Genomic DNA, 46897 nt, shown 5'->3' on the forward strand with positions numbered 1-46897 from the left:
ACGCGGTGGCCAGCGACGAGTACTCGATCTTGGACCGGGCCCGTTCCACCCCGTCGGCGAGGATCTGGGCGTGATCGAAGGCGAGCGGTGCCACGGGCTCGCCGTCACGGCCGTAACCGCCCTGCTGGAGCAGTTCCTCGACCGGTGCCCAGCGCGCGTTGCTGGCGTCGCCTCCTGCCCGCGGGGCGGGCAGGTCGGGCGCGAGCGCGAGGTGCGCGACGCTCACCACGCGCATCCGCGGGTCTCGCTTGGGGTCCCCGTAGGTGGCGAGCTGCTCGAGATGCGCCCCGTTGTCCTGGGCGGGGGCCGAAGGCTCGTGTGCACACAGCCCGGTCTCCTCGGCGAGCTCGCGCGCCGCCGCCTGGGAGAGGTCCTCGTCGGCTCGTACGAAACCTCCGGGCAGCGCCCAGCGCCCTTGGAACGGAGGCTCGCCCCTGCGGACCGCCAGCGCGCACAGGGCATGGCGGCGCACGGTCAGCACGACCAGGTCCACGGTGACGGCAAAGGGCGGAAAGGCTGACGGGTCGTAGGGCATGCCGCGATCATAGTCGTCTTCCTGACGATAAACACTCCCTTCCCCGGGCGCATCGACGGTGGTTCCGCTTCGTTCTGGTATGGGGCGCCGGACCGGCTCCTGTTCATCGCTTCCGTGGGGACGTACGAGGTCACACTCCCAGTCGCAGGCCGTCCGCCGCCTCCTCGACCATGGCCAGCCCGAGCCGGCTGATGCGCACGGCGAACGGGGCGCCGGCCACGCGCAGCCCGGTCAGGCCGAGTTCACCGAGCGGCGCACTGCGCACGGGTCTCAGGGTGACTGTCCGGGCGGGGGTGTCGGGGCGTATGCCTGCGAGCGAGGTGAGCAGCATGATCGCGGACGCCGCCGCAGCGGCCGCCGGCCGGCAGGCCGCGGGGTGCGGGAGGGGAGCGCTCCCGGTGGAGCGCTGTGCACCGGCGAACATCTCCGGCAGCCGGTGGCCGAAGTGTTCCGCCGCTTCCAGCAGTCCTTTCAGCAGGCCGCCGGCTTCCTTCTCGTAGCCGGCGGCGGCCAGTCCGCAGACGGCGAGTGCGGTGTCGTGGACCTGGACGGCTCCGTGTCCGTGCCCACGGCGACCTCGACGGACAGCCTCAGCGGTCGCATGGCGGCACTGCGGAGCATGATCCGCTCGGTTCCGTCGGCACGACGGGTCCGCTCGACCACGACATCCGGATCGGGACCCGCGGTCGGCGAAGCGCGCAGCGTCCCCACGAAGAGGGCGCTGTCGGCGCCGGTCATCCTCGCCAGCACGGCCAGGGGCTCGCGTCCGGCCACGCGCACCTGGCACCGCGAGAGCAGTCGTCTGCCGGCACGGTAGAACCCGTCCAGTCCCCGGCCGGCCAGTTGCCCGCCATCGGAGATGGCGAGGCCGGGCAGGGCGACACAGATCAGGGCGGCGTGCGTGGGCGGCAGCTCGGGCACCGTTCGGCTGCACTGTGGTGTGCGCACCGACGGTGCCACGGCGTTCCGGCGGCTGCGGCCCGGGGCCGACGCCGGTGACCTGACCTGGCCGGGAACCGGCGACGATGCCGGTGACCTGACCCGGCCTGGGACCGGGGCCGATGCCGATGACCCGACCTGGCCTGGTCCTGGATCCCACGCCGGTGGCCTGTCGTGGTCTGTCGCGGAGTTCGCCCAGAGGTCCTTGGGTGACGGTGGGGCGGCGATGATCTGCCGTGCGGTGACGTCCGCACCTTTGGGCGGCAAGCACGCGCGCCTGTCCCAGGGCAGACATTGATCTTCGGCGGTGGGGGGCGGAGTCGGCTGCTGGTGCATGGGGCGGCTTCCTCTGCGCTCGCGGCGCCTCGAACGTGCTGGGCGACTTGTGGGACGCCCCGGCGGACAAGGGTCGTACGGCGGCAGGGCCCGTCCAGGCGTTCCGCCACTCAGGTGAACGGAGGGGGACATGTCCGGGTCACGGCTCGCTTCCTGGAAGCCGACCGAATGGCGGCGCAAGAGCGGAGTGGTGCCGCTCAGGCCGACCACGAGCCGCTTCCCCCAAGGGACGGGCGACAGATCCTCGTGGGCGCCCCGAGCAGTCGGGGACGACCGATGGACCCGGCCGGCCAAGCGGCCCAGAAGTGCGCCACCGCCGCGGCCGCCGCCCCGGCTCGCGCGAGGTCGGTTCCGGAGCAGCCTCAGGGGGCGTGCGCCGCTTCCGGTGGATTCCGTCGATACGCCAGGCGTCTTACTCGGGCAGACCTGCTCGACCAGGGACCCGCCCGTGCTCCCCCGCACGGCGCTCACCCCTCCCCTTCGGGCTTGCGGTGGTCCTTCTTCGACGGGGCTGCGCCGGTCGTGGTGCCGCCCGGTTCCGCCGCACGCGAGCGCGCGCTGCCCAGGTCGCGGCTGCCGGGGCGCGAGGGTTCGGCCGCCGGCGGGCCGGGGTGGGAACCGGCCGGCCTCCGCCGTCCGCCCGTGGGCCTGGCCGCGCGAGGGGCATCGCCGCTGTCGGCCGACCGCACGCGGCGTCGTCGGCGCGTGCCCATCCCTCGCCCCACTTCGGCACCACCCTGGTCGTCCGCTCCGGCGATCGCTGTCACGTCTTGGCATGCCGGGAGCTCGGCCCGAGCCGTCTTCTCCTCCGCTTGCGGCTGCGAGCCGGTTTCCGCCGGCGTACGCCTCGCCTGGTCCGCACGGTCGGCGCGCAGACAGCGGCGAATCGCCTCCGGGTCGAGGCCTTCGTTGCAGGCCTGGTGCAACAGGCGGGCGAACAGATAGTCGGGATCCGCGCCCAGCGCCATGGCCAGCGCCTCACGGGCCTCCAACTCGTCACCTGCCGACCAGGCGACCCAGCCGGCCAGGGTCAGCGGGGCCGCGGCGTGCTCGCCGTAGGGTCCGACGCAGCGGCGGGCCAGGGCCCGCCAGAGCCGGAGGGCCGGACCGGCCTCGTCGCCCTCCATCCACGCGGCCGCACGGTCACGGGTCGTACGGTCCTGGAGCCCGAGGATCAGAGTCGCCGCCTCGTCGTGTGCGAGCAGGCGGTCGTCGCGCAAATCCGCCGGATGCGTGCCGGACACCGGTGCTGCGGCGGCGAAGCGGCGGATGATCAACTCGGCGAGGTCGAGGGTCTCCTCCGCCACTTGCGCGCGGGACGCCTCCTCGAGAATGCGGGGCACGAGGCTCATACCCGCAGCGTCAAGGGCGATCTCCTGCTCCAGGGCCGCGGTCGTCTCCCAGGGCTGCAGCCTGGCACGCAACTCCCGGAGTGTGCCGCGCACTTGGATGCCGGCGTAGGTGGCCGCAGCGGCCAGGACGGAGGTACCGGGGAGGCCCATCGGCGAGCCGTCCTCGGGACAGCAGCTCTCGATCGGGCAGCAGTACGACCAGAAACGGCCGTCGGAGATGCACAGTGCCTCGATGACCGGCACGTCGAGCTCGCCGCACTGGGTGCGCAGCAGGTGGGCCAGCCGCTCGAGCCGTCGTTTGACGTCGCGGCCGGACTCTCCGGGGGCCGGTTCCTGGCAGACGTAGGCCACCATCTGTTCGGGCCGGGCACCGCGCCGTTCACTGCCGGTCACCAGTCCGTGGGCCAGCTGACGTGCGGCCGCCTCCCAGTCCTCCTCGTTCGCCGGGATGCCGAGCCGGGCCCGGCCTCCGAACCTGCCCCGGCCTTCCCGGTCGTGCAGGGCCACCAGCACCATGCTGTCCTCCGGCCGGTAGCCGAGAAGGTAGGGCAGGACGTCGGCCAGCTCGGCGGGTGTGCGCAGCGTGACCTGCGTGTCGTGCGCGGACGGGCCGGTGAGCGGCTCCTGTCCCGAGACGTCGCTGTTTTCGAAGGGTCCGGTGGTTTCGCTGTGATTCGTCATGCACCGACAATCTCGCGGATCTTGAGATTCCGGTTGGGTCTGTGGACAAGTCGGATCAGGGACACGACAAGACCGTCCCGGTTGTCCACAGCCCAGGGCAGTGCTCCGCCCGCTTGTCGGTCCCGTCCTGTTGTATGGGACGCATGGAGCACACGAGCAACGCGGATCTCCGGGCGCAGGCGGACGCCGTCCTCGCCCGGCTCGTCGGGGATGCCACGGGCGCGGCCCGGCTGCGCGAGGACCAGTGGCGGGCGATCGAGGCGCTGGTCGCCGAGCGGCGCCGGGCCCTGGTCGTGCAGCGCACGGGGTGGGGCAAGTCCGCGGTGTACTTCGTGGCGACCTCGTTGCTGCGGGCCAGAGGCAGCGGACCCACGGTGATCGTCTCGCCCCTGCTCGCGCTCATGCGCAACCAGGTGGAGGCCGCGGCCCGGGCCGGCATCCACGCCCGCACCATCAACTCCTCCAACACCGAGGAGTGGGACACCGTCCAGGCCGAGATCGCGGCCGGCGAGGTCGATGTCCTGCTCGTCAGTCCTGAGCGGCTCAACAACCCGGACTTCCGCGACCAGGTGCTGCCCAAGCTGTCCGCCGCAACCGGCCTGCTGGTCGTGGACGAGGCCCACTGCATCTCCGACTGGGGTCACGACTTCCGTCCCGACTACCGGCGGCTGCGCACCATGCTCGGCGACCTCCCGCCCGGTGTCCCCGTGCTGGCCACCACCGCCACGGCCAATGCCCGGGTGACCGCGGATGTCGCCGAGCAACTGGGCACCGGCACCACCTCGGACGCCCTGGTGCTGCGCGGGCCGCTGGACCGGGAGAGCCTCAGCCTCGGCGTGCTGCGGCTGCCGGACGCCGCGCACCGGATGGCCTGGCTCGCCGACCACCTCGACGATCTGCCGGGCTCCGGCATCATCTACACACTGACTGTCGCCGCCGCCGAGGAGGTCACCGCGTTCCTGCGACAGCGCGGGCACACCGTCGCCTCGTACACGGGCAAGACGGAGAACGCCGAACGTCGGCAGGCCGAGGACGATCTGCTGGCCAACCGGGTGAAGGCGCTGGCCGCCACCTCCGCGCTCGGTATGGGCTTCGACAAGCCGGATCTCGGTTTCGTGGTCCACCTCGGCTCCCCGTCCTCCCCCATCGCCTACTACCAGCAGGTCGGCCGCGCGGGCCGCGGTGTGGAACACGCCGAGGTACTGCTGCTGCCGGGCAAGGAGGACGAGGCGATCTGGCAGTACTTCGCATCGCTCGCCTTCCCCTCCGAGGAGCTGGTCCGGCGCACCCTGGACGTCCTCGCCCGGGCGGACGGCCCCCTGTCGCTGCCCGCACTGGAGCCCCTGGTCGAGCTGCGCCGCTCCCGGCTGGAGACCATGCTGAAGGTCCTGGACGTGGACGGAGCCGTCCGCCGCGTCAAAGGCGGCTGGATCGCCACCGGACAGCCCTGGTCGTACGACACCGAGCGCTACGACTGGGTGGCCCGGCAGCGGGCGGCCGAGCAGGAGGCGATGCGCTCCTACGCGTCCACCACCGAGTGCCGGATGGAGTTCCTGCAGCGCCAGCTGGACGACGAGGGTGCCAAGCCCTGCGGCCGCTGCGACAACTGCGCCGGACCGCGCTTCCCCGCCGACACGTCCACGGCCGCGGTGGACGCCGCGCGCAGCGACCTGGGCCGGGCCGGCGTCGAGGTGGAGCCCCGCCGCATGTGGCCGACGGGCCTGCCGGCCATCGGCATCGATCTCAAGGGACGCATTCCGGCCGGTGAACAGGCCGCGTCGGGGCGGGCTCTGGGTCGGCTCTCGGACATCGGCTGGGGCAACCGGCTGCGTCCGCTCCTCGCGCCCCAGGCACCGGACACCGCTGTCCCGGACGATGTGGCGGGGGCGGTGGTCGGTGTCCTGGCCGACTGGGCGAAGGGCCCCGGCGGCTGGGCTTCCGGTGCGTCCGGCGCCCAGGCCCGGCCGGTGGGTGTCGTCACTGTCGCCTCGCGAACCCGGCCCTCGCTGATCCACTCCCTGGGCGCCCGGATCGCCGAGGTCGGCCGGCTGCCGCTGCTCGGCTCCGTGGAGTACGCCGCGGACGTGCCGCGCGTCTCGCGCAGCAACAGCGCGCAGCGGCTGAAGACCCTCGACGGTGCGCTGACGGTACCGCCCGCACTCGCTTCGGCGCTCACTGCGGCCGACGGCCCGGTGCTGCTGGTCGACGACTTCACAGAGACGGGCTGGACCCTCGCGGTCGCGGCACGTCTGCTCAGAAAGTCCGGCGCGCGAGCGGTGTTGCCGCTGGTCCTGGCCGTGCAAGGCTGACCCCGCACCTCGCTGCGGCAATCGTATGGGGCACGGCCTGACACCTCAGGCGTCATCGGGCTTACCTTTGGGTAGGGATATAAGCCACGCACCACCAGATAACAGTCGGTGGCGCCAATTGCTCGTTGCCGCATCCAAGTTCGGCAGGAAGAATTGAGGTCCGCTCCCCGCGCGGCTCGTCCGTGATCGGTCGGGCTCTGCTGCGGTGCGCGGTCCCTCGAATCCGACCTCGCCCGCAGTGTGGGCGCGTAGCCGAAGGGAGGAACGTGACCTTCGGATTCGCCTCGTCCTCGGCGGCCTCGTTGTCGACCTCCGCGTCCGCCGCTTCCGCCAGTCGCCTGCTCGAGCCGGCCGAATGGGCCGCCGCCGGAATCCCTCTGCTGCGCAACCCCCGTGAGGTCGTCAGCGGGCTGCACGCCCGCCATCGGCCGAGGCCTTCCACGGCGATCGTGGCGGTGCTGGATCCGGAGGAGCGGCTGTGCGCCAGCGCGTCGTTCACGCGTCGTCCGGCCCCGGCCGACGGCTGGATGTTCCGCAACGCGTTGCTCGCGCAGCTGCGCCGGGTGATTCCGCACGACCTGAGACGCCGGACCCCGGTGCGCACGGCCATCCTCGTCTACTGCCGTGAGGGCGACGCGGGTTGGACGGAGGAGGACGGTGCCTGGATGTGGGGCCTGCGTGACGCCTGCACCCTGCACGGGCTGCGGTGCGGGGCGTACATCACGCTGACCCACGACGGCTGGCATGTGCTCGGCGAAGGACGCAGCGGCCGCCGCCCCAACGCCGACTCCGCACCCGAACCCTTCGCCACGTCCGAGACCCCGCCGCTCGCGCCGCGCAGCGGCGGCCCGGTCTCCGAGGTCATGCGGCGCGCGGCGGCTCGCTGAGGGCACGGCGGAGGTCAGGCCTGGGCCCGGCCGCCGTCCGGCCACCGCCCTGCCCGCACGGACGCGGCGAGCCGACCGCCCACCGCTCGGCCGCCAGGATGCCGCGCCGCACGAGGCCGCGCGCCGACCTCGAGGAACGCAAGGGCCGATCGTGCCCTGAGGAACGCAAGGGGCGATCGTGCCCAGAGCGACGTGAGGGCCATACCGCGCCCGGGCGGACACGGCCTGTGCCGTGCCGAGCGGCCCGGCGCTCACGCCTCGTCCGGCAGCCGTACGAGCCGTTCGAGAGCGCCTTCCCAAGTGCCCGCGGCCGTGCCCAGCAGGCGGCGGCTTCACGGTCCGGCCTCGGCAGACCCAGCAGCGTGGGCCGGGGTCCGGTCTCCACCCTGCAATCGCAGCTCCGCGCCTGGCGTCTTGGTATATGCCGGGAAGCCGTCCACGAACGGAACGGCCGCCGGCCCTGCGGGCATGCCAAAGGCCACGCCGTGCGGATCCCACCGGAGTGGTTCCTTTGTCACCCCGGATGCCCCCAGGTGCCGGAGGAGGCTCAGACGCCTGCGCCCAGCACCGAGTTGATCTGCTGCGGGTCGCCGCAGACGATCAGCAGGGCACCGGCCCGGGTGTGGGCCAGCGGGAGGGCCGAGGCAGCAGCGGAGGCGGGGCCTCCGTTGACGGCGACGACCACCACGGGACGGGACGCGGCGCGGGAGGCGACGGCGGCGTCCGCATAGAAGACGTCGTCACCGGCGTCGTGCTGCGCCCAGTAGGAAGCTTCACCGAAGGACAGCTCGTGCTCCGCCCACGGGTGCTGGGACCCGGTGGTGATCACGAGCACGTCGCCGGGGACACGGCCCGAATCCAGCAGCAGGTCCACCGCCTCCTCGGCGGCGTCGAGCGCACCCTCGGCCGAGGCCGGGATCAGCTGGATCTGCGGGGTGGCCGCCGCGGCGGCGGGAGCGGCCGGGCCGGACGGGCCCGGCTTGGCCGGAGCCACGTCACGCGGCGTGCGTTGCACCGGCGGCGCCGGCCGCGGAGGACCGGGACGACCGGGGCGGGACGGAGCCGCGGGGCGGGGACCGGGTACGGGACGGGGGGTCGGCGCGACACGGCCGCTGGCCGGAGTGGCGCGGGGACCCTGGGCACTCTCGTGAATCTGAGGCTCCTCGGGAATGAGAGGCATGGCTGATATTTATCAAACGTTGGTGCGGCGCGGGCGGCCGGGTGGCACATGAGTGCGAGCGGAACCGTCAGAAATCGAAGCCGAGCTGACCCTCGGTTTCCGGAACGCTTCCGTCCGCCCAGCTACGGACCTTCTTGAGGTGCCGCCACTGAGGCAACGCATCAAGATACGCCCACGACAAGCGGTGGTGCGGGGTGGGCCCCCACTCCTCCAGTGCGGCCTTGTGTACGGGCGACGGATACCCGGCGTTGTCCGCAAATCCGAAGTCTGCATGGTCGACACCCAGTTCGGCCATCATTTTGTCGCGCTGAACCTTGGCGATCACCGACGCCGCCGCGACGGCGACACACGACTGATCGCCCTTGATCACCGTGCGCACCCGCCAGGGGGCACCGAGGTAGTTGTGCTTCCCGTCGAGGATCACGGCGTCGGGGCGGACCGTCAGGTCGTCCAGGGCGCGGACCGCGGCGAGCCGCAGCGCGGCCGTCATCCCCAGGTCGTCGATCTCCTCGGGGGAAGCATGCCCCAGCGCATAGGCCGTCACCCACGTGTGCAGGATCTCCGCCAGTTCCGTGCGCCGCTTGATCGTCAGCAGCTTGGAATCGGTCAGCCCCTCGGGCGGGCGGCGAAGTCCGGTGATCGCGGCACAGACGGTGACAGGTCCGGCCCAGGCGCCGCGCCCCACCTCGTCGATCCCGGCAATGACCTTCGCTCCGGTCGTGGCGCGCAGGGAGCGCTCGACGGTGTGAGTAGGTGGTTCGTACGGCATGGCGCCCTTAGGGTACGCCGCCGGGGTCGTCAGCCGACACCCCGGTCGGCCCACCGCCACACGGATCGCCGTCGCGCGGGATCACCTTCCGTAGGGCCGCAGCAGCGGGAGCATCAGCTGGTCGATCATCTCTTCGAGATCCTGGTCGCTCCATTCGCTGGCGCACATCTTCGAGCGGTACATCATCATGGCCGGGATGGCGTCGAAGACATAGCCGCTGGCCGCATCCGGACGCACCTCACCCCGCTCTATTCCACGCATGATGACCTGGCCCAGAAGCTTGACGGTCGGCTCCACCACCCCTCCGACGATCACCTCCTGGAAGCGCTCCGCCTGAGTCTGATCGCACTCGTGAATCACCGAGCGCAGCGCGACACCCGGGCGCGAGAACATGATCTGCCGCACCTCGCGACATAGAGCGAGGAGGTCCTCGCGCACGCTGCCGAGGTCCGGGGCCGTCTCGACCCGAGGCAGTCCGGCCACCAGAGCATCCGCCACGAGGTCCTCCTTGGAGTTCCAGCGGCGATACACCGCGGCCTTGCCCGTCTGCGCGCCGGCGGCGACCCCCTCCATGGTCAGGCCTTTCCAGCCGACCTCGCCGAGCTGCTCCAGCGCGGCATCGAGGATCGCGCGCTCCAGCACCACTCCGCGCCGACGAGGGGAAGCCGCCCGATCGGGAGCGGCCGTCCAGCGCGAGGTAACCATCTGTGTCTCTCCAACAAGGGAAGCGGGGATTCCGGGGACAGAGCGAGCCACGCCGCAGCAACAGGGGGACGCGAAGCGGGGCGCAGGATTAAGTGAACGCTTGCGTTCACTGTTGGGGGTCACTACCGTGGGCGCGACAGTGAACGCGAGCGTTCACTAATACTCTTATGGGGGATCCATAGTGACGACCTCTCAGCTGCTTCAGGAGCCAAAACCGGGCGTGGCCCGCCGGGAGGGGCATCCCGGCATCGCACTCACCGTCATCGCCGCCTGCCAACTCATGGTGGTACTCGACGCGACGATTGTGAACATCGCGCTCCCACACATTCAAGATGCGCTCAAGTTCAGCACCACGGATCTGACTTGGGTGGTCAGCGCCTACACGCTCACCTTCGGCGGCCTGCTGCTGCTCGGCGCGCGCGCCGGTGACATCCTCGGCCGTCGCCGGGTCTTCATGACCGGCATCCTGCTGTTCACCTTCGCCTCCCTCCTGGGCGGCCTCGCCCAGGAGCCCTGGCAGCTGCTGGCCGCTCGGGCCCTGCAGGGCGTGGGCGGCGCGATCGCCTCGCCCACGTCGCTGGCGCTGATCACCACCACATTCCCCGAAGGCCCGGAACGCAACCGGGCCTTCGGTGTGTTCGCCGCCGTGTCCGCGGGCGGCGGCGCCATCGGCCTCCTGGCGGGCGGCATGCTCACGGACTGGCTCGACTGGCGATGGGTGCTGTTCGTCAACGTGCCGATCGGTGTGCTGATCGCCTCGCTCGCGCCGCTTTACATCAACGAGTCCCAGCGGCATCCCGGGCGCTTCGACATCACGGGTGCGCTGACCTCGACGGCGGGCATGGCCTCGCTCGTCTACGGGTTCATCCGCGCCTCGGAGAACGGCTGGCGGGACGGCCTCACCCTCGGCTCGTTCGGCGCGGCCCTGGTGCTGCTGCTCGCCTTCGTCCTCACCGAGATGCGGGCGAAGGAGCCGATCACCCCGCTCAGGATGTTCGGGGACCGCAACCGCTGGGGCACGTACGTGATCATGCTGAGCCTCGCCGCGGCGATGTTCGGCATGTTCTTCTACATCGTGCTGTTCGTGCAGGACGTACTCGGCTACAGCGCGATCAGGGCCGGTCTGGCCTTCCTCCCCGTGACGGTCGCGATCGCGGTCGGTGCCGGACTCTCCCAGCGCTTCCTGCCAACCCTCGGCCCGAGGCCGTTCATGATGGCCGGCACGGGGCTCGTGGTGATCGGACTGGTCTGGCAGACCTTCATCCGGCCGGACAGCTCCTACCTGGGCGGCGTACTGGGGCCGATGCTGGTGTTCGGTTTCGGCATGGGCCTGAACTTCGTGACGGCCACGGTCACGGCCGTGTCCGGCGTCGCCCAGCACGAGGCGGGTGCTGCGTCCGGGCTCCTCAACGCCATGCAGCAGGTGGGCGGTTCGCTCGGACTGTCCATCCTGACGACCGTGTTCGGCTCGGCCGCCAAGGACGAGACGAAGAAGCAGTTGCCGAAGTTCCTCGCCAACGGCTCGCCGGAGCAGCAGGCCCACTTCGCCAAGACGCACCAACTGCCCGCACCCTGGGGACACGAGGTGCTCGCCCACGGCATCTCCACCGCCTTCGTGCCGGCTGCCGCGATGGCCGGAGTCGCGTTCCTCACCTCCTGGCTGGTGATCAGGGTCCGCAAGAGCGATCTCGATTCCCTCGCCGGCGTGGCGGGCCCGGGCATCGGCTGACCGGGCCCGAGCCACGCGGAGCCGCGGTCGGCCGGACCACCGCCCGGGGACGGCCGGCACGTGCGACGGTCCGGCCGGCCGCACTCCGGCCACCAGCGCCCGCAGGAGAACCAGGACGGGAACCACCGCCAGCACCGGCACCATGTAGACCATCTCCACACCCCCTCCGACCGTCGCCCTCCGCCTGTCCCGTCGTACGCCGCCGCAAGCCACGGCGTACGACGGACATGAGAGGAAACGGGCGGCGGTCACAGAGAGTTCCCGGCAGGCACGGAGAGTTTCCGAGGCTGCTTGCCGGGAACGAAAAACACCGGCGCGGTCCGCGAGATCACCACCGATGACCGCTCCGGCCCGATCGCCGGACCCGTCAGACCCCAGTCGGTGCCCAGTCAGGCAGCACTTCGGAGCGTTCCACCCACTCGGCGGGTGGTGTCCCCGCCTTGCCGGAGGCGAGAACACCGCCCACGATCGCGCAGGTGGTGTCCATATCGCCGCCGACCCCGGCCGTCGTCCAGAAAGCCGCCTCGAAGTCGCCCAGGCTGCGCGCGGCCGACCAGAGGGCGAAGGGAACGGTGTCGTGGGCGGTCGTACGGCGGCCGCAGCCCAGCACCGCCGCGACGGTGACCGCGTCGCCGTAGTCGAGCATGTCGCGGGCACGCCGGAGGCCCTGGCCGACGGCGCTCTTCGGCACCAGGGCGATGACGCCGTCGAGGAGCGCCTCGGGGCTGGGCGGTCCGTCCGGCGAGCCGGCCATCGCCGCCGCGGCGGCCACGGCCATGGCGCCGACGACGGCCTCACGGTGCTGGTGGGTGGTGTAGGCCGAGATCTCCGCCTGATGGGTCGCCTGCTCCGGATCATCCGCGTACCAGGCGCCCAGAGGGGCGATCCGCATGGCCGCTCCGTTGCCCCAGGACCCCCGTCCGTTGAACAGCCCGGCCGCCAGCTCACGCCAGTCCTCGCCCTCCCGGACGAGTCTCAGCAGCCGGTTGACCGCGGGGCCGTAGCCCCGGTCGAAGTCGTGGTGCTCGGCGAAGGAGCGGGCCAGTGCGTCCTGGTCGATGCGCCCGTGTGCGGCGAGGACGGCGACCACGGAGCAGGCCATCTCGGTGTCGTCCGTCCACTGCCAGGGCCCCGCGGGCAGCTCGCGTCGCTTCAGCAGGGGATAGTTCGCCGGGACGAAGAACTGGGAGCCCAGGCCGTCCCCCACGGCCAGTCCGCGCAGGCTCGCCAGGGCACGCTCCAGGCGCCCGGAGGAAGAGGAGTCAGCGGTCATCGCTCTGCCACTCTATCCGTTCACCCAGTACGGGATCGGCTCGCGCCAGCGTTCAAAAGGCCGGTCGAGCGTGTACTTTCCGTTGTCCCCCAGAACGAGCATCCGCATCTCGGCGTTCCCCGGGTTCGACAGTGACTCGAATTCCGCGACCGTCCAGTGGAACCAGCGCATGCAGAACAGTCGCATCGCGAGTCCGTGGGTCACCAGGAGGACGTTCGGTGGGTGGTCCGGGGCCTCGAAGCTGCGGAAGAGGCTCTCCAGGAAGCCGCCGACCCGGTCGTACACGTCGGCGCCGGACTCGCCCTGCGGGAACCGGAAGAAGAAGTGGCCGTACGCGTCGCGGTAGGCCTTCTGCAGGCGCACGTCGTCGCGGTCCTGCCAGTTGCCCCAGTCCTGTTCGCGCAGCCTCGGCTCCTCCCGGACCCGTATGCGATCTGGGTCGAGGTGGAAGGCGCGCAGAGTCTCGTGCGTACGGCGGTACGGGGAGACGTACACACTCACGCGTTCCCGGCCGAAGAGCTCCCGGATCCTCTTGCCGGTCTCCTCCGCCTGCCGCCAGCCGCGCTCGGTCAGCGCGAGAGCGTGGTCCGGCTCGCGCTCGTACACGGAGTCGTCGACGTTGCCCGTGGACTCGCCGTGCCGGACAAGGACGATGCGCCGTGGTCGTGCCATGCCGAAACCCTAGATCGAGCGAGGGAGAGTCGAGCACCCGTACGCCCTCCATACGGCGTAGGTCACACGAATCCCGCCTCCAGGGCCGCTTCCGGGCAGGCTGAGCCGCGCTTCCGGGCGACGAGTTTGGTATTCAAACGTACGACGGCGGGCTCAGACCGTCCAGGACGGTTCCAGCTCCACGATGTCACCGGAGAGCGCCGCGACGTCGGCCTCGGTCTGGGCACGCAGCGCGAGACGCTCCACGCGCTCGGTGCGGTACTTGCCGTGCTCGGCCGCCGACCGCCACATCGACAGGATCAGGAACTCCTGCCCGGGCGCCTCGGCGAACATGCCGCGGATCATGCCGGGCGAACCGGCCATCGCCGGGTTCCAGACCTTCTCCTGCATGAGCGTGTAGTGCTCGACACGCTCCTCGTGAACCTGGCACAGGGCCACACGGATCAGATCGGCGTCGGTGAACCGCGGCTCGAAGCCCGTCTTCACATCGAAGCGGTACTCGAACAGCTTGACCTGCGCGTCCTTGAACGTGCCGGACTGGGCGGCCGCCAGGCGGTCGTGCGAACGGGCCATGAAGGAGTCGTAGAAGGCACGGCTCTCCCAGAAGGCGAAGATGTGCGCCACCCCCGGCCGCTGCCGGCTCCAGCCCCCACCCTGCCCCCGGAAACCCGGCTCCCCCGGAAGCCCCGCCCATTTCCGCTGCCCCCGCTCGAAGCCGCGGCGGTCCACCACGGTGCAGCGAATCCACTTGACCAGCACCGCGCCATCGTAAGGCCACCGGGCGTGGCGTCGGTCACGCTCCGGCGGAGATCGCCCGCGCGTGCGCCCCGCGCGCGTGGCACGATGGACAAGGAGCCCTGACTGCACCCGAGTTGGGGAGTGAGGTAACCACCCGGGGGAAGGGGAAGCCTGTTGACCGGCTTCAGCAAGGGAATCGGCAAGGTCGAGGTCGGGCTCAAGTGGGACCCCAGTCCTGCGGGCCAGCCGCCCACCGATCTCGACCTCGTCGCCGCGACGTTCCTGTCGGGCGACCTGTACGGGACCCCGGCCTATCTGGTGCACTTCGACAGCCGTTCTCCGGACGGCACGATCTTCCTCAACCGGGACAGCACAGACGGCAGGGGCTTCGGCTGGGACGAGGTCATGACGCTGGAACTGGACCGGCTCGACGGCCGTTACGCGCGCGTGGTGGTCGGTGTCGTCATCCAACAGCCGTTCGACCACCGGACGTTCGTCAACGTGCTGAATCCGGCCATGCGCATCCGGGTGGACCGCTACACCGTGCTCGCCCAGGACGACTTCGGCTCGGTCCTCGGGGCGACAGCGGCCACGATCGCGGAATTCGTCCGTGACGACTCCGGGGAGTGGGCCTTCCGTCCCGGCGTGCACGGCTTCGAGGAGGACCCGGCGACCTTCACCCGGGTCATGGGCAGGGCGCAGTAGCGGTAAGGGGCGCCGACCTTGGCCGGCGCCCCTTACTTCACTTCAGAAACCGCGTGTCATCAGCTGCAGCCGCTGGTCGAGCCGCAGCCCTCGCAGATGTAGCAGGAACCGGCCCGCTGCATCTTCGTACCGCAGGAGAAGCACAGCGGGGCGTCGGCCTGGATGCCCAGCTGCATCTCCACCAGCTCGGCGCTGGTGTGAGCCTGCTTCGGGGCGGGCTTGGCCGCCTCGGACTCGGCCTTCGGCGTGGCGACCGCCTTCAACTCCTGGGCGCGGGGCGCCGACTGGGCCAGGCCCTCGACGTCGACCTCGTCCTCGGTCGGCTCGTAGGAACCGGTCTCGAGGTGCCGCTGACGCTCCTCGGCGGAGTGGATGCCGAGCGCGGAGCGGGTCTCGAAGGGCAGGAAGTCCAGCGCCAGGCGGCGGAAGATGTAGTCGACGATCGACTGCGCCATCCGCACGTCCGGGTCGTCCGTCATGCCGGCCGGCTCGAAGCGCATGTTCGTGAACTTCGAGACGTACGTCTCCAGCGGCACGCCGTACTGAAGGCCGACGGACACCGCGATGGAGAAGGCGTCCATCATGCCCGCGAGGGTCGAGCCCTGCTTGGACATCTTCAGGAAGACCTCGCCGAGACCGTCGTCCGGGTAGGAATTGGCGGTCATGTAACCTTCGGCGCCGCCGACCGTGAAGGACGTGGTGATCCCCGGGCGGCCCTTGGGGAGGCGCTTGCGGACCGGGCGGTACTCGACGACCTTCTCGACCTTGGTCTCGACGGCCGCGGGCTCCTCGGCCCTCTTCTCCTCGGTCTCCTTCTTCTTGGCCGACAGCGGCTGGCCGACCTTGCAGTTGTCGCGGTAGATCGCGAGCGCCTTGACGCCGAGCTTCCAGGCCTCGAAGTAGATCTCCTCGACCTCCTCGACGGTCGCCGTCTCCGGCATGTTGACCGTCTTGGAGATGGCGCCGGAGATCCACGGCTGGATCGCGGCCATCATGCGGACGTGGCCCATCGGGGAGATGGCGCGCTCGCCCATGGCGCAGTCGAAGACCTCGTAGTGCTCGTGCTTGAGGCCGGGGGCGTCGATCACGTTGCCGTTGTCGGCGATGTGGGCGACGATCGCCTCGATCTGCTCCTCCTGGTAGCCCAGGCGGCGCAGTGCCTGCGGGACCGTGCCGTTGACGATCTGCATCGAGCCGCCGCCGACGAGCTTCTTGAACTTCACGAGCGCCAGGTCGGGCTCGACGCCGGTGGTGTCGCAGGACATCGCGAGACCGATGGTGCCGGTCGGGGCGAGGACGGACGCCTGGGAGTTACGGAAACCGTTCTTCTCACCGAGGCGGACGACGTCCTGCCAGGCCTCCGTGGCGGCTGCCCAGACCGGGGTGTCCAGGTCGTCCATGCGGACGGCCTTGCCGTTGGCGTCGGCGTGCTGCGCCATGACGCGCTTGTGGGCGTCGGCGTTGCGGGCGTAGCCGTCGTACGTGCCGACGACCGCGGCCAGCTCGGCGGAGCGGCGGTAGGCCGTACCCGTCATCAGGGAGGTGATGGCGCCGGCGAGGGCGCGGCCGCCGTCGGAGTCATAGGCGTGGCCGGTGGCCATCAGCAGGGCGCCGAGGTTGGCGTAGCCGATGCCGAGCTGGCGGAACGCGCGCGTGTTCTCGCCGATCTTCTGGGTCGGGAAGTCCGCGAAGCAGATCGAGATGTCCATCGCGGTGATGACCAGCTCGACGACCTTCTGGAAGCGCTCGGTCTCGAAGGACTGGTGGCCCTTGCCGTCGTCCTTCAGGAACTTCATCAGGTTCAGCGAGGCCAGGTTGCAGGACGTGTTGTCCAGGTGCATGTACTCGCTGCACGGGTTCGACGCGGTGATCCGGCCGGACTCGGGGCAGGTGTGCCAGTTGTTGATGGTGTCGTCGTACTGGATGCCGGGGTCGGCGCAGGCCCAGGCGGCCTCGGCGATCTTGCGGAACAGCGCCTTGGCGTCGACCTCCTCGATGACCTCCCCGGTCATCCGGGCGCGCAGGCCGAACTTGCCGCCCTCCTCGACCGCCTTCATGAACTCGTCGTTCACACGGACCGAGTTGTTGGCGTTCTGGTACTGGACGGACGTGATGTCGTCGCCGCCCAGGTCCATGTCGAAGCCCGCGTCACGCAGGACGCGGATCTTCTCCTCTTCCTTGACCTTGGTCTCGATGAAGTCCTCGATGTCAGGGTGGTCGACGTCGAGCACGACCATCTTGGCGGCGCGGCGGGTGGCACCACCGGACTTGATGGTGCCGGCGGAGGCGTCGGCGCCGCGCATGAAGGAGACCGGGCCGGAGGCGTTGCCACCGGAGGACAGCAGTTCCTTGGAGGAGCGGATACGGGAGAGGTTCAGGCCGGCGCCGGAGCCGCCCTTGAAGATCATGCCCTCTTCCTTGTACCAGTCGAGGATCGACTCCATGGAGTCGTCGACGGACAGGATGAAGCAGGCGGAGACCTGCTGGGGCTGCGGGGTGCCCACGTTGAACCAGACGGGGCTGTTGAAGCTGAAGATCTGGTGCAAGAGGGCGTACGCCAGCTCGTGCTCGAAGATCTCTGCGTCGGCGGGCGAGGCGAAGTACTTGTAGTCCTCGCCGGCCTTCCGGTACGTCTTCACGATGCGGTCGATCAGCTGCTTGAGGCTGGTCTCGCGCTGCGGGGTGCCGACGGCACCGCGGAAGTACTTGCTGGTGACGATGTTGACCGCGTTCACCGACCAGAAGTCGGGGAACTCGACGCCACGCTGCTCGAAATTGACCGAGCCGTCGCGCCAGTTGGTCATGACGACGTCACGGCGCTCCCACGACACCTCGTCGTACGGGTGCACGCCGGGGGTGGTGTGGATGCGCTCGATGTGCAGTCCCTTGTTACCCGCCTTGGTGCCCTTGGCTCGGGAACCTCGTGCCGGACCGCTCGCCGTCTCTGTCATGCCGCCTCCCTGTACGGGCAAAACGCCCTGAAGTGCCACGTTTGTTCCCGTGGCACGGTGTTGTGTCTTGTGTTGCGGACACCCTCAGCTGCCGCCCGCAACAGGTCTTCGGTCGCCGCCTCCCGGCCGGAATCCGGCTCTCCTCCGGATTCCGGCCCGCCGGTCAGTCGGCGGCGTGGGCGGGCACGCGGACCTGAGTGGTCCCGCCGGGCCCGCGGTCGTCTTCCTGGCTCCCCGCTCCCGCGTCTTCCTCGTCCGCGGCGGGGCCTCGCGTCGCCTCCCTCAGCTCCGCGATGGCGGCCTCGAAGTCCTCGAGCGAGTCGAACGCCCGGTAGACGGAGGCGAATCGCAGATAGGCGACAAGGTCGAGCTCCTGCAACGGGCCGAGTATGGCCAGCCCCACGTCATGGGTGGTCAGCTCGGCGCTTCCGGTGGCTCGCAGCGCCTCCTCGACCCGCTGGCCGAGCTGCGCGAGTGCGTCCTCGGTGACAGGCCGTCCCTGGCATGCCTTGCGTACGCCGTTGATGACCTTGGTACGGCTGAAAGGCTCGGTGACCCCGGACCGCTTGATCACCATGAGCGAGCACGTCTCCACGGTCGTGAAACGACGGGAGCAGTCAGGGCACTGGCGGCGCCTGCGGATCGACGTGCCGTCGTCGGTCGTACGACTGTCGACCACGCGGCTGTCGGGGTGCCTGCAGAAGGGGCAGTGCATGATCTCCAACCCTCCTCACAGCAGACTCAAAAACCTCGCCAGGCCACAGAGGCCCCGCGAAGCAGCCCTAAGCATAGGCGATCGCAGAGCCGTCTCAGACCCGGGGGACCACAACTTCTGGGCTGGCGTAGCCATCCAACCACTAGATGTGGGGATTGGCTCATACATCGAGGCCAACTCGCGTGTCGCGAGGAACGTAAGCGGACACGGGATCTTCAGGGGCCCGCGGAGACACGCGGGCGCAGAGCCGTATCGGATGTGAGGCTTACGGAGATACCGTGGGCGCCGCACGGAGGACGCGTGGGACTCCGGCACAGAAGGGACCCGGAGCCCGGACGAGCAGGTTCCGGATGACAGACTGAGGCGGCGGCCCACAAGGTCGGCAACCCCGGCGGTGAAGAGTACAACAATGGGCGGTTTTGCCCACAGGCAGCGCGTCAGCAATACACCCGGGCACATGATCGCGTCAGGTGAATCGCACTTTTTCACTCGAACGTGTGTTTGGCGCAACCTTTCGAAAGCAACTACCGTTGTCCAGCAGGGAGACCATCGAGAGGGGCCGACGTGACCACCACCGCAGACAGTGCCACCATCACCGCCCAGGACCGCTCCCAGGGACGAGTCGAGCCGGTACATGTGATGAACGAAGCCACGAATCCCGAGGGGCACAAGCGCTCCCTGCCGGGCCGACCTCCAGGTATCCGGGCGGACAGCTCCGGACTCACCGACCGGCAGCGCCGCGTGATCGAAGTCATCCGGGACTCCGTACAGCGGCGCGGTTACCCGCCGTCGATGCGGGAGATCGGCCAGGCCGTCGGCCTCTCGAGCACCTCCTCGGTCGCGCACCAGCTGATGGCGCTGGAGCGCAAGGGCTTCCTGCGCCGCGACCCGCACCGCCCGCGCGCGTACGAGGTCCGCGGATCGGACCAGGCCGTGACCGTGCAGCCCACGGACACCGCCGGCAAGCCCGCCGCGTCGTACGTCCCGCTGGTCGGCCGCATCGCCGCCGGTGGCCCCATCCTCGCGGAGGAGTCCGTCGAGGACGTCTTCCCTCTCCCCCGCCAGCTCGTCGGCGACGGTGAACTGTTCGTCCTCAAGGTCGTCGGCGACTCCATGATCGAGGCCGCGATCTGCGACGGCGACTGGGTCACCGTCCGTCGCCAGCCGGTCGCCGAGAACGGCGACATCGTGGCAGCGATGCTCGACGGCGAAGCCACCGTCAAGCGCTTCAAGCGCGAGGACGGCCATGTCTGGCTCCTCCCGCACAACGCGGCCTACGAACCGATCCCCGGCGACGACGCGACCATTCTGGGCAAGGTCGTCGCGGTGCTGCGGCGCGTGTGACGCCTGCGGCGGGCGGGCCGTACGGCCGGCTCGCTCCCTGACCGGGCCCCGGAACCCCTGCGCCGGTTCCGGGGCCCTGCTGTGCCCAAGGGTGCTCGCCCGTGTTTTCGCGTGTGGGGGCTGGCCTGACCAGCGCCGGTCAGGCCAGCTCGCGATCACTTCACCTCGACCTGCTGCGCTTCCGCCGCCTTCGCCGTCGCGTCGATCGCCGCGAGCGACTTGCGCACCTGGTTACGGTCCATGGTGTACCAGAAGTCCGGCAGTGATGCCTTGAGATAGCCGCCGTACCGTGCTGTGGCCAGCCGCTGGTCCAGTACGGCGACCACGCCCCGGTCCCCCGACGCCCGGACGAGCCGTCCGGCGCCCTGGGCCATGAGCAGGGCCGCGTGGGTGGCGGCCACCGCCATGAAGCCGTTGCCGCCCGCGTCCTCCACCGCCTTCTGCCGGGCACTCATCAGCGGATCGTCGGGACGAGGGAACGGGATCTTGTCCATCACGACCAGCTGACAGCTCGGCCCGGGGACATCGACGCCCTGCCAGAGGGACAGGGTGCCGAACAGGCAGGTCTTCGGGTCGGCCGCGAAGTTTTTGATCAGTTCGCCGAGGGTCTCCTCGCCCTGGAGCAGGATCGGGAACTCGGGAATCCGGGAGCGCAGCTCCTCCGCCGCGAGCTGCGCGGCCCGCATGGACGAGAACAGCCCCAGGGTGCGGCCACCGGCCGCCCGGATGAGTTCGGTCAGCTCGTCGAGCATGTCGGAACGCTCGCCGTCCCGCGCGGGCCGCGAGAGATGCTTGGCGACATAGAGGATGCCCTGCCTGCGGTAGTCGAAGGGCGAGCCGACATCGACGCCCTTCCACTTCGGCAGGTCCTCGCCCTCGACGCCTTCGGGGCCGAGGCCCAGGGACGCACCGACGCCATTGAAGTCGCCACCCAGCTTGAGGGTCGCGGAGGTGAGGACGACGGCGCGGTCGGCGAAGAGCTTCTCCCTGAGCAGGCCCGAGACCGACATGGGAGCGACCCGCAGGGACGCACCGAAGCGGTCGTGCCGCTCGTACCAGACGACGTCCCACTCCGAGCCGTTCGCGACCCGCTCAGCCACGTCGTGCACCGTCTCCACCGAGGCCAGCGCCTGCTTGCGGACCGCGTCCTCGTCCTGCACCGACTTGTCACGCGTCGCGCCGATCGCGGACATGACCGTCCGGGCGGCGTCGCGCAGCGCCATCAGGGCAAAACCGAGGTCTTCCGGGATCTCCTCCAGACGACCGGGCAGGGCCAGCTCCATCAGCCGCTCGAAGCCCTCGGCGGCGGTCTGGAGCTGGTCGGCGGCCTTCTCGTTCACGAGCTTGGCGGCGCGGCGCACCGCTCGGTTGACCTGGCCGGGCGTGAGCTCGCCGGTCGCGACGCCGGTGACCCGCGAGACGAGTTCGTGAGCCTCGTCCACGATCAGCACCTCGTGCTGCGGAAGCACCGGCGCGCCCTCGATGGCGTCGATGGCGAGCAGCGCGTGGTTCGTGACCACGACTTCGGCGAGCTTGGCACGCTCGCGGGCCATCTCCGCGAAGCACTCGGCGCCGTAGGCACACTTCGAAGCGCCCAGACACTCTCGCGAGGACACCGACACCTGCGCCCAGGCGCGGTCGGACACGCCCGGAGTGAGGTCGTCCCGGTCGCCGGTCTCCGTCTCGTCCGACCAGTCCCGCAGCCGCAGCAGGTCCTGGCCCAGCCTGCTGGTGGGCGCGGCGGCCTCGAACTGGTCGAAGAGGCCGTCCTCCTCGTCCTGCGGCATGCCCTCGTGCAGGCGGTGCAGACAGAGATAGTTCGACCGGCCCTTGAGCATCGCGAACTCCGGGCGTCGGCGCAGCAGCGGGTGCAGGGCCTCGACCGTGCGGGGCAGGTCGCGTTCCACGAGCTGGCGCTGCAGCGCGAGTGTGGCCGTCGCGACGACCACCCGTTCCCCGTGCGCGAGCGCGGGCACGAGATAGCCGAGCGACTTTCCGGTGCCGGTGCCGGCCTGGACCAGCAGGTGGGATCCGTCGTCGATCGCCTCGGCAACCGATTCGGCCATGGTCACCTGGCCGGGGCGCTCCGTGCCGCCGACAGCGGCGACAGCGGCATGCAGGAGTTCGGGGAGTGAGGGCTTCGTCATAGCCCGACCACCCTACGGCCCGGCACTGACAAACGGGCGATCACGACGGGGAGGGATGGCGGGATCACGGCCGGGCTCCTGAGTGGGGTGGGCAGCGGAGGGCGAGGGAGGGCTGGGAAGAGCCGGGGAGGGCTGAGGGCGCGGACAGAGGTGGCGGGTCAAGGGGACAAGGCTCAGGGGACAGGCAGGTGCAGGCGGACAGACAGGTTCAGGGGCGGCCGGCTGGTGGGTGCTGACTGTTGTGTGGCCAGTGACTGGTGATGCCGGCGAGGTGATCTCCCCTCGCTTCGAGGATTCCTCGGAACGAGTGGGAACCCAAGCGCCGCGAGCGGTGTACCAAATGTGAACGCGTCGTCACTCGGCGCTACAGCACATCGCGCAGGACTCGGTCCCGGATCACGAGGGCGGCCCGCTTGCCGGGCAGGTCGACCTCGTCCGCGTACCGGAAGCCGGCGCTCAGGAACGCTGCGACGGAGGGGGTGTTGCCAAGAGCGGGTTCCGCTACGACCCGTGCACACGCGGGCCGCCGGTCGAGGATCAGGTCGGCTACGGCGCGGAGCAGGGTGGATCCCAGCCCCCGCCCTCGATCCGCCGCATCGCCGACGAGGAGGTGGATCCCGGTGTCATGGGGGCGGGCAGGGTAGTGGCGGGCCAGCGGATCCAGGTCTGCCCGGTAGATCTCCCAGTAGCTCATCGGTGTGCCGTCCAGCATGCCGAGACACGGCATGCTGCGTCCGTCACCGTCGAGTTGAGCGCGCAGGTGGTCCTCCGTCCGGTTCTGGGGCCCGGCCAGCTTCCAGAATTCCGCGACGGCGGGGTCGTTCATCCAGCGACGGATGAGTGGCAGGTCTGCATCGATACGGACGGGAACCAGTTGGAAGCAGCCGACGCGAGTGACCACCGGACCCCACGTGGAGAGCTGGTCCAGAAGGTAGGCCGTGCCTCCGGCGAAGAGCGCGAGGAACTCCGCGGGCAGATGTAGGTCCAGCGTGTCCTCGCAATCCCCGTCGTCGTCATCGATGGCGAACCCGGTGAACGGGGACCTCCGGGCACCCATGCTGTCTGCTCGGGGACCAACGGTGCGCTCGTGGGCTGGAGCGCCGGTGTGGGCGGGGGCGCCCGGGCGGGCAGGGCTGGGGCCGGCGGTCGCGTCGGTGGGAGGCAAGGTGCGCTCCTCTCAGGAGACGAGGTGGGTCATGGTCCTCGGAAGTGCGGGGAGAAGGTTCGATTCAGTCAGGAATGAAGGGGGTTGGCGATGGTGACGTAGACGGACTGGGTGTCGACCGGGCCGACGAGTTCATCGAGGCCGTGCAGCCGGGTCAGCAGGTTGGCCTTGCAGCGCAGCACGGGTGAGTCGAGCAAGCGGCGGGGCAGGATGGTGCGTAGTGCGTTGGGCCCTGTGGCGATGTCGGTGAGAAAGCGGCGGAAGGCCGCGAGGAGGAGCCGCTCGTCGGCCAGTCGTTGGGAGCCGAACGCACCGATCAGGCCGAGCACGTTGTTGATGGCGAGGTAGTAGGCGAAGCGTTCGTCGGTGACCTCGTCGGAGACGAACGTGTCGGTGCGCTCACCGATACCGGGCAGCCGGGCATCCAGTTCGGCTCGCCGGGACTCGCGGAAGTAGTAGCCCTGGTTGTCACGGTAATAGCCGCCGGCGGGCCAGCCGTGGCCGTCGAGCAGCAGCAGGGTGTTCTGCTGGTGCGCTTCGAGGGCGATGCCGGCCTCGCTGTCCAGCCAGAGCACGGGACGGACGACCTGCTCGAGGTAGCGGAGGAACCACTCCGCGGCAACGGCTCCGACGGGCTGCCCGGTACGTGCGGCGAGCCTCGCAACGAGCTGGGCCAGCCGGGAGCACATGGGCCAAGTCGACTGCTGGATCGAGGGGTTGCTTTCCGGTTCGGGAAGGACCCGGGGCGAGACGAGCCCGGCGACACAGCCGACGTCGTCGGTCGGGCTGAACGGGTTGTGCCTGATCATCACGTCGAGTCCGGGCACGGGCCGGCCGTCCGGGCCGTCGACGGCGAGCCAGGCCGGGTCGCGGACGATGTCGAAGCCGGGGTGTACGGCCTGCCATTGCTTGGACAGGCCGGTGCGCAGCAGCCGGTGCACCTCGACTCCCCGATGGAGTTCCTTGCGCAGGTTCTCCCGGCGGGAGTTGGTGATGCGCAGACCCAGCGACAGCTTCAGCATCGCGGGGACGCCGGATCGGTGGACTGTGCGCACGGAGGAGGTGGGATGCCAGCCGGTGCCGAGCGGACCGAGGTCACGAAGGAGACCGGAGTCGAACAGCGCGGCGACGGGTTCGCGATGGCGCAGGTCTCGGGCCTGCCAGGGGTGCAGAGGGAGGGCGGCATGGCCGTCGGGCAGGGGAAGGGCGGTTTCGGCGAGGCGCCGGGTGAGCTGGTCGGCGGGGACGGGACGACCGCGCTCGGTCCAGGCCGAGTCGGTTGCGAGGAGAGAGGGGGCGACAGCCACCCAATGCAGGGGAAAGGAGCCGCGCAGCTCTGGTGAGTAGAGGCGGGCTTCTGCCTCGGTCAGGCCTTCCCGGCTCTTGGGGGTCGGGTGCAGAGGGTGTCCGAGGAGGAGGGCCTGCTCGGCGGAGAGGAAGAGGTCGGGGCCGTCGGTGGGGTGCTCGCGCCGGTCGCGGATGAAGGTCGCGGTGCGGCGGAGGGAGTCGGCCACCCTGGCCACGAGATCGCCGTCGTCGTGGGGGCCGGCCGCACTGGAGTTCTGGGCGCGGGAGGTGCCGCCCGTGTCACCGGATGTCTCCCGGGCGAGCAGCGCCGCCAAGGTGACGGCGTCGACGGCCGGGGCGGCATCGTGGGTGCCGGTCAGGTGTGGTGGGCCGAAGCGGTGCGAGCCGGTCGGCGACCAGTAGCGGATCGGTACGAGGAGGGAGATGCCACTGGCCGGAAGCGGGAGGCGCAAGGTGCCATCGGTGGGGGCGGCGAGGTTGGTCTCGCGTACCCAGCAGCGCAGCAGGTTCTCCACGGCCGCGGCTTGGGCCGCGATGTGCGGGTCGGGGTGTTCCAGCAGGTCGGCGCCGGGCTCGGTCACTCGGGTGAGATCCGCGGTGCGCCTCTTCTGCTGGGGAACCGACTCGGCGAGCGGCACGGGAAAGGCCGGGGTACCGGAGTCTCCCCGTTCGTCGGGAGCGTCGGAGCTGCCGTCGGGAGTGGGAGTGGCGTTCATGACGGCTCCTCGTGGCTGGCTGGGGTGGTGCTTGGCTCGGGCCGTCGCTCGGGCACCGCTCCTTCGAGGCCGATGGTTGCCTCGGCGGCGTCGACGGTCGGCTTGGCCGTGTCGGAGGGCCAGGTCGGCGGGGAAGGCGGGCGCGGGCGAGAGGGCTGTGGGTGTGTCATGGGAGGCCGTTTCGGCCTGAACGTCCTTGGAAATAGGTGAAGTTGGGTGAGAAGGGTCAGGGTTCGGAAGGCCGGTGCGGGCGTCGAGGGTCGGACGGCGTGGGTGCGGGTGTCAGCCCGCGCGTTGGCCAGAGCCGTGGTGTCTGCCCCGGTGTGGGCCGTGCTGTTCGTGACTGCGGGCGACTGCGGCCACCGCGTCCGACAAGCGGTCCAGAACGGCTGCCGCCTGCTCCTCGCTGATCGTGAGCGGGGGAAGCAGCCGGACCACTGCCGAGTGGCGGCCGCCGAGTTCGACGATCAGGCCGCGCTGGAGGCACTCCCGCTGTACAGCCACGGCGAGCTCGGGCGCGGCCGGACACGGGGTGTGGGCGGGTTCCAGACCCGGGGTCGCGGGGTGGTGGTCGACGGTCTCGGATCCAGCGCGTGCCGGGTCCACCAGCTCGACCCCGATCATCAGTCCCCGCCCCCGCACCTCGCCTACGCAATCGAACGTGTCGCACAGTTCCCCGAGTTGGCTGAGCATGCGGGAGCCGAGGTCGGCCGCTCGTTCGGCGAGCCCGTTTTCTCGGACATGGGTGAGGGTGGCGGTGCCCGCGGCCATGGCGAGTTGGTTGCCTCGGAAGGTTCCCGCGTGGGCGCCGGGTTGCCAGACGTCGAGATCGTCGCGGTAGACGATCACGGCCAGCGGGAGGCTGCCGCCGATGGCCTTGGACAGGACCATGACGTCAGGGGTGATGCCGCTGTGGTCGACGGCCCAGAAGGCGCCCGTCCTGCCCACTCCGGTCTGGATCTCGTCGGCGATCAGTGGGATGGACCGGTCCGCGGTGAGTCGGCGCATACGGCGCAGCCAGTCGTCCGGGCCGGGAATCACTCCGCCCTCGCCCTGGACGGGTTCGAGGATCATCCCGGCGGGCAGGGACACGCCCGACTTGGGATCGTCGAGGAGGGACTCGGTCCAGCGGGCGGCGAGTTCGGCACCGCGCGGTCCGCCGACACCGAAGGGGCAGCGGTAGTCCTGCGGATAGGGCAGGCGGGCGACCTGGACGTCATGGGCTCCGCCGGAGGCGGCCAGGGCGCCGGCGGTCATGCCGTGGTAGGCACCGGTGAAGGCGAGGATGCCGGTGCGACCGGTCGCGGCCCGGACCAGTTTGAGGGCGGCCTCGACGGCGTCGGTACCGGCCGGACCGCAGAACTGGACACGGGCGCGGTCGGCGAGGCCGGGCGGGAGGGTGCGGAACAGCTCGGTGATGAAGGCGTCCTTCACGGGGGTCGCCAGGTCGAGGACGGAGAGAGGAGCGCCGGAGTCGAGGACCCTGCGGATGGCTTCCAGTACGACCGGATGGTTGTGACCGAGGGCGAGTGTGCCGGCGCCGGAGAGACAGTCCAGATAGCGGCGGCCGTCGGCGCCCTCGATGGTGAGCCCTCGTGCCCGGACCGGGACGATGGGCAGGGCCCGGGCATAGGTGCGTGCGGAGGATTCACGCGCCGACTGGCGTCTGAGGATCCCCTCGTGCACGGCACGCTCTTCCCCGTGCATGCCCCCAGCCATCGACTCCGTAACGGCCACGGCTCGCTTTCCTCCCCGCTGTCCAGAGGCGAGTTGATCCCCGGGGACCGCATTCAGACAGCTGGCCCCCCACCGCTACAACCGCGCACCGTTCGACGAGTTACGGGTTGGCGCAAAATCATTGCCACGACGGGACGACGGCAGCCTCGATGTGGTGGCGTGGAAGGGCGGTCCGCCGGCGCATTGCACGGCTCCGTGCGGCGCGCTCTGGCGGTCGGACGGGCGGGAACGGCGGTCGAAAAAGGGCGGCGGCCCGGAAACCCGGTATCGGTGAGCGGACGTCAACTCATGCAATCCAGGGATGGTTGGCCTGGTCAGACGGCTTGTAGCCGAACCGTTGCCGTTCCGTGGGAAGTCCCCCACAGCGAGCGCATAGTGTGTGATGCCGTTCCTGGACGGTCGTGAGATCGGCATGAACTCCCCGTGAGTTCTCGGCCGGTCGCACGACCGAAGCGCCGAGTACCTTCACAGCAGGGGGAATCACAGCATGCGATCCATACGGCCGTCGTTCACTGTTCGGCGAGGGAGGGGCTCCCGCCGCACCTCCCCCGCCCTCGCGGCGGTCGCCCTCGCCTCGGCGCTGGCATTGACCGCCACCGCCTGCAACGGCGACGACAAGGCCGACGGCAAGCCGACCGCCTCGGCGACCGCGGTCGGCGCCGGCGACGGAAAGATCAGGATCCCGGACGACCTCAAGCAGAGGCTCAAGGAGCACGGGATCGACATCGACAAGTGGAAGAACGGCGCCTGGAAGAACTGGAACAAGGAAGACTGGCTGCGCGAGGCCAACGACTTCATCAACCCGATCATCAAGGGCCTGTGGGATCCCGACCGGATGCGCCACGCCAACGACCCGAACAAGGGTGTCAACGACAACGACATATCCGGTGACCAGGGCGTGACGGACCCGACCCCGCAGCCGGTGAAGGCCCAGGCGGTCGCGCCGCCGTACCACACCAACGCGGCCGCCTCGGGCAAGGTGTTCTTCGACTCCCCCGAGGGTCACATGGTGTGCTCGGGCACGGTCGTGGAGGACCCCGCGCACCCGGGCAAGTCCAACCTCGTCTGGACAGCGGGTCACTGTGTGCACGCCGGTAAGAAGGGCGGCTGGTACCGCAACATGGCCTTCGTGCCGTCGTACAACAACTCCGGCAAGTCGGTCGCTCAGCTGCAGAACGCCAGCCGGTCAGAGATCGCCCCGTACGGTGTCTGGTGGGCCGACGCGGCGCGGACCTCGCAGCAGTGGATCGACCAGGGCGGTGAGACCGGCGGCAACGGTGCCCCTTACGACTTCGCGGTGATCCATGTGACGCCGGAGCAGGGCAACGGCGGCAAGTCGCTGGAGGAGACGGTCGGCGGGGCGCTGCCGGTGAACTTCGACGCTCCGGCGGTGCCGAAGGTCGACAGCATCACGGCGTCCGGCTACCCGGAGGCGGCTCCGTTCGACGGTCAGCTGCTCTACCAGTGCAAGGACAAGCCGGGCCGGCTGTCCATCGAGCAGTCGGCTCCGACGATGTACCGGATCGGCTGCACGATGACCGCGGGTTCCTCCGGCGGTGGCTGGGTGGAGACGGGTTCCGACGGTAAGCCGGCGCTCGTGTCCAACACGTCGATCGGTCCGGTGACTTCTGGCTGGCTGGCCGGTCCGCGGCTGGGGTCCGTGGCCAAGGGTGTGTATGAGTCGGTGAGCAAGAAGTTCGCCGGGCAGTAAGGGCGGAAGCGTCGCCCTTTCGCCGTAGGGGTGACTGCGCGTCGGCGACTGACGGTCGTCGGTGGTTGCTCGCGGCCACGCGGCGGAGCCGCATATCGATGCGGCCCCGTGCCCTCACAGGGCGCTGAAAGGCCCGCTCCCTCGAAGGGCGCCTTCTAGGGGTCGTCGCAACACCTGATCACTGGCGTGTATGGCGAGCAGTCTAAGCAGCGGCTCGGCTGGGAACTCCCAGCCGAGCCGTTGTTGCATCGTTGACGGCGGCGTGGTGCTTTGCCGCTTCGGTGGCGGCCGCCTGAGCAATCCACAGAGAAGTCATCGCCTGCCCTGCTCCTCACCCCTGAGTGACCAGGCCCAGAATGAAGCCACATGAACGACGGATCGACCCTTGGCACGACGCTGGCCAGGTCGAACGCGCCGTCGTGCAATGGGTCGGCTGGTACAACACCGAGCGCCTGCACTCCGCACTCGACTACCTCCCACCCGAGGAGTTCGAAGCGGCCTACTACCGTTCTTTGGCCACCCCGAACGCAGCCTGAAACACACAAGATCGGCCGCTACGAAACTCGGGGTGCCTCACAGCGCGTGGTCTTCCTCGCTGACGGCCAGGTGACCGGCGAGCTGGCCGAGCCGACAGCCGAGACCGTGGCCCTGCGGATGGCGGCGCTGGAGCCCGGCGAGAGCGAGACGAAGCCGTGCTGAGTATCGCCGCAGCCACCCTCCGGCACCGTCTGATGGGCTTTGCGGGCGCCTTCCTCGCCCTCGCCCTCGGCACGACGATGATCGGCATGATGACGCTGCCCCTGGCGGCCACCTTCGGCACGCCGCATCCGGGGCCGCAACGGTTCAAGGAAGCCTTGACCGTCATCGCGCCGCAGGGCAACGGCGGGCCCGGGCCGGCCGCTCGACGAGCGGCAGACGGCCGCGGTGAACCAGGCGCTGGCCGGCTCCGGCGCACACGTCCTGACCTACGGCGCCCACCTGGAGGCCCAGCGCGCGCACGCCGCCGAGCAGACGAACAACGCCGCGGTGGTCATCCTTGGGATCGCACTGGCCTACGCGCTGATCGCGGTCGCCAACACGCTGATCATGGCGATGCCCGGGCGGCGGCAGGAGTTCGCCCTGCTCGGGCTGGCCGGCACGGTGCGCAGTCAGATCGTGAAGGTCGCCGCCGCCGAGGCTGCCGTGGCGGTGGTCGTCGGCACCGTGCTCGCCGCCGTGGCGACCGGACTCGCCGCGGTGACCCAGCACGTCTCGCTGAGCAAACTCGTGACCGGCGCGCCGGCGGAGATCCCGTGGGCGCAGGTCCTGGGGACCGTCGCGCTCTGCGCCCTCGTCACCGTGGTCACCGCGTCGGGAGCGACCTGGCATGCGACCCGCCGACGCGCGATCGAGGCCGCAGGCATCCGCGAGTAGGGCCTGGCCGGGACCACGCGCGGGCCGCTGGTTCGTTCCCACCTCTCGTCAGCCACTGTCGCCAGCGGCTGCTTGGCGTCCCTGCCGAGCGCCCTGGCGCTGTCAAAACCGGTGAAGCCGGTCGCTGATCACGACCATCGGGTCGCGGAAGCGGGGCTGGCGTTGCTGGGCCTGGCGGTGGGGCTTGCGCCGGACACGGCCGGTGCGCAATGCGGTAGCCAGTTCTCGGCGGAGTTCGCCGCGGCCCTGGACGTAGAGGGCCCGGTAGACCGTCTCGTGGACCACGTGCATCTCCGGCCGGTTGGGGAAGCGTGCGCGCAGAGCCTGACAGATCTGCTCCGGGCTCCACCGCCTGTCGAGGTGGCGTTGGATGAAGTTCCGCAACTCCGGGCTCTGGGCTATCTTCCCGTGCTTCGGCCGGGGCCGGCGGGCATCGGAGCGAGCCTGGGCAGCGTGCGGACGGTAGTGCCACTGGCCGCGGGTGCCGACAGTGCGGTTGCGGCGGATCTCCCGGCTCACGGTGGACGGGCTGCGGCTGAGTTCCGAGGCCATCGCACGGACCGGTGCTTTCTCCCGCAGCCGGTCAGCGATGTAGATCCGCTCATCGACCTGGAGGTACCGGGATCCAGCAGAAGGCGGCACCACCGGTTCGACCGGTGGTGCCGCCTTCTGCTTGGTATCCGCTCTGCGACCGTTGCGCCACCGGCGCCCGGTCTTGGCGTTGATGCCGATGATGCGGCACGCCTGGTTGTTGCTGAGGCCCTGCTGCATGAGCTGGAAGTATGTCTCCCGCTCACGCAGCAGCTTCTTCCGCCCCTGCGCTGTCCGGATCTCCCGGATCTTGAAGTCCGTCGCATCCCCTGAGCTGGGGTGTTGCGACAACCACTAGAAGGGAAGAAAAGAGGGAGCGGGCCTTTCGTGCAGCGCAGCCTTGGATCAAGTCGCGGAGACCGGTGCGTAGGGCGCCAGGTCCGCCGCCAGTTCCTCGTGCACCCGGACCTTGAGCAGGGTGCCCTCCGCAGTGTGCTCCTCGGAGATCACCTCGCCCTCGGTGTGGGCGCGGGCGACGAGCTTGCCGTGCGTGTACGGCACGAGCACCTCGATCTCGACCGACGGGCGCGGCAGATCGTTGTCGATCAGGGCGAGCAGTTGCTGGATGCCCCGGCCGGTGCGGGCCGAGACGGCGATGGAGCGCTTCTCGACCCTGAGCAGCCGCTGGAGGACCAGCGGGTCGGCCGCGTCCGCCTTGTTGATCACGACGATCTCGGGCACATCGGTGGCGCCGACGTCCCGGATCACCTCACGCACGGCGGCGAGCTGCTCCTCCGGGGTCGGGTGCGAGCCGTCCACCACGTGAAGGATCAGGTCGGCGTCGCCGACCTCCTCCATGGTGGAGCGGAACGCCTCGACCAGGTGGTGCGGCAGGTGGCGTACAAAGCCGACGGTGTCCGCCAGCGTGTAGAGCCGGCCGCTCGGGGTCTCCGCCCGCCGGACGGTCGGGTCCAGGGTCGCGAACAGGGCGTTCTCGACCAGGACACCGGCGCCCGTGAGGCGGTTGAGCAGGGAGGACTTGCCGGCGTTGGTGTAGCCCGCGATGGCGACGGACGGCACCTTGTTGCGCCGGCGCTCCTGGCGCTTGATCTCGCGGCCGGTCTTCATGTCCGCGATCTCCCGACGCATCTTCGCCATCTTTTCGCGGATCCGTCGCCGGTCCGTCTCGATCTTGGTCTCACCGGGGCCGCGCGTGGCGAGGCCGCCGCTGCCGCCACCCATCTGCCGGGACAACGACTGACCCCAGCCGCGCAGCCTGGGCAGCATGTACTGCATCTGGGCGAGCGCGACCTGCGCCTTGCCCTCTCGGGACTTGGCGTGCTGGGCGAAGATGTCCAGGATTAGGGCCGTACGGTCGATGACCTTGACCTTGACGACGTCCTCCAGCTGGATCAGCTGGCCCGGGCTCAGCTCACCGTCGCAGATGACCGTGTCGGCGCCCGTTTCGAGGACGATGTCGCGCAGCTCCTGGGCCTTGCCGGAGCCGATGTAGGTGGCCGCGTCGGGCTTGTCGCGGCGCTGGATCACGCCGTCGAGCACGACCGCGCCCGCCGTCTCCGCGAGGGCGGCCAGCTCCGCGAGGGAGTTCTCGGCGTCCTGCGCTGTGCCGGTGGTCCACACCCCGACGAGCACGACCCGCTCCAGGCGGAGCTGCCGGTACTCGACCTCGGTGACGTCCTCCAGCTCGGTGGACAGGCCCGCCACACGGCGCAGGGCCGCGCGCTCGGAGCGGTCGAACTGCTCGCCGTCCCGCTCGCCGTCGATCTCGTAGCTCCAGGCGTCGTCCTCTTCCATCAGGGCATCGGCCCGAAGACCCTCGGGATAGGCGTGCGCGAGGCGCTTGGCGTCCTGGGAAGGGGAAGAAGAGGAGGTCATTGGATCCTTACGTCGAAGGGATGCCGTTACGGCGTCTGTAGGGCGGTCCTTGTGGACCGCTCATGTGGGTCAACGTATGAGTACCCCGGGAGATTCCCGTGGCCCGTCTCGCGCCGACCCGAAAATGGTCGCACGAGGCGGCCCGTCTCGTCACCGTGTTATCGCCCGCTCCGCGGCGCCTCGCGCCCGGCGGTCTCGGACGGTGCCTGCTGCTTCCAGTCCGGGTGGCCGGGCATCGGCGGGGTCTTCTCGCCGTACAGCCAGGCCTTGAAGAAGCCGCTCAGGTCGCGGCCGGAGACGGTCGAGGCCAGCTGGACGAAGTCGGCGGTGGTGGCGGTGGAGTCCCGGTGTTCACGGACCCAGGTCCGTTCCAGCCGCTCGAAGGCCGGTCGGCCGATCTCCTGGCGCAGGGCGTAGAGGACCAGGGCGGCGCCGTCGTACACGTTGGGCCGGAAGATGCCGATCTTCTGGCCGCGGGCGGGCGGCTTGGGCCGGGCGGGCGGGCCGCCAGCCTCGCGCCAGCGGTCGGAGGCGCTGTAGGCGGCCTTCATCCGGTCCTTCATGGGCCGGTGCGCGGTCTCCTCGGCGTACAGCTCCTCGTACCAGGTGGCGTGGCCCTCGTTCAGCCAGACGTCGGACCAGGTGTGGGGGCTGACGCTGTCGCCGAACCACTGGTGGGACAGCTCGTGCACCATGATCGACTCGACGTACCACTTGGGGTAAGCAGGCTCGGTGAACAGGTTCTCCTCGAAGAGGGAGAGGGTCTGTGTCTCCAGTTCGAACCCGGTGGAGGCCTGTGCCGTGAGCACGCCGTACATCTCGAAGGGGAACTTCCCGACCTTGCTCTCCATCCAGGCGATCTGGCCGGGAGTCTTGGCAAGCCAGGGTTCGAGGGCCTTGGCGTCGGTGCCGGGCACCACGTCCCGCATGGGCAGCCCGTGCGGTCCCTCGCGGTGCAGCACGGCGGAGCGGCCGATGGACACCTGGGCGAGTTCGGTGGCCATGGGGTGCTGGGTGCGGTAGGTCCAGGTGGTGGTGCGGCCGATCCGGTCCGCTCCGGCGGGCAGACCGTTGGCCACGGCCGTGTAGCCGTTCGGGGCGGTGATGTGAAAGGTGAACATCGCCTTGTCGGACGGGTGGTCGTTGCACGGGAAGACCAGGTGGGCGGCGTCGGCCTGGTTGGCCATGACGAGGCCGTCGGAGGTGCGCACCCAGCCGCCCTCCTGGTCCTTGGCGGAGACGGGATCGCTGGTGTGCCGCACGGTGATGCGGGTCCAGTTGCCCTTCGCGATGCCGTGAGCCGGGGTGACGACCAGGTCCTCGCCGGCGCTGGTGAAGGCCGCTGGACGCCCGTCGACCTCGACGGTCTGCACGGTGCCGTGGGTGAAGTCGAGGTTGATCCGGTCCAGGTCGGCGGTGGTCCAGGCGTCGATGGTCGTGACGGCCTGCAGCGGCTTGTCGTTGGTGCCGGGGTAGGTGAAGGACAGGTCGTACGACGCCACGTCGTAGCCCGGGTTGCCGAGGTCCGGGTAGAGCCGGTCGCCGACGCCGAGGGAGCCGGTCGGGGCCGCGGCGGCGCAGAGGCAGACGGAGACGGCGGAGGCGAGCAGGGCCACCTTCCGGTGCCGGGAGACCCTGGGCTGGGTCCGGGACTGGTTCCTGGGCTGGGTCCGGGACGCGGAGCAGGCACGGAGGCCGACACGAGGGTTGAGCAGCATGCACCACCGCTACCAGTGCGTTCCCGCGCTACGACGGCGGCTCGCACCCGGCCCACCCGATCGGGTTCGGTTCCGGGGTCCTTCTGATCCAAGCGCGGCAGCCCTTTGATCCGACCCTGCGGGGCCGGTCCGGTGCCGAGCACTCCCTCGAGCCCCGGCGGTCCTCGGCCGCGTGCGGCGGTCATCGGTCGGGTATGGCGCTCCTCAGACGTGTAGGGCGGCGCCCCTCGGCCGCGTTCGGCGCTCCTCGGTCACACCCAGCGCCCTCAGGAGGCCGGAGTCTGGTGCTGGGCACGGGCCACGTCGTACACGCCGGGGACGTCCCGCATGGCGCGCATCAGGGCCGGGAGGTGGGCCGCGTCGGGGAGCAGGAGGGTGTACGTGTGCCGTACCCGCTGCTGGCTTGGCGGTTCCACGGTCGCCGAGACGATGTCGACGCCCGTCGAGGAGATCGCCTCGGTGAGGTCGGCGAGCAGATGGGGGCGGCCGAACGATTCAGCGACCAGGGTGACCCGGCACTCGGTGGTGTCCCCCCAGCGCACGCCGATCTCCGCACGCCCCTTGCCCTTCATGTGCGCCACCGCGGCGCACTCCGCGCGGTGCACGGTCACCACTCCCCCGCGTACCGCGAAGCCGGTGATCTCGTCGGGCGGCACGGGCGTACAGCACCGGGCGAGCCGCACGGATGCCCCCGGCCGGTCCACGAGGACGTCGGCGCCGCGGGACCGGGTCGTGGGGGTGCCCTCGGCGGCGGCCGCGTCCGCCGGGCGGGACGCGACGGTGCCCTGGGCGGCATAGGCGCGCCGCGCGGGGGCGGTGCCCTCGGCGGTTTCGGCGCCGGTGCCGGTCATGTCCCCGGCACCGGTGCCGCCGCCGGGATGCGTCGCCAGCCAGCGCTGGATGGCGATGCGGGCGGCCGGGGTGTGGGCGTGGTCCAGCCATTCGCGGGAGGGCTCGGAGGCCGGGTCCTGGCCCATGAGGAGCTGGACGGTGTCGCCGTCCTTCAACACGGTGCTGAGCGTGGCCAGGCGACCGTTGACACGGGCGCCGATGCAGGCGTGCGCGTCCTCGCCGTACTGGGCGTACGCGGCGTCCACGCAGGTGGCGCCCTCGGGCAGGCCGAGCGTGCCGCCGTCGGGGCGGAAGACGGTGATCTCGCGGTCCTGGGCCAGGTCATCGCGCAGGGTGGACCAGAAGGTGTCGGGGTCGGGGGCGGCCTGCTGCCAGTCGAGGAGTCGGGAGAGCCAGCCGGGACGGGTGGGGTCGGCGCGCTCACCGTCAGCGGGTGCATCGGAGGCGTCGGAGACTGAGGTGTCGGAAGCGGGGGCGTACGGGTTGCCGAGGGCGACGACGCCGGCCTCGGCGACCTTGTGCATCTGGTGGGTGCGGATGAGGACTTCGACGACCTGACCGTCGGAGCGGGCGACGGCGGTGTGCAGCGACTGGTACAGGTTGAACTTCGGTACGGCGATGAAGTCCTTGAACTCCGACACGACCGGCGTCATACAGGTGTGCAGTTCGCCGAGGACGCCGTAACAGTCGGCGTCCTCGTTCACCAGCACGAGCAGGCGGCCGAAGTCGGTCCCGCGCAGTTGTCCGCGTTTGCGGGCCACGCGGTGGACGGAGACGAAGTGCCGCGGGCGGATGAGGACTTCGGCCTGGATCCCGGCCTCGCGCAGCACCCCGCGCATCTCGTCGGCGACCTCGGCGAGCGGGTCGTCGGGGCGGGCGGCGTTCGCGGCGATGAGTTCGCGCGTGTGCTCGTACTCCTCGGGGTGCAGGATGGCGAAGACCAGGTCCTCCATCTCGGTCTTCAGGGCCTGCACGCCGAGGCGTTCGGCGAGCGGGATGAGGACGTCGCGGGTGACCTTGGCGATCCGCGCCTGTTTCTCCGGGCGCATCACGCCGAGGGTGCGCATGTTGTGCAGGCGGTCGGCGAGTTTGATCGACATCACGCGCACGTCGCTGCCGGTGGCGACGAGCATCTTGCGGAAGGTCTCCGGCTCGGCGGCGGCTCCGTAGTCGACCTTCTCCAGTTTCGTGACGCCGTCGACGAGATAACGAACCTCCTCGCCGAACTGTTCCCGTACCTGGTCGAGCGTCACATCGGTGTCCTCGACCGTGTCGTGGAGCAGGGAGGCCGTCAAGGTCGTGGTCTCGGCGCCGAGTTCGGCGAGGATCAGGGTCACGGCGAGCGGGTGGGTGATGTACGGTTCACCGCTCTTGCGCATCTGGCCGCGGTGCGAGGACTCCGCGAGGACGTAGGCGCGGCGCAGCGGGTCGAGGTCCGCGTCGGGGTGATGGGCGCGGTGCGCCTCCACGACATGGCTGATGGCGTCGGGGAGTTTACCGCGGACGGCGGGGCCGAGCAGCGCCGCCCGGCCGAGCCTGCGCAGGTCGATCCTGGGCCGGGACTTCCTGCGGTCCGCCCTGGGCACCGCGGGGGCGGTGGCCGCCGCGGACGCTGTGGGCGCTACCGGGCCAGGGGTCGCAGGGTTCGTGGCCTCCGCACTCATGGGCACCTCCGGCTCGTGGACCGGCGGACGGAGCCCCAGGGCGTACGCGGCTCAGGGATGGCGACGTTCCCCCGTCCGTGCCGGTGCTTGATGCTATCGAGCCCACCACGCGCGACCGACCGCCTCTCGCCGAGCGTGAAACGGATCACCCATTCGAGCGATGAAAAGGTGGTTTGGGGTTTGCGCCAACTGCCAGGGGATCTTCAGAGACTTCGAACCCCCCGGGCACCGGAAACCGCTGATCCGGGAGCCGCGGGGCGTTCTCCTCGTGGTGACGCCGGGTCAGCGGAGGGCGTTTTCCAGCCATTCGCCGTCGATCTCGCCCTCGGCGACGATCACGGCGGGCCCGGTCATCTCGATCTCGCCGTCGGGCCGCTCGGTGATGCTCAGACGGCCGCCGGGCAGGTCGACGGTGTACGTGACCGAGGTTCCGGTGACGGCCGGGTCGGCACCGTCGCGCCGGGCGGCGGCCACGGCGACGGCGCAGGCGCCCGTGCCGCACGAGCGGGTCTCGCCGGAGCCGCGCTCGTGCACGCGCATGGCGACGTGGCGGGGGCCTCGGTCGACGACGAACTCGACGTTGACCCCGTCGGGGTAGGCGGCGGCCGGGCTGAACGGCGGCGGATCGTACAGGTTGCCGGCCTGCGCGAGGTCGTCGACGAAGGCGACCGCGTGCGGGTTCCCCATGTTCACGTTGCGCGCGGGCCAGCTGTGCTCGCCGGCGCTCACCGTGACCTCGCCCTCCGGCAGGCGGGCGCGGCCCATGCCGACGGTGACGTCACCGTCCTTGGCGATGTGGACGGTCTTCACGCCCGCGCGCGTGGCGATCGCGAGGTCGCCTTCGCCCACATGGCCGGCGTGCTGGAGGTAGCGCGCGAACACACGGACTCCGTTGCCGCACATCTCGGCGACCGAGCCGTCGCCGTTGCGGTAGTCCATGAACCACTCGGCCTCGGCCGCCATCGCCCTGGCCCCCGGGTGCGCGGCGGAGCGCACCACGTGCAGCACCCCGTCACCGCCGATGCCGGCCCGGCGGTCGCACAGGGCGGCGACGGCGGCCGGGGTCAGGTCGAGGGCGTTCTCCGGGTCCGGGACGATCACGAAGTCGTTCTCGGTGCCGTGACCCTTGAGGAAGGGGATCCGCGTGCGCGTGCTCATTCCTCGATCGTAAGGGACCGGCAGCGGTCACACTGCGGGCCGGTTGTTCAGCGGAGCCTTGCCACGCGCCAGACCGCGAGAACCACGACCACGGCCACCAGCAGCACGTACCCGAGTACGACCCGCCAGTCCGGGCGGCGGCCCGAGCCCCTTGCCGGCAGGCCGGGCCAGGTGTGGCCCACGCGGCGGGCGGCCATCATGCCCCAGCCGGCGGCGCACGAGCAGATCAGCAGGCCGAGCATGGCGATGACGGCGCCGCTGTCGCCGAAGTCGAAGGCGAGCGGGAAGGCGAACATCAGGGAGCCGACGGCGGACAGTCCCACGATGGGAGCGAGCTGCCAGAGGCGGAGCCGGCGCTGCGGGCGCAGTTCGACCTCGACCTCCGGACCGCCCGGGTACATCTCCTCGGGCTCCGGTCCGTCGTCGGTCACGCCGTCCGGCGTCTCGTCGAGCCCGTCGTCGGTGAGTGGGTCCGCAGTGAGCCGATCTTCGGCAAGCCGGTCGTCGACGAGTTCGTCGTCGGTGAAGCGGTCCTCCGCCGGCCGGCCTTCGATGTGACGGCCTTCGGGCAGCCGATGGTCGGCCAGGCGGTCTCCGTTCACACGCTCTTCGCTCAGACGATCCTCGTCCAGGCAGTCGTCGGCCAGACGGCCACCGCTCGGCTCCGGTTCGTCACCCGCTGTGGTGACGTGCTCGGCACTTTGTGCGGTGTCGCGAGTGCCGGCCTCCATCGCCACGCGCCCTCCCAACTAGGCTCCACTTGGTCGATCGAAGCTCGATGATGGCACGGCGCCGAAGGCCGCGATGACCGGCGGCGCATCCCGATGCCATGACGTGATCAGGCTGTAACCGGTCGTTCGACCAACGCCAGGGCCTGGTGCGGAAGTTTCCCGCGGTCGGCCACGGCCCCACTCAGCCAGTGGACCCGGGGATCGCGCCTGAACCACGAATCCTGACGGCGCGCGAAGCGCTTGGTCGCGCGTACGGTCTCGGCCCGGGCTTCCGCTTCCGTGCACTCCCCGGCGAGTGCCGCGAGCACCTGCTGGTAACCCAGCGCACGCGACGCCGTGCGCCCCTCGCGCAACCCCTCCGCCTCCAGTGCGCGCACCTCGTCCACGAGGCCCGCCTCCCACATCCGGTCGACCCGGCGCGCGATGCGCTCGTCCAGTTCGGGGCGAGCCACGTCGACTCCGATCTGGACGGTGTCGTACACGGAGTCGTGGCCCGGCAGGTTGGCGGTGAAGGGCCGGCCGGTGATCTCGATCACTTCCAGCGCCCGGACGATACGGCGACCGTTGCCCGGCAGGATCGCGCGGGCGGCCTCCGGGTCGGCGGCGGTCAGCCGGGCGTGCAGCGCGCCCGAGCCGCGCAGCGCCAGCTCCTCCTCCAGGCGGGCGCGGACCTCGGGGTCGGTGCCGGGGAACTCCAGGTTGTCGACGGCCCCGCGGACGTACAGGCCGGAACCGCCGACCAGGATCGGCATGCGGTCCTCGGCGAGCAGTGCGTCGATCCGGGCGCGGGCCAGCTTCTGGTACTCGGCGACGGAGGCGGTGACCGTCACGTCCCAGATGTCCAGCAGGTGGTGCGGGATGCCGCCGCGTTCTCCGGGCGTCAGCTTGGCGGTGCCGATGTCCATCCCTCGGTACAGCTGCATGGAGTCCGCGTTGACGACCTCCCCACCGAGTTGCTGGGCCAGGAAGACGCCGAGATCGGACTTTCCGGCCGCGGTGGGTCCGACGACGGCGATGACGCGAGGGGAGGAGGGTGCGCTGCTCACCGCACCAGTCTCGCAAACCTCCTGGCGGTGCCTCGAACGAGTTACGTGACGGGTGCGGTCCCGGGTCGTTGCCCGTGGCGAGGTGCCGCCCTCCGGCCCGCCGGAGGCGGTGACCCGGGCGGCGCAACCGTACGCACCGGGTAACGCGGGAATTCGCCCGCACGAGTACCGTATGGAGTGGATATGGGCGTTTTTGCACGACTCCTCGGCAGGTCGAAGGCGACTCCGGAGGCGTCGGCCGCCGAGGCGCAGGCCGGCGCGGAGCCGGGAGCCGAGACGGAGGAGACCGAGTCGGCGGAGGCGAAGGCAGCCGGGTCGGCGGAGGCGACGGGGTCGTCGGGGGACGGGAACGAGGACGGGGCGGCGCGGTCGGAGGACGCCGCGGACGACGCGTCCGAGGGCTCCGGCATCCCCAGGCAGCAGTCCGCCGAGGAGGCCGCCGACAGCGAGGCCGGCGAGGGCGCCCGCAAGTAACTGCCCCGCGAGGGAAGGTGGACCATGGGTCTGTTGGACAACATGAAGGCCAAGCTCGGCCCGGCCAGGGACAAGGTGTCGGACCTCGCGCGAGAGCACGGGGACAAGGTCCAGCACGGGATCGAGAAGGCCGCGAAGGCCGTGGACGAGCGGACCAAGCACAAGTACAGCGACAAGATCCACGCGGGCACCGGCAAAACCAGGCACGCGGTCGACCGACTCGCGCACAAGGAAGGTCACGGCCCGGAGAGGACCGGCGGCCATCCGACGACCCCCACCCGGCCCACGCCGCCGGAGGGTCCCCCACCGGCTTCCTGAGCTCCTGGACGGCATGCGGCCGCACGGAGGCAGCGAGCCTCCTGAACGGCGTGCGGCCGCACGGCAGGCGGGTCGGCGGACGGTCGTGGAGCACAACGGCTCCGGGCCGTCCGCCGTTTCCGCGTGCGCCGGAGCCGCAGCCCGAAGCCCGCTATGACCCGGTGGCCACCACGCCGCACTAGGACCAGGTGGCCACCACATACCCCACGCCGTACGGCGCGTCCTCGTACAGCAGTGCGCCGCCGAGGTTCGCGCCCTCGGCGGCGCCGGCCAGGACCTGCCAGGGGGCCCGGCCGGAGGCCTTCAGTTCGTATGCCAGCTCGGCGTCCAGCGCCTGGACGGCGGCCACGTCCGCCGTGCCCAGCGCCCGCGCGACCTCCGCGTCGAAGGGTGCCGCCCGCTCGTCCAGGTAACCCGGCGCCTTGACCGTGCGGCACGCGCTGGCGTCTCCCATCACCAGCAGCGCCACCCGCCCGGCCCGGGCGCCGATCTCCCTTCCGACTTCGATACACCGCTCGGGCGCGAGCGGTTCCCCGACACCGAGTCCCTCGATCGGGGCATCCGCCCAGCCGGTCCGCTCCAGCAGCCAGGCGCCGACGGTGAGCGACGGCGGCAGCTCGCGCTCGGGGACGGTGTCCTCGGCGGGGCCCAGGCGTACCTCCGCGTCGACCCCGAAGCCGCGGAGGGACCCCGGAGTGCCCTGCGGAAACGATCCGCGCCCGCTCTGCTCGGCGGGACCGACGACCACCAGGAGGTCCGGGCGGGCGGCGGCGAGCACACCGAGCGCATCGGCGCAGGCCGAGCGCGCGGCGTCCATCTCGGGAGCGGCGCCCGCGGCCACCTCGGGCACGAGCAGCGGAGGGCAGGGACAGACGGCGGCGGCGACAAGCATGATCGGCAGGGTACGCCGTACGACCGCCGCCGGCCGAGTCAGTCCGATGAGCACGCCGGTCGGATCGGGAGAGCCTGTGCCGTGGGTCGGTCACCTCAATGGCCGGGCCACTCTCCAGCACGTCACGCCGGTCCGCGGACAGGCTGTCGCGCACGTGGGCGGCCTCTTCGGTGAACGCAACTCGACACGGCAGCACGAGGTGCCCCGTCCGCCCCGTACTGCGCCCGGCCACTCAGTCGCAGCCGCAACCGCTTCCCGAGGCGACCGGCAGCGGCTCCGGCGCCCCGATCCTCGGCAGGCCCAGCATGACGCCGGCCGGCTTGGCGGCCTCGGCGGCGTTGCGCTTCTCCCAGGCGTCCCCCGCGCGCGTGCGGCGCACGGAGAGGACGGGGCCCTCGGCGAGGAGGTGGTGCGGGGCGGCGTAGGTCACCTCGACGGTGACCACGTCACCGGGGCGGACCTCCTGCTCCGGCTTGGTGAAGTGGACGAGCCGGTTGTCGGGGGCTCGGCCGGAGAGGCGGTGCGTGGCGCCGTCCTTGCGGCCCTCGCCCTCGGCGACCATCAGCTCGAGGGTGCGGCCGACCTGCTTCTTGTTCTCCTCCCAGGAGATCTCCTCCTGGAGGGCGACGAGCCGCTCGTAGCGCGCCTGGACGACCTCCTTCGGGATCTGGTTCTCCATCGTGGCGGCCGGGGTACCGGGGCGCTTGGAGTACTGGAAGGTGAAGGCCTGCGCGAACCGCGCCTCACGGACCACGTGCAGGGTCTGCTCGAAGTCCTCCTCGGTCTCGCCGGGGAAGCCCACGATGATGTCGGTGGTGATCGCCGCGTGCGGGATGGCGGCCCGCACCTTCTCGATGATCCCGAGGTAGCGCTCCTGCCGGTAGGAACGGCGCATCGCCTTCAGGACGGTGTCCGAGCCGGACTGCAGCGGCATGTGCAGCTGCGGCATCACGTTCGGGGTCTCGGCCATGGCGGCGATGACGTCGTCGGTGAAGTCACGGGGGTGCGGAGAGGTGAAGCGGACCCGCTCCAGGCCCTCGGTCTTCCCGCAGGCGCGCAGCAGCTTGCTGAAGGCCTCGCGGTCGCCGATGTCGGAGCCGTAGGCGTTGACGTTCTGGCCGAGCAGGGTGATCTCGGAGACACCCTCGGCGACCAGCGCCTCCACCTCGGCGAGGATGTCGCCGGGCCGGCGGTCCTTCTCCTTGCCGCGCAGGGCCGGGACGATACAGAAGGTGCACGTGTTGTTGCAGCCGACGGAGATCGACACCCAGGCCGCGTAGGCGCTCTCGCGCCGGGTCGGCAGGGTGGACGGGAAGGCCTCCAGCGACTCGGCGATCTCGACCTGCGCCTCCTCCTGCACGCGGGCGCGCTCCAGCAGGACCGGCAGCTTGCCGATGTTGTGCGTACCGAAGACGACATCCACCCAGGGCGCCTTCTTCACGATGGTGTCGCGGTCCTTCTGCGCGAGGCAGCCGCCGACCGCGATCTGCATGCCTGGCCGCGAGGCCTTCTTCGGCGCCAGCCGGCCGAGGTTGCCGTACAGCCGGTTGTCGGCGTTCTCCCGCACGGCACAGGTGTTGAACACGACCACGTCCGCGTCCCCGTCCGAGCCCTCGGAGGCCCGCACATACCCGGCGTCTTCGAGCAGGCCGGCCAACCGCTCGGAATCGTGGACGTTCATCTGGCACCCGTAGGTGCGGATCTCGTAACTCCTGGGGGCATGAACGTCCACTGCGGGGCTCCGGTCGCTTCTGCTGGTCATTCCTCAAGGGTAGGCGCTTCCCGGATGCCCCCGACCCAGTGCGTCCCAGGAGCCGCCACCGCGAGGAGGGTGAGAGAGCCCGGAGATCTCGCGCGAGCGCTCAGAGCCGCCGGGACAGGTCGGTCACTGGCCTCGGCCCAACCTCGCGCTTTCGCGAGATGGCCTGTCCGAGGGTTGATCAAAAACGCGGAAAGTGCGACGCCATGTCCCACGGCAAGCTGGACTGGGACGCCGAGAAACGCCGGCTGGCGACGCTCACACCCGGCCAGTGCGCGTGGCTGACCCATGACACGTACGCCGTGCACAAAGTCTCCTGCCCCATGGACGGCGGAGTCATGAGCGGTGACGGCCTCATGGACGACGGCGCCGAATTCGGGGCGAGTCTCCACGTGTACCTCAACGAGAAGGAAGTGCACCTGGACGCGTACGAAGGTGCCGACCTGACCCGCGAGGTGTTCGAGTACATCCTCCAGACCAAGCACACCTTCGAGTACATCCTCCAGACCAAGCACACCAAGGAGAAGTCCACCACCTACTCCGACCTGTCCTGGCCGGTACTTCGCGAAGTCCTCGCCAGGACTCCCCTCGGATAGCTCGCCGAGGCGGGGTGACGCCGGGACCGGCCGGCCCAGGGGGCGCACCCGCCGGCCGGTCCCGCGTCCGTGTCACGCGCTGCATCGCCGTCAGCTCACGGTGGCCGCCGCATGCTGAGTCAGGCGCTGGTCGCACGTGGACACGGTCATGGAGTGTCGCGAAGACCGGCGCCCACGGCCTGCCCAATGATGGTCGACAGCATTCTGTCTACAGTATCCTCCACTTGACAAGCGGCAGGCGACCCCGATTTCCCACCAAGCCCGGGGAGTCGGCACCACGGGCAGATCAAGTGTGTAGACTGTAGACGAAAACCAATATCAGGCTAGGTTAAGCCGCTACCGAGGGGTGGAGCCATGGCGTCCGTGACGTTGCCGACCGGCACCGTAACCAAGCTGGAGCGACCCGGCCCACTGCGCGAGCGGGTGTACGAGGCCCTCCTGGAGCTCATCGTCACCAGGTCGCTCAAGCCCGGGCAGCATCTGGTCGAGACCGAGCTCGCCGGCCACCTCGGCGTCTCCCGCCAGCCGGTCCGCGAAGCCCTGCAGCGGCTCAACACCGAGGGCTGGGTGGACCTGCGCCCGGCGCAGGGCGCGTTCGTGCACGACCCCACGGAGGAGGAGGCCGACCAACTCCTCGTCGTACGCGGTCTGCTGGAGGCCGAGGCGGCGAGACTCGCGGCGGCCAACGCCACCCCGGAGGCCACGGCGCGACTGCGCGAGCTCTGCGAGGCGGGCGAGCGGGCACTGAAGGCCGACGACGTCGACGCCGTGGTCGCGGCCAACGCCGACTTTCACACGTACGTGATGGAGCTCGCGGCCAACTCGGTGCTCGCGGAGCTGTCCGCGCAGGTGGATCGCCGCGTCCGCTGGTTCTACACGCCCGTCGCCCGTACCCGTGGCTCGTTGTCCTGGGACGAGCACCGGGCGATGATCGACGCCATCGCGGCAGGGGACGAGCAGCGGGCGCAGCAGCTGATGCGGGATCACACGGAGCACACCCGCACCAGCTACCACGCACGCACGGATGCCGAGCGCTGACGACGGCACGCCGCCACGGGATGTCGCAGGGACGACGGCAGGTCCCTCCGCCCGACGCGGAAAGCCGCCCGCCGTGGACCGTCCGCCCAACGGCGGGAACGGACCACAGCGGGCAGCCGTCAGCCCTGAGTGACGGTGCGGGCTAGGCCGTTTCGCCGCTCACCTGCAACGCGCCCGCCCTGACCCGGCCGGAAGTGGTGCGCCCGGGCTGCCGCAGCAGCATCGCGAGCGCCGCCGACGCCAGCCCGAAGCATCCGGCGAGTGTGTACGCCCCGGAGTAGCCCCACGCCGCGACGACCGTCGCGCCCAGGCCACTGCCGGCCAGCCCGCCCACCAGCTTGGAGCTGTACACCAGGCCGTAGTTCTGGGCGTTGTTGTTCTCGCCGAAGTAGTCCGGGACCAGCGAGGCGAACATCGGGAAGAAGGCGCCAGAGCCGAACCCGGAGATGAAGGCGAAGAAGAGGAACAGCGGTTCACTGCCGATGTCACCGGCCCACAGGACACCGAACTGCGACAGGCCCTCGACCAGGATGACCAGTATCAGGGTCTTCTTCCGTCCCAGCCGGTCGGACACCCAGCCGGTCGCACCGCGGCCGGTGCCGTTGATGACGGACATGATGCCCATCGACGAGGCGGCCACCAGCGGACCGAACCCCATCTCCTTCGCGAACGGAACCTGGAAGGAGATGCCGAAGATGGAGACCCCGGAGCACAGCACCAGGCAGAGCCACATCAGCGGGAGCATCCCGGTGCGGATCGCCTCCATCGGCTCGTACTGCCGCACGGCCGGGGGGTTCTTGGACAGCGCCTTGTCGTTGGCGTTCTTGCTGTGCTCGAGCGGGTCGACCTCCTCAGGCCACCAGTTCTTCGGCGGGTCCCTGAAGAACCAGCCGCAGATCGCAACGAACCCCAGAACGTAGATGCCCACCGAGTCGAGCACCGTGTGGTAGTTGCCGGCGTCGAAGGCATAGGTGAACACGAAGATCATCGGTACGGATCCGTAGGCGAAACCGCCGTTGACGAAGCCGGTCTTGCCGCCGCGCCGTTCCGGGTACCACTTGCCGACGATGTTGACGCAGGTCGAGTAGACCATGCCGGCGCCCGCGCCACCGAGGACACCGAAGCCCAGGATCGCCAGCGTCACGTTCGGCGCGTGACTGAGGGCGAAGAAGCCGAGCCCGGCCAGGACGGCTCCGACCAGCATGGCCCCACGGGCCGTGAGGATCCCTCGCTCTCGGAGCCTTCCCGTCGGGAAGGCCACTGCCGCCTGGAAGACTGTCCACACGCCGAGGACCCAGAAGGTGTCGGTGGATGTCCAGCCGTGCGCCGAGGACAGGACCTCCTCGGCCGAGCCATAGGCGTATTCCGCGACGCTGATGGCCATCATGGCCACCCACGGAAGCACCACCATCAGCAGGCGCGGCCCGCCGAGGATGTCCCGGGGACTCTCGCCGACCCGGTACACGCGTCCGTTCGCATCCGTGATCTCCCGGTATGCGGGCCGCCTGGATGTTGCGGTTGTCATGTCTTTTCCCCTTGCTCAAGAGACTCGCCAGCGCCCCCTGGTCGGTACTCCGTGTGCAATGCGGGGAGGTCCGCCCCCGGGCAGCGGCGCCCGGGCAGGACCTGTCATAGGGACCGGTCTTGACGGTCCGCGTCATCGAAAGTCGGGGTGCGGCGCGACGGTGGTCCGCGTCGCCGGGTCGGCAACGGCGGATGCCGGGCAGCTTGCGCCGAGCGGTGGCGGCACCGCAGCATGCTCAGATCACTCCGTTCGACTTCAGTAGGCGCAACTCCTCGGTGGCCAGGCCGAGTTCGCCGGTGTAGATCTGCTCGTTGTGCTCGCCCAGCAGCGGGGAGGTGGTGACCTCCACGGGGGAGTCGGACAGCTTCAGGGGGCTGCCGACGGTGATGAACTCGCCGCGTTCGGGGTGCGGGACGCGGACCACCATCTCGTTGGCGGCCAGCGATTCGTCCTCGATGATCTCCTTGGTGGACAGGATCGGCCCGCACGGGATGTTGTGCGCGTTCAGCTTCTCCAGCACCTGCCACTTGGGGAGGGTGGACGTCCATTCCTCGATCAGCTGGAACATTTTGTCCAGTTTCGGCAGCCGCGCCTCGGGGGTGGCCCATTCCGGGTCGTCGGCCAGTTCCGGGTGGCCGATCATTTCGCTGAGCGGCTGCCAGCCGACGGGCTGGACGATGAC

Annotated in this window: 37 protein-coding genes and 2 pseudogenes (1 of these 39 cut by a window edge); 12 read left to right on the plus strand and 27 right to left on the minus strand. The window is 70.3% G+C overall.

The window, feature by feature from the left end:
- The 4 genes and pseudogenes from AB0M27_RS24425 to AB0M27_RS24440 all read right to left on the minus strand — a co-directional run.
- Positions 1-535: the 5' portion of an NUDIX hydrolase gene (locus tag AB0M27_RS24425; protein WP_365724037.1), read on the minus strand. It extends 224 nt beyond the left edge of the window; 535 of the gene's 759 nt are visible here — the first part of the coding sequence; its start codon is at positions 533-535; its stop codon lies beyond the left edge, outside the window.
- A gap of 130 nt (positions 536-665) precedes the next feature.
- A pseudogene (locus tag AB0M27_RS24430) lies at positions 666-1103 on the minus strand (glycogen debranching protein); the annotation flags it as partial.
- Positions 1007-1942 (minus strand): glycogen debranching N-terminal domain-containing protein, encoded by a 936-nt coding sequence (locus tag AB0M27_RS24435; protein ID WP_365724106.1) that lies wholly within the window; start codon positions 1940-1942, stop codon positions 1007-1009. The gene AB0M27_RS24435 and the pseudogene AB0M27_RS24430, both read right to left, overlap by 97 nt.
- A gap of 335 nt (positions 1943-2277) precedes the next feature.
- On the minus strand, positions 2278-3843 hold the full coding sequence (locus AB0M27_RS24440) for a DUF4192 domain-containing protein (RefSeq protein WP_365724039.1): 1566 nt from the start codon (positions 3841-3843) through the stop codon (positions 2278-2280).
- A 143-nt stretch (positions 3844-3986) separates the two neighbouring features.
- On the opposite strand from AB0M27_RS24440, the gene AB0M27_RS24445 reads away from it, so the two are divergent.
- Together AB0M27_RS24445 and AB0M27_RS24450 are read left to right on the plus strand one after the other, a co-directional pair.
- On the plus strand, positions 3987-6152 hold the full coding sequence (locus AB0M27_RS24445) for a RecQ family ATP-dependent DNA helicase (RefSeq protein WP_365724041.1): 2166 nt from the start codon (positions 3987-3989) through the stop codon (positions 6150-6152).
- A 266-nt stretch (positions 6153-6418) separates the two neighbouring features.
- Complete coding sequence (locus tag AB0M27_RS24450) at positions 6419-7039, plus strand: hypothetical protein (RefSeq protein ID WP_365724043.1); 621 nt, start codon at positions 6419-6421, stop codon at positions 7037-7039.
- Positions 7040-7586: 547 nt separating this feature from the next.
- Here AB0M27_RS24450 and AB0M27_RS24455 read toward each other — a convergent pair.
- The 3 genes from AB0M27_RS24455 to AB0M27_RS24465 form a co-directional block, all read right to left on the minus strand.
- Complete coding sequence (locus AB0M27_RS24455) at positions 7587-8219, minus strand: hypothetical protein (protein ID WP_365724045.1); 633 nt, start codon at positions 8217-8219, stop codon at positions 7587-7589.
- Between the two features lie 67 nt (positions 8220-8286).
- Entirely contained in the window at positions 8287-8988 is a 702-nt protein-coding gene (locus tag AB0M27_RS24460) for a ribonuclease HII (RefSeq protein WP_365724047.1), read from the minus strand.
- An 81-nt stretch (positions 8989-9069) separates the two neighbouring features.
- Entirely contained in the window at positions 9070-9693 is a 624-nt protein-coding gene (locus AB0M27_RS24465; RefSeq protein WP_365724049.1) for a TetR/AcrR family transcriptional regulator, read from the minus strand.
- Positions 9694-9874: 181 nt separating this feature from the next.
- Here AB0M27_RS24465 and AB0M27_RS24470 point away from each other — a divergent pair, with 181 nt between their 5' ends.
- Positions 9875-11422 (plus strand): MFS transporter, encoded by a 1548-nt coding sequence (locus AB0M27_RS24470; protein WP_365724051.1) that lies wholly within the window; start codon positions 9875-9877, stop codon positions 11420-11422.
- Positions 11423-11789: 367 nt separating this feature from the next.
- On the opposite strand, the gene AB0M27_RS24475 is transcribed toward AB0M27_RS24470, so the two are convergent.
- The 3 genes from AB0M27_RS24475 to AB0M27_RS24485 form a co-directional block, all read right to left on the minus strand.
- Complete coding sequence (locus AB0M27_RS24475; protein ID WP_365724053.1) at positions 11790-12695, minus strand: ADP-ribosylglycohydrolase family protein; 906 nt, start codon at positions 12693-12695, stop codon at positions 11790-11792.
- Between the two features lie 12 nt (positions 12696-12707).
- Entirely contained in the window at positions 12708-13367 is a 660-nt protein-coding gene (locus AB0M27_RS24480) for a histidine phosphatase family protein (RefSeq protein WP_365724055.1), read from the minus strand.
- Positions 13368-13520: 153 nt separating this feature from the next.
- On the minus strand, positions 13521-14126 hold the full coding sequence (locus AB0M27_RS24485) for a YdbC family protein (protein WP_365724057.1): 606 nt from the start codon (positions 14124-14126) through the stop codon (positions 13521-13523).
- Between the two features lie 153 nt (positions 14127-14279).
- Here AB0M27_RS24485 and AB0M27_RS24490 point away from each other — a divergent pair, with 153 nt between their 5' ends.
- A complete protein-coding gene (locus AB0M27_RS24490) occupies positions 14280-14810 on the plus strand; it encodes a TerD family protein (protein ID WP_365724059.1) in 531 nt (176 codons plus the stop codon).
- A gap of 59 nt (positions 14811-14869) precedes the next feature.
- Here the strand turns inward: AB0M27_RS24490 and AB0M27_RS24495 are convergent, their stop codons facing one another.
- Both AB0M27_RS24495 and nrdR read right to left on the minus strand, forming a co-directional pair.
- Positions 14870-17761, minus strand: coding sequence for a vitamin B12-dependent ribonucleotide reductase (locus tag AB0M27_RS24495; RefSeq protein ID WP_365724061.1), 2892 nt, complete (start codon positions 17759-17761; stop codon positions 14870-14872).
- A gap of 163 nt (positions 17762-17924) precedes the next feature.
- Entirely contained in the window at positions 17925-18476 is a 552-nt protein-coding gene (gene nrdR, locus AB0M27_RS24500; protein WP_365724063.1) for a transcriptional regulator NrdR, read from the minus strand.
- Between the two features lie 564 nt (positions 18477-19040).
- On the opposite strand from nrdR, the gene lexA reads away from it, so the two are divergent.
- Positions 19041-19820, plus strand: a complete 780-nt coding sequence (gene lexA / locus AB0M27_RS24505) for a transcriptional repressor LexA (protein ID WP_055710152.1) — start codon at positions 19041-19043, stop codon at positions 19818-19820.
- A 155-nt stretch (positions 19821-19975) separates the two neighbouring features.
- Here lexA and AB0M27_RS24510 read toward each other — a convergent pair whose 3' ends face one another.
- The 4 genes from AB0M27_RS24510 to AB0M27_RS24525 all read right to left on the minus strand — a co-directional run bounded on the left by AB0M27_RS24510 (position 19976) and on the right by AB0M27_RS24525 (position 26875).
- Positions 19976-21967, minus strand: coding sequence for an ATP-dependent DNA helicase (locus tag AB0M27_RS24510; RefSeq protein ID WP_365724066.1), 1992 nt, complete (start codon positions 21965-21967; stop codon positions 19976-19978).
- Positions 21968-22331: 364 nt separating this feature from the next.
- On the minus strand, positions 22332-23024 hold the full coding sequence (locus tag AB0M27_RS24515; protein ID WP_365724069.1) for a GNAT family N-acetyltransferase: 693 nt from the start codon (positions 23022-23024) through the stop codon (positions 22332-22334).
- Between the two features lie 176 nt (positions 23025-23200).
- On the minus strand, positions 23201-25156 hold the full coding sequence (locus AB0M27_RS24520) for an IucA/IucC family protein (RefSeq protein WP_365724071.1): 1956 nt from the start codon (positions 25154-25156) through the stop codon (positions 23201-23203).
- 282 nt (positions 25157-25438) lie between these two features.
- Positions 25439-26875 carry a diaminobutyrate--2-oxoglutarate transaminase family protein gene (locus AB0M27_RS24525; RefSeq protein ID WP_365724108.1) on the minus strand — a complete coding sequence of 479 codons (1437 nt, stop codon included), beginning with the start codon at positions 26873-26875 and terminating at the stop codon, positions 25439-25441.
- A gap of 505 nt (positions 26876-27380) precedes the next feature.
- Between AB0M27_RS24525 and AB0M27_RS24530 the strand changes: the two genes are divergently transcribed.
- From AB0M27_RS24530 to AB0M27_RS24540, 3 genes are all read left to right on the plus strand, one after another.
- Positions 27381-28604 carry a hypothetical protein gene (locus AB0M27_RS24530; protein ID WP_365724073.1) on the plus strand — a complete coding sequence of 408 codons (1224 nt, stop codon included), beginning with the start codon at positions 27381-27383 and terminating at the stop codon, positions 28602-28604.
- Between the two features lie 341 nt (positions 28605-28945).
- Positions 28946-29140, plus strand: coding sequence for an integrase core domain-containing protein (locus AB0M27_RS24535; protein WP_365724075.1), 195 nt, complete (start codon positions 28946-28948; stop codon positions 29138-29140).
- 388 nt (positions 29141-29528) lie between these two features.
- A complete protein-coding gene (locus AB0M27_RS24540; RefSeq protein WP_365724077.1) occupies positions 29529-30017 on the plus strand; it encodes an FtsX-like permease family protein in 489 nt (162 codons plus the stop codon).
- 117 nt (positions 30018-30134) lie between these two features.
- On the opposite strand, the pseudogene AB0M27_RS24545 reads toward AB0M27_RS24540, so the two are convergent.
- The 7 genes and pseudogenes from AB0M27_RS24545 to miaA all read right to left on the minus strand — a co-directional run.
- Positions 30135-30899: pseudogene (locus AB0M27_RS24545) on the minus strand (helix-turn-helix domain-containing protein); the annotation flags it as partial.
- 54 nt (positions 30900-30953) lie between these two features.
- Complete coding sequence (hflX, locus tag AB0M27_RS24550) at positions 30954-32444, minus strand: GTPase HflX (protein ID WP_365724079.1); 1491 nt, start codon at positions 32442-32444, stop codon at positions 30954-30956.
- 158 nt (positions 32445-32602) lie between these two features.
- Positions 32603-34162, minus strand: coding sequence for a M1 family metallopeptidase (locus AB0M27_RS24555; RefSeq protein ID WP_365724081.1), 1560 nt, complete (start codon positions 34160-34162; stop codon positions 32603-32605).
- Positions 34163-34428: 266 nt separating this feature from the next.
- Positions 34429-36678 (minus strand): HD domain-containing protein, encoded by a 2250-nt coding sequence (locus tag AB0M27_RS24560; RefSeq protein WP_365724083.1) that lies wholly within the window; start codon positions 36676-36678, stop codon positions 34429-34431.
- Between the two features lie 282 nt (positions 36679-36960).
- Entirely contained in the window at positions 36961-37836 is an 876-nt protein-coding gene (gene dapF, locus AB0M27_RS24565) for a diaminopimelate epimerase (protein WP_365724085.1), read from the minus strand.
- A gap of 47 nt (positions 37837-37883) precedes the next feature.
- Positions 37884-38390 (minus strand): hypothetical protein, encoded by a 507-nt coding sequence (locus AB0M27_RS24570; RefSeq protein WP_365724110.1) that lies wholly within the window; start codon positions 38388-38390, stop codon positions 37884-37886.
- Between the two features lie 284 nt (positions 38391-38674).
- The gene (gene miaA / locus AB0M27_RS24575) at positions 38675-39613 is read right to left on the minus strand and encodes a tRNA (adenosine(37)-N6)-dimethylallyltransferase MiaA (RefSeq protein WP_365724087.1); all 939 of its coding nucleotides are present in this window, start codon (positions 39611-39613) and stop codon (positions 38675-38677) included.
- Between the two features lie 183 nt (positions 39614-39796).
- On the opposite strand from miaA, the gene AB0M27_RS24580 reads away from it, so the two are divergent.
- Together AB0M27_RS24580 and AB0M27_RS24585 are read left to right on the plus strand one after the other, a co-directional pair.
- Positions 39797-40087, plus strand: a complete 291-nt coding sequence (locus AB0M27_RS24580; protein WP_365724089.1) for a hypothetical protein — start codon at positions 39797-39799, stop codon at positions 40085-40087.
- 24 nt (positions 40088-40111) lie between these two features.
- Complete coding sequence (locus AB0M27_RS24585) at positions 40112-40405, plus strand: antitoxin (protein WP_365724091.1); 294 nt, start codon at positions 40112-40114, stop codon at positions 40403-40405.
- 178 nt (positions 40406-40583) lie between these two features.
- Here AB0M27_RS24585 and AB0M27_RS24590 read toward each other — a convergent pair whose 3' ends face one another.
- Together AB0M27_RS24590 and miaB are read right to left on the minus strand one after the other, a co-directional pair.
- The gene (locus tag AB0M27_RS24590; protein WP_365724093.1) at positions 40584-41297 is read right to left on the minus strand and encodes a class III extradiol dioxygenase subunit B-like domain-containing protein; all 714 of its coding nucleotides are present in this window, start codon (positions 41295-41297) and stop codon (positions 40584-40586) included.
- A 232-nt stretch (positions 41298-41529) separates the two neighbouring features.
- Positions 41530-43059, minus strand: a complete 1530-nt coding sequence (miaB, locus tag AB0M27_RS24595; protein ID WP_365724095.1) for a tRNA (N6-isopentenyl adenosine(37)-C2)-methylthiotransferase MiaB — start codon at positions 43057-43059, stop codon at positions 41530-41532.
- A gap of 203 nt (positions 43060-43262) precedes the next feature.
- Between miaB and AB0M27_RS24600 the strand changes: the two genes are divergently transcribed.
- Both AB0M27_RS24600 and AB0M27_RS24605 read left to right on the plus strand, forming a co-directional pair.
- Complete coding sequence (locus AB0M27_RS24600; protein WP_365724097.1) at positions 43263-43652, plus strand: hypothetical protein; 390 nt, start codon at positions 43263-43265, stop codon at positions 43650-43652.
- A 354-nt stretch (positions 43653-44006) separates the two neighbouring features.
- Positions 44007-44690 (plus strand): GntR family transcriptional regulator, encoded by a 684-nt coding sequence (locus AB0M27_RS24605; RefSeq protein WP_365724099.1) that lies wholly within the window; start codon positions 44007-44009, stop codon positions 44688-44690.
- Between the two features lie 142 nt (positions 44691-44832).
- Here AB0M27_RS24605 and AB0M27_RS24610 read toward each other — a convergent pair whose 3' ends face one another.
- Together AB0M27_RS24610 and AB0M27_RS24615 are read right to left on the minus strand one after the other, a co-directional pair.
- The gene (locus AB0M27_RS24610; RefSeq protein WP_365724101.1) at positions 44833-46215 is read right to left on the minus strand and encodes an OFA family MFS transporter; all 1383 of its coding nucleotides are present in this window, start codon (positions 46213-46215) and stop codon (positions 44833-44835) included.
- A 235-nt stretch (positions 46216-46450) separates the two neighbouring features.
- Positions 46451-46897 (minus strand): CoA transferase (locus tag AB0M27_RS24615; protein ID WP_365724103.1); only part of this gene is annotated, 447 nt, incomplete at its 5' end.

Source organism: Streptomyces sp. NPDC052107 (genome assembly GCF_040680215.1).
Lineage (GTDB): Bacteria > Actinomycetota > Actinomycetes > Streptomycetales > Streptomycetaceae > Streptomyces.

Bases quoted from the DNA above. Each gene is read 5' to 3' on its own strand.
- AB0M27_RS24435 (WP_365724106.1), bottom strand. From the start codon at position 1,942: ATGTCCCCCTCCGTTCACCTGAGTGGCGGAACGCCTGGACGGGCCCTG.
- AB0M27_RS24440 (WP_365724039.1), bottom strand. From the start codon at position 3,843: ATGACGAATCACAGCGAAACCACCGGACCCTTCGAAAACAGCGACGTC.
- AB0M27_RS24445 (WP_365724041.1), top strand. From the start codon at position 3,987: ATGGAGCACACGAGCAACGCGGATCTCCGGGCGCAGGCGGACGCCGTC.
- AB0M27_RS24455 (WP_365724045.1), bottom strand. From the start codon at position 8,219: ATGCCTCTCATTCCCGAGGAGCCTCAGATTCACGAGAGTGCCCAGGGT.
- AB0M27_RS24460 (WP_365724047.1), bottom strand. From the start codon at position 8,988: ATGCCGTACGAACCACCTACTCACACCGTCGAGCGCTCCCTGCGCGCC.
- AB0M27_RS24465 (WP_365724049.1), bottom strand. From the start codon at position 9,693: ATGGTTACCTCGCGCTGGACGGCCGCTCCCGATCGGGCGGCTTCCCCT.
- AB0M27_RS24475 (WP_365724053.1), bottom strand. From the start codon at position 12,695: ATGACCGCTGACTCCTCTTCCTCCGGGCGCCTGGAGCGTGCCCTGGCG.
- AB0M27_RS24480 (WP_365724055.1), bottom strand. From the start codon at position 13,367: ATGGCACGACCACGGCGCATCGTCCTTGTCCGGCACGGCGAGTCCACG.
- AB0M27_RS24495 (WP_365724061.1), bottom strand. From the start codon at position 17,761: ATGACAGAGACGGCGAGCGGTCCGGCACGAGGTTCCCGAGCCAAGGGC.
- nrdR (WP_365724063.1), bottom strand. From the start codon at position 18,476: ATGCACTGCCCCTTCTGCAGGCACCCCGACAGCCGCGTGGTCGACAGT.
- AB0M27_RS24510 (WP_365724066.1), bottom strand. From the start codon at position 21,967: ATGACGAAGCCCTCACTCCCCGAACTCCTGCATGCCGCTGTCGCCGCT.
- AB0M27_RS24515 (WP_365724069.1), bottom strand. From the start codon at position 23,024: ATGGGTGCCCGGAGGTCCCCGTTCACCGGGTTCGCCATCGATGACGAC.
- AB0M27_RS24520 (WP_365724071.1), bottom strand. From the start codon at position 25,156: ATGAACGCCACTCCCACTCCCGACGGCAGCTCCGACGCTCCCGACGAA.
- AB0M27_RS24525 (WP_365724108.1), bottom strand. From the start codon at position 26,875: ATGGCTGGGGGCATGCACGGGGAAGAGCGTGCCGTGCACGAGGGGATC.
- AB0M27_RS24530 (WP_365724073.1), top strand. From the start codon at position 27,381: ATGCGATCCATACGGCCGTCGTTCACTGTTCGGCGAGGGAGGGGCTCC.
- hflX (WP_365724079.1), bottom strand. From the start codon at position 32,444: ATGACCTCCTCTTCTTCCCCTTCCCAGGACGCCAAGCGCCTCGCGCAC.
- AB0M27_RS24555 (WP_365724081.1), bottom strand. From the start codon at position 34,162: ATGCTGCTCAACCCTCGTGTCGGCCTCCGTGCCTGCTCCGCGTCCCGG.
- AB0M27_RS24560 (WP_365724083.1), bottom strand. From the start codon at position 36,678: ATGAGTGCGGAGGCCACGAACCCTGCGACCCCTGGCCCGGTAGCGCCC.
- dapF (WP_365724085.1), bottom strand. From the start codon at position 37,836: ATGAGCACGCGCACGCGGATCCCCTTCCTCAAGGGTCACGGCACCGAG.
- AB0M27_RS24580 (WP_365724089.1), top strand. From the start codon at position 39,797: ATGGGCGTTTTTGCACGACTCCTCGGCAGGTCGAAGGCGACTCCGGAG.
- AB0M27_RS24585 (WP_365724091.1), top strand. From the start codon at position 40,112: ATGGGTCTGTTGGACAACATGAAGGCCAAGCTCGGCCCGGCCAGGGAC.
- AB0M27_RS24590 (WP_365724093.1), bottom strand. From the start codon at position 41,297: ATGCTTGTCGCCGCCGCCGTCTGTCCCTGCCCTCCGCTGCTCGTGCCC.
- miaB (WP_365724095.1), bottom strand. From the start codon at position 43,059: ATGACCAGCAGAAGCGACCGGAGCCCCGCAGTGGACGTTCATGCCCCC.
- AB0M27_RS24600 (WP_365724097.1), top strand. From the start codon at position 43,263: ATGTCCCACGGCAAGCTGGACTGGGACGCCGAGAAACGCCGGCTGGCG.
- AB0M27_RS24605 (WP_365724099.1), top strand. From the start codon at position 44,007: ATGGCGTCCGTGACGTTGCCGACCGGCACCGTAACCAAGCTGGAGCGA.
- AB0M27_RS24610 (WP_365724101.1), bottom strand. From the start codon at position 46,215: ATGACAACCGCAACATCCAGGCGGCCCGCATACCGGGAGATCACGGAT.